Annotated in this window: 53 protein-coding genes (2 of these 53 cut by a window edge); 33 read left to right on the top strand and 20 right to left on the bottom strand. The window is 64.3% G+C overall.

Annotated elements, in window-relative coordinates; all coding sequences use genetic code 11:
• Positions 1-650 carry the final stretch of an MATE family efflux transporter gene (locus J3454_RS10835; protein WP_349513766.1) on the top strand. 787 nt of this gene lie to the left of the window's left edge, so the window shows 650 of its 1,437 coding nt (coding positions 788-1,437); its start codon lies beyond the left edge, outside the window; its stop codon occupies positions 648-650.
• On the opposite strand, the gene J3454_RS10830 is transcribed toward J3454_RS10835, so the two are convergent.
• Positions 613-1,485 (bottom strand): mechanosensitive ion channel family protein, encoded by an 873-nt coding sequence (locus tag J3454_RS10830; RefSeq protein ID WP_349513765.1) that lies wholly within the window; start codon positions 1,483-1,485, stop codon positions 613-615. The genes J3454_RS10835 and J3454_RS10830 overlap by 38 nt on opposite strands.
• A gap of 254 nt (positions 1,486-1,739) precedes the next feature.
• Here J3454_RS10830 and groES point away from each other — a divergent pair, with 254 nt between their 5' ends.
• The 14 genes from groES (at position 1,740) to J3454_RS10760 (ending at position 15,774) form a co-directional block, all read left to right on the top strand.
• Positions 1,740-2,027: a co-chaperone GroES gene (gene groES / locus J3454_RS10825; RefSeq protein ID WP_067402560.1), complete on the top strand. Its 288-nt coding sequence runs from the start codon at positions 1,740-1,742 to the stop codon at positions 2,025-2,027.
• Positions 2,028-2,083: 56 nt separating this feature from the next.
• On the top strand, positions 2,084-3,733 hold the full coding sequence (gene groL, locus J3454_RS10820; protein ID WP_349513764.1) for a chaperonin GroEL: 1,650 nt from the start codon (positions 2,084-2,086) through the stop codon (positions 3,731-3,733).
• A gap of 119 nt (positions 3,734-3,852) precedes the next feature.
• The gene (locus J3454_RS10815) at positions 3,853-4,260 is read left to right on the top strand and encodes a baeRF12 domain-containing protein (protein ID WP_349513763.1); all 408 of its coding nucleotides are present in this window, start codon (positions 3,853-3,855) and stop codon (positions 4,258-4,260) included.
• Positions 4,261-4,465: 205 nt separating this feature from the next.
• Positions 4,466-6,457 (top strand): hypothetical protein, encoded by a 1,992-nt coding sequence (locus J3454_RS10810; protein WP_349513762.1) that lies wholly within the window; start codon positions 4,466-4,468, stop codon positions 6,455-6,457.
• Positions 6,458-6,840: 383 nt separating this feature from the next.
• Positions 6,841-7,422, top strand: coding sequence for a VOC family protein (locus tag J3454_RS10805; protein ID WP_349513761.1), 582 nt, complete (start codon positions 6,841-6,843; stop codon positions 7,420-7,422).
• Positions 7,419-8,195 (top strand): hypothetical protein, encoded by a 777-nt coding sequence (locus tag J3454_RS10800; RefSeq protein WP_349513760.1) that lies wholly within the window; start codon positions 7,419-7,421, stop codon positions 8,193-8,195. Before J3454_RS10805 ends, J3454_RS10800 begins: the two co-directional genes overlap by 4 nt.
• Positions 8,192-8,974, top strand: coding sequence for an SDR family NAD(P)-dependent oxidoreductase (locus J3454_RS10795; protein WP_349513759.1), 783 nt, complete (start codon positions 8,192-8,194; stop codon positions 8,972-8,974). Before J3454_RS10800 ends, J3454_RS10795 begins: the two co-directional genes overlap by 4 nt.
• 16 nt (positions 8,975-8,990) lie before the next feature.
• Entirely contained in the window at positions 8,991-10,514 is a 1,524-nt protein-coding gene (locus J3454_RS10790; protein WP_349513758.1) for an SMP-30/gluconolactonase/LRE family protein, read from the top strand.
• Positions 10,508-11,482 (top strand): sulfotransferase domain-containing protein, encoded by a 975-nt coding sequence (locus tag J3454_RS10785; protein WP_349513757.1) that lies wholly within the window; start codon positions 10,508-10,510, stop codon positions 11,480-11,482. The genes J3454_RS10790 and J3454_RS10785 overlap by 7 nt, the downstream gene beginning before the upstream one ends.
• Positions 11,479-11,892: a GFA family protein gene (locus J3454_RS10780; RefSeq protein ID WP_349513756.1), complete on the top strand. Its 414-nt coding sequence runs from the start codon at positions 11,479-11,481 to the stop codon at positions 11,890-11,892. Before J3454_RS10785 ends, J3454_RS10780 begins: the two co-directional genes overlap by 4 nt.
• Positions 11,889-12,671, top strand: a complete 783-nt coding sequence (locus tag J3454_RS10775; protein WP_349513755.1) for an SDR family NAD(P)-dependent oxidoreductase — start codon at positions 11,889-11,891, stop codon at positions 12,669-12,671. Before J3454_RS10780 ends, J3454_RS10775 begins: the two co-directional genes overlap by 4 nt.
• A 15-nt stretch (positions 12,672-12,686) precedes the next feature.
• Complete coding sequence (locus J3454_RS10770; RefSeq protein ID WP_349513754.1) at positions 12,687-13,091, top strand: nuclear transport factor 2 family protein; 405 nt, start codon at positions 12,687-12,689, stop codon at positions 13,089-13,091.
• Positions 13,088-14,413, top strand: a complete 1,326-nt coding sequence (locus J3454_RS10765) for an MFS transporter (protein WP_349513753.1) — start codon at positions 13,088-13,090, stop codon at positions 14,411-14,413. Before J3454_RS10770 ends, J3454_RS10765 begins: the two co-directional genes overlap by 4 nt.
• Entirely contained in the window at positions 14,410-15,774 is a 1,365-nt protein-coding gene (locus tag J3454_RS10760; RefSeq protein WP_349513752.1) for an APC family permease, read from the top strand. Before J3454_RS10765 ends, J3454_RS10760 begins: the two co-directional genes overlap by 4 nt.
• A 50-nt stretch (positions 15,775-15,824) precedes the next feature.
• Here J3454_RS10760 and J3454_RS10755 read toward each other — a convergent pair whose 3' ends face one another.
• Positions 15,825-18,128, bottom strand: coding sequence for a DUF305 domain-containing protein (locus J3454_RS10755; protein ID WP_349513751.1), 2,304 nt, complete (start codon positions 18,126-18,128; stop codon positions 15,825-15,827).
• Between the two features lie 261 nt (positions 18,129-18,389).
• On the opposite strand from J3454_RS10755, the gene J3454_RS10750 reads away from it, so the two are divergent.
• Complete coding sequence (locus J3454_RS10750) at positions 18,390-19,424, top strand: serine hydrolase (RefSeq protein WP_349513750.1); 1,035 nt, start codon at positions 18,390-18,392, stop codon at positions 19,422-19,424.
• Positions 19,425-19,527: 103 nt separating this feature from the next.
• Here J3454_RS10750 and J3454_RS10745 read toward each other — a convergent pair whose 3' ends face one another.
• The gene (locus J3454_RS10745; protein ID WP_349513749.1) at positions 19,528-19,788 is read right to left on the bottom strand and encodes a hypothetical protein; all 261 of its coding nucleotides are present in this window, start codon (positions 19,786-19,788) and stop codon (positions 19,528-19,530) included.
• A 255-nt stretch (positions 19,789-20,043) separates the two neighbouring features.
• Here J3454_RS10745 and polA point away from each other — a divergent pair, with 255 nt between their 5' ends.
• On the top strand, positions 20,044-22,932 hold the full coding sequence (gene polA, locus J3454_RS10740; RefSeq protein ID WP_349513748.1) for a DNA polymerase I: 2,889 nt from the start codon (positions 20,044-20,046) through the stop codon (positions 22,930-22,932).
• Between the two features lie 67 nt (positions 22,933-22,999).
• On the opposite strand, the gene J3454_RS10735 is transcribed toward polA, so the two are convergent.
• On the bottom strand, positions 23,000-25,306 hold the full coding sequence (locus J3454_RS10735; protein WP_349513747.1) for a CDC48 family AAA ATPase: 2,307 nt from the start codon (positions 25,304-25,306) through the stop codon (positions 23,000-23,002).
• Between the two features lie 624 nt (positions 25,307-25,930).
• On the opposite strand from J3454_RS10735, the gene J3454_RS10730 reads away from it, so the two are divergent.
• From J3454_RS10730 to J3454_RS10710, 5 genes are read left to right on the top strand one after another with little or no spacing between them, the layout of a single operon-like run.
• Positions 25,931-26,653 carry a CoA transferase subunit A gene (locus J3454_RS10730; RefSeq protein ID WP_349513746.1) on the top strand — a complete coding sequence of 241 codons (723 nt, stop codon included), beginning with the start codon at positions 25,931-25,933 and terminating at the stop codon, positions 26,651-26,653.
• A complete protein-coding gene (locus J3454_RS10725) occupies positions 26,653-27,642 on the top strand; it encodes an HAD family hydrolase (protein WP_349513745.1) in 990 nt (329 codons plus the stop codon). The genes J3454_RS10730 and J3454_RS10725 overlap by 1 nt, the downstream gene beginning before the upstream one ends.
• 14 nt (positions 27,643-27,656) lie before the next feature.
• Positions 27,657-28,307, top strand: a complete 651-nt coding sequence (locus J3454_RS10720; RefSeq protein WP_349513744.1) for a 3-oxoacid CoA-transferase subunit B — start codon at positions 27,657-27,659, stop codon at positions 28,305-28,307.
• Positions 28,307-29,194: an alpha/beta hydrolase gene (locus J3454_RS10715; RefSeq protein WP_349513743.1), complete on the top strand. Its 888-nt coding sequence runs from the start codon at positions 28,307-28,309 to the stop codon at positions 29,192-29,194. The genes J3454_RS10720 and J3454_RS10715 overlap by 1 nt, the downstream gene beginning before the upstream one ends.
• A 2-nt stretch (positions 29,195-29,196) precedes the next feature.
• The gene (locus J3454_RS10710; protein WP_349513742.1) at positions 29,197-30,360 is read left to right on the top strand and encodes a CaiB/BaiF CoA transferase family protein; all 1,164 of its coding nucleotides are present in this window, start codon (positions 29,197-29,199) and stop codon (positions 30,358-30,360) included.
• On the opposite strand, the gene J3454_RS10705 is transcribed toward J3454_RS10710, so the two are convergent.
• From J3454_RS10705 to hisS, 7 genes are all read right to left on the bottom strand, one after another.
• Positions 30,357-31,568 (bottom strand): DUF418 domain-containing protein, encoded by a 1,212-nt coding sequence (locus J3454_RS10705; protein WP_349513741.1) that lies wholly within the window; start codon positions 31,566-31,568, stop codon positions 30,357-30,359. The two genes, J3454_RS10710 and J3454_RS10705, sit on opposite strands and share 4 nt — an antisense overlap.
• A 22-nt stretch (positions 31,569-31,590) precedes the next feature.
• Positions 31,591-32,832, bottom strand: coding sequence for a methionine adenosyltransferase (gene metK / locus J3454_RS10700; protein ID WP_349513740.1), 1,242 nt, complete (start codon positions 32,830-32,832; stop codon positions 31,591-31,593).
• Between the two features lie 97 nt (positions 32,833-32,929).
• Positions 32,930-34,504 (bottom strand): apolipoprotein N-acyltransferase, encoded by a 1,575-nt coding sequence (gene lnt / locus J3454_RS10695; RefSeq protein ID WP_502878590.1) that lies wholly within the window; start codon positions 34,502-34,504, stop codon positions 32,930-32,932.
• 76 nt (positions 34,505-34,580) lie between these two features.
• On the bottom strand, positions 34,581-35,390 hold the full coding sequence (locus tag J3454_RS10690; protein WP_349513738.1) for a DUF4167 domain-containing protein: 810 nt from the start codon (positions 35,388-35,390) through the stop codon (positions 34,581-34,583).
• 277 nt (positions 35,391-35,667) lie between these two features.
• The gene (prmC, locus tag J3454_RS10685) at positions 35,668-36,507 is read right to left on the bottom strand and encodes a peptide chain release factor N(5)-glutamine methyltransferase (RefSeq protein ID WP_349513737.1); all 840 of its coding nucleotides are present in this window, start codon (positions 36,505-36,507) and stop codon (positions 35,668-35,670) included.
• Positions 36,508-36,515: 8 nt separating this feature from the next.
• A complete protein-coding gene (gene prfA, locus J3454_RS10680) occupies positions 36,516-37,583 on the bottom strand; it encodes a peptide chain release factor 1 (protein ID WP_349513736.1) in 1,068 nt (355 codons plus the stop codon).
• Positions 37,584-37,707: 124 nt separating this feature from the next.
• Positions 37,708-38,979 (bottom strand): histidine--tRNA ligase, encoded by a 1,272-nt coding sequence (gene hisS / locus J3454_RS10675; protein ID WP_349513942.1) that lies wholly within the window; start codon positions 38,977-38,979, stop codon positions 37,708-37,710.
• A 118-nt stretch (positions 38,980-39,097) separates the two neighbouring features.
• Here hisS and ppa point away from each other — a divergent pair, with 118 nt between their 5' ends.
• Positions 39,098-39,631 carry an inorganic diphosphatase gene (ppa, locus tag J3454_RS10670; RefSeq protein ID WP_349513735.1) on the top strand — a complete coding sequence of 178 codons (534 nt, stop codon included), beginning with the start codon at positions 39,098-39,100 and terminating at the stop codon, positions 39,629-39,631.
• A gap of 266 nt (positions 39,632-39,897) precedes the next feature.
• Here the strand turns inward: ppa and J3454_RS10665 are convergent, their stop codons facing one another.
• Entirely contained in the window at positions 39,898-40,275 is a 378-nt protein-coding gene (locus tag J3454_RS10665) for a hypothetical protein (RefSeq protein ID WP_349513734.1), read from the bottom strand.
• A gap of 66 nt (positions 40,276-40,341) precedes the next feature.
• Here J3454_RS10665 and J3454_RS10660 point away from each other — a divergent pair, with 66 nt between their 5' ends.
• From J3454_RS10660 to ctrA, 4 genes are all read left to right on the top strand, one after another.
• The gene (locus J3454_RS10660; protein ID WP_349513733.1) at positions 40,342-40,497 is read left to right on the top strand and encodes a hypothetical protein; all 156 of its coding nucleotides are present in this window, start codon (positions 40,342-40,344) and stop codon (positions 40,495-40,497) included.
• Positions 40,498-40,526: 29 nt separating this feature from the next.
• Complete coding sequence (gene lptB, locus J3454_RS10655; RefSeq protein WP_349513732.1) at positions 40,527-41,309, top strand: LPS export ABC transporter ATP-binding protein; 783 nt, start codon at positions 40,527-40,529, stop codon at positions 41,307-41,309.
• Between the two features lie 12 nt (positions 41,310-41,321).
• Positions 41,322-42,830, top strand: coding sequence for an RNA polymerase factor sigma-54 (gene rpoN / locus J3454_RS10650; protein ID WP_349513731.1), 1,509 nt, complete (start codon positions 41,322-41,324; stop codon positions 42,828-42,830).
• 158 nt (positions 42,831-42,988) lie between these two features.
• The gene (ctrA, locus tag J3454_RS10645) at positions 42,989-43,684 is read left to right on the top strand and encodes a response regulator transcription factor CtrA (protein ID WP_068865824.1); all 696 of its coding nucleotides are present in this window, start codon (positions 42,989-42,991) and stop codon (positions 43,682-43,684) included.
• A 66-nt stretch (positions 43,685-43,750) separates the two neighbouring features.
• Here ctrA and J3454_RS10640 read toward each other — a convergent pair whose 3' ends face one another.
• Complete coding sequence (locus J3454_RS10640; RefSeq protein WP_349513730.1) at positions 43,751-44,968, bottom strand: mechanosensitive ion channel family protein; 1,218 nt, start codon at positions 44,966-44,968, stop codon at positions 43,751-43,753.
• Between the two features lie 108 nt (positions 44,969-45,076).
• Between J3454_RS10640 and trmB the strand changes: the two genes are divergently transcribed.
• Both trmB and J3454_RS10630 read left to right on the top strand, forming a co-directional pair.
• Positions 45,077-45,781 carry a tRNA (guanine(46)-N(7))-methyltransferase TrmB gene (gene trmB, locus J3454_RS10635; protein WP_349513729.1) on the top strand — a complete coding sequence of 235 codons (705 nt, stop codon included), beginning with the start codon at positions 45,077-45,079 and terminating at the stop codon, positions 45,779-45,781.
• The gene (locus J3454_RS10630; protein WP_349513728.1) at positions 45,751-46,242 is read left to right on the top strand and encodes a DUF3592 domain-containing protein; all 492 of its coding nucleotides are present in this window, start codon (positions 45,751-45,753) and stop codon (positions 46,240-46,242) included. Before trmB ends, J3454_RS10630 begins: the two co-directional genes overlap by 31 nt.
• A gap of 1 nt (position 46,243) precedes the next feature.
• On the opposite strand, the gene J3454_RS10625 is transcribed toward J3454_RS10630, so the two are convergent.
• The gene (locus tag J3454_RS10625) at positions 46,244-46,633 is read right to left on the bottom strand and encodes a hypothetical protein (protein WP_349513727.1); all 390 of its coding nucleotides are present in this window, start codon (positions 46,631-46,633) and stop codon (positions 46,244-46,246) included.
• A 408-nt stretch (positions 46,634-47,041) separates the two neighbouring features.
• Between J3454_RS10625 and J3454_RS10620 the strand changes: the two genes are divergently transcribed.
• On the top strand, positions 47,042-47,542 hold the full coding sequence (locus J3454_RS10620; RefSeq protein WP_349513726.1) for a YciE/YciF ferroxidase family protein: 501 nt from the start codon (positions 47,042-47,044) through the stop codon (positions 47,540-47,542).
• A gap of 45 nt (positions 47,543-47,587) precedes the next feature.
• Here J3454_RS10620 and J3454_RS10615 read toward each other — a convergent pair whose 3' ends face one another.
• Positions 47,588-49,849, bottom strand: a complete 2,262-nt coding sequence (locus J3454_RS10615; protein WP_349513725.1) for an NADP-dependent malic enzyme — start codon at positions 49,847-49,849, stop codon at positions 47,588-47,590.
• Between the two features lie 150 nt (positions 49,850-49,999).
• Here J3454_RS10615 and mutS point away from each other — a divergent pair, with 150 nt between their 5' ends.
• Complete coding sequence (mutS, locus tag J3454_RS10610; RefSeq protein WP_502878582.1) at positions 50,000-52,711, top strand: DNA mismatch repair protein MutS; 2,712 nt, start codon at positions 50,000-50,002, stop codon at positions 52,709-52,711.
• A gap of 12 nt (positions 52,712-52,723) precedes the next feature.
• Here mutS and J3454_RS10605 read toward each other — a convergent pair whose 3' ends face one another.
• Complete coding sequence (locus J3454_RS10605) at positions 52,724-53,110, bottom strand: hypothetical protein (protein WP_349513724.1); 387 nt, start codon at positions 53,108-53,110, stop codon at positions 52,724-52,726.
• A 130-nt stretch (positions 53,111-53,240) separates the two neighbouring features.
• Between J3454_RS10605 and J3454_RS10600 the strand changes: the two genes are divergently transcribed.
• Entirely contained in the window at positions 53,241-53,636 is a 396-nt protein-coding gene (locus J3454_RS10600; protein ID WP_349513723.1) for a hypothetical protein, read from the top strand.
• A 23-nt stretch (positions 53,637-53,659) separates the two neighbouring features.
• Here the strand turns inward: J3454_RS10600 and J3454_RS10595 are convergent, their stop codons facing one another.
• The 4 genes from J3454_RS10595 to gluQRS are packed head-to-tail and all read right to left on the bottom strand — an operon-like array spanning position 53,660 to position 56,268.
• Entirely contained in the window at positions 53,660-54,529 is an 870-nt protein-coding gene (locus tag J3454_RS10595; protein WP_349513722.1) for a 3-hydroxyacyl-CoA dehydrogenase NAD-binding domain-containing protein, read from the bottom strand.
• A gap of 59 nt (positions 54,530-54,588) precedes the next feature.
• Positions 54,589-55,164, bottom strand: coding sequence for a cob(I)yrinic acid a,c-diamide adenosyltransferase (locus J3454_RS10590; protein WP_349513721.1), 576 nt, complete (start codon positions 55,162-55,164; stop codon positions 54,589-54,591).
• Between the two features lie 18 nt (positions 55,165-55,182).
• Positions 55,183-55,413 carry a hypothetical protein gene (locus J3454_RS10585; protein WP_349513720.1) on the bottom strand — a complete coding sequence of 77 codons (231 nt, stop codon included), beginning with the start codon at positions 55,411-55,413 and terminating at the stop codon, positions 55,183-55,185.
• A 24-nt stretch (positions 55,414-55,437) separates the two neighbouring features.
• Positions 55,438-56,268, bottom strand: a complete 831-nt coding sequence (gluQRS, locus tag J3454_RS10580; protein WP_349513719.1) for a tRNA glutamyl-Q(34) synthetase GluQRS — start codon at positions 56,266-56,268, stop codon at positions 55,438-55,440.
• Positions 56,269-56,446: 178 nt separating this feature from the next.
• Here gluQRS and J3454_RS10575 point away from each other — a divergent pair, with 178 nt between their 5' ends.
• Positions 56,447-56,497 carry the beginning of an HNH endonuclease gene (locus J3454_RS10575; protein ID WP_502878581.1) on the top strand. It continues 558 nt past the right edge of the window, so 51 of the gene's 609 nt are visible here — the first part of the coding sequence; the start codon lies at positions 56,447-56,449; the stop codon falls past the right edge of the window.

Below are 56,497 nucleotides of genomic sequence, written 5' to 3'. Positions count from 1 at the left end.
GCATCTTCGGCGCTGCCGCCTTCCTGATGGGCCGCTTCGGCGCGGCGGAGCTGGCGGGGCACACCGTCGCGCTGCAACTTGCCGCGCTGGCGTTTCAGGTGCCGTTCGGTGTGGGGCAGGCGGCGGCGATCCGGGTTGGCTATTTCTACGGCGCGCGCGATCCCGTTGGCGTGAAGCGCGCCGGGTGGGTGGCGATCGCGATCGGCACAGGCTTCATGTCGCTGACTGCGCTGGCCATGGTGCTGGTGCCCGAATTGCTGCTGACGATCTATGTCGATCCGTCCGATCCCGCCAACGCCGCGCTGGTGGTGTTCGCGCTGCAATATCTGGTGCTGGCAGCGATTTTCCAGCTGGCCGACGGCGTGCAGGCGGTGGCTGCGGGCGCGCTCAGGGGCTTGCAGGACACCCGCGTGCCGATGTGGATCGCGATCTTCAGCTATTGGGTGCCGGGGATCGGCACGGCGATCGGGCTCGGCTTTTTCACCCCGCTCGAAGGGACGGGAGTGTGGATCGGGCTGGCCACCGGGCTGTTCTTCGCCGCGCTGCTGCTGATCGTCCGCTGGCTCCGCCGGGAAAGGCTGGGCCTGACCATGCGCGGGGGCGACGTTACCGTTACGCCGCCGCCTCGGCCGGAGCCACTATTGTCCTGACGTCGCGCTGCGGGAACGGTATTGTTAGTCCGACTGCGTCGAACCGCACCTTGGCCGCTTCGGTCAGGTCGCGTGACAGCACCAGATAATCGCTGCTTGCGGACCAGACTCGCATGCCCATCGTAACTGAGCTGTCGGCCAGTGCCGACACGAACACCTCCGGTGCAGGCTCGGTCAGAACGCGCGCATCGCCCTGCGCAAGCGCCAGCAGTTCCTCGCGCGCCTGCTGAATACTGTCGGAATAGGAGATGCCGATAAGCAGCTCGAACCGGCGGGTCGGCATGCGGCTGAAATTGACGATCGGCTTGTTCCACAGCTCGTTGTTGGGGACCATGACGTAAAGCCCGTCGGGCTGCACCATCTCGGTGGTGAACAGGCCGATGGCGGTGGCGGTGCCCAGTACCGGCCCGGCACTGATCGTCTCGCCAACCCGGAACGGACGCTGGATCAGGATCATCACGCCCGCAGCGACATTGCTGAGCGTGCCTTGCAGCGCAAGCCCCACCGCCAGCGCCAGACCGCCCAGCGCGGCGATAATGGTGGTGGTCTGAACCCCGAACTGCGTCAGCACGGTCACTGCGACCACGGCCCACAGCGCATATTTGATTATGTTGCCGAGGAACTTCGCGACCGTCGGCTCGATCCGGCCAGACCGCGACAGCGCCCGGTCAGCCGCGCCCGACAGCAGCCGCGCCAGAATGACCCCGATGACCAGCACCGCCAAGGCCCCGGCCATATGCACCAGATTTTCGCGCAGCCATCCGACGACAGCTCCTACGATATCCAGTTCGTTGGTGACTTTGGCCGGCAGGCTGGCAAGTTCTTGCGGGGTCATGGACGGGGGATTGCTCCGTTATTGTCGGCGCGCACTGGCTGAAGCCCTTTGAAAGTGCGCGATTCCGGGTTCGGCCACGCGGGATAGATCAGCCGGGCCGCTGTGGCCACCCCGCCGCAAAAATCGCACCGCGATGCAAAAATTTTTGCATTAGCCTCCTTGATTCATGCGGCCGATAGGACCAAATGCGGCGCGTTGGCACTCTCGAGAGGAGAGTGCCAAGCAATCCACCCATTCAAGGAAAGGTCATCATCATGGCATTTCGTCCGCTGCACGACCGCGTTGTGGTCCGTCGCATCGAAGCCGACCAGAAGACCGCTGGCGGCATCATTATTCCCGATAGCGCCCAGGAAAAGCCCAGCGAAGGCGAAATCGTCGCCGTTGGCGAAGGCGCGCGTGACGACGATGGCGATCGCATCGCGCTCGACGTCAAGGTCGGCGACCGGGTATTGTTCGGCAAGTGGTCGGGCACCGAAGTCAAGATCAACGGCGAAGACCTGCTGATCATGAAGGAAAGCGACATCATGGGGATCATGGGCTGATCGCCTGATCCCTTTCGCTACCTTCAATCCATAAACGAATCTTAGGAGAAACAATCATGGCTGCCAAGGACGTAAAGTTCGGCCGCGATGCCCGCGAAGGCATTCTGCGCGGCGTCGATATCCTCGCCAACGCCGTCAAGGTCACGTTGGGCCCCAAGGGCCGCAATGTCGTGATCGACAAGAGCTTCGGTGCCCCGCGCATCACCAAGGACGGCGTTACCGTCGCCAAGGAAATCGAGCTCAAGGACAAGTACGAGAACATGGGCGCGCAGATGCTGCGCGAAGTCGCCAGCAAGGCGAATGACAGCGCGGGCGATGGCACCACCACCGCCACCGTGCTGGCTCAGGCGATCGTCACCGAAGGCATGAAGTCGGTCGCTGCCGGCATGAACCCGATGGATCTCAAGCGCGGGATCGATCAGGCCGTGCACGCCGTGGTCGCCGATCTCAAAAGCCGTTCGAAGGACGTTTCGGACAGCTCGGAAATCGCGCAGGTCGGGATCATCTCGGCCAATGGCGACCGTGAAGTCGGCGAAAAGATCGCCGAAGCCATGGACAAGGTCGGCAAGGAAGGCGTGATCACCGTCGAGGAAGCCAAGGGACTCGAGTTCGAACTCGATGTCGTCGAAGGCATGCAGTTCGACCGCGGTTACCTGTCACCCTACTTCATCACCAACCCCGACAAAATGACCGTGGAGCTGGAAAATCCCTATATCCTGATCCACGAAAAGAAGCTGTCGAACCTGCAGGCGATGCTGCCGATCCTCGAAGCGGTGGTGCAGTCGGGTCGTCCGCTGCTGATCATCGCCGAAGACATCGAAGGCGAAGCGCTGGCGACCCTCGTGGTCAACAAGCTGCGCGGCGGCCTCAAGGTTGCTGCGGTCAAGGCCCCCGGCTTTGGCGATCGTCGCAAGGCGATGCTGCAGGACATCGCGATCCTGACCAAGGGCGAGATGATTTCCGAAGACCTCGGCATCAAGCTCGAAAACGTCACCGTCGGCATGCTCGGCGAAGCCAAGAAGGTCTCGATCGACAAGGACAACACCACCATCGTCGATGGCGCCGGTTCGGCTGACGACATCAAGGCGCGCGTTTCCGAAATCCGCACGCAGATCGACAACACCTCGAGCGATTACGACCGTGAAAAGCTGCAGGAACGTCTGGCCAAGCTGGCTGGCGGTGTTGCCGTGATCAAGGTCGGCGGTGCTTCCGAAGTCGAAGTGAAGGAACGCAAGGACCGCGTCGACGACGCCCTCCACGCGACCCGCGCCGCGGTGGAAGAAGGCATCGTTCCGGGCGGCGGCACTGCGCTGCTCTATGCCACCAAGGCTCTCGAAGGGCTGAAGGGCGCGAACGAAGACCAAACCCGCGGCATCGACATCATCCGCAAGGCGATCACCGCCCCGATCAAGCAGATCGCCCAGAACGCCGGCCATGATGGCGCCGTCGTTGCAGGCAACCTGCTGCGCGAGAACGACGAAACGCAGGGCTTCAACGCTGCGACCGACACCTACGAAAACCTGGTGAAGGCCGGCGTGATCGATCCGACCAAGGTGGTTCGCGTGGCACTGCAGGATGCGGCCTCGGTCGCCGGCCTGCTGATCACCACCGAAGCGGCGATCGTGGAGCGTCCGGAAGACAAGTCCCCCTCCCCGGGCATGCCCGACATGGGCGGCATGGGCGGTATGGGCGGCATGGGCTTCTAAGCCCGCCGGTTGCTCACATCGGACTACAGGAAGCCCCGGAAGGTCGCACCTTCCGGGGCTTTTCTGTTATGCATGGCCGCAAGCAGGGGAACCGAAATCCGAACACAAGGACGACCATCATGAAACTCCCGCACAAGGCCCACGTCGCGCTGATCGATGGAGAAAGCTTCACGCTGTTCCGCAATGACGGGCAGATCTTCGAGCCCCGGCTGGTCGAAGTCGACAAGCCCGATCTGGACGTGACCAATTTCAGCGCAGGGGTGCGCCACCAGGATTCGGGACGTAAGCCCGACAGCACCGATCTTGACGAACTTGCCCATGGTGCGGCCGCCGCCGAATGGCTCAACGCCAAGGCGATCGCCGGGGGCATCGAGGCGCTGCTCATCATTGCCGACCCCAAGACGCTGGGCGAAATGCGCCAGCACTATCACGTCGAACTCAATCAGCGGCTCGTCGGCGAGATCGACAAGACCCTGACCGGACAGTCAACCGATCGGATCGCAGCGGCAATCGTCGCGGCGGAGTAAATGGATGTGCGTTGTCGCCCTTGCCACCGGCTCAATTCAGACTCAGCGGGTAAAACTGATTGCAAAATACCATGCACTGACTAGGCCTTCTTAGCGGGGGACTTGAATGCGGCAGGATCGATCAAAATGCGTTCCGCCGACGACTGAAGCTTTTGTCCGGATATTCGGCGAATTCCGGTTGGAGACTGCGGACGGAACGCCTTTATTGCTGAGCAATCGTCGGGGCATGTTGCTGGTGGCGTTGCTGTGCCTTCAGCCGGATAACAGCCTTGACCGCGATACGCTGTGCCGGCTGCTCTGGCCCGACCGGTTCCCCGCACAGGCCAAGGCGAGCCTCAGGCAATGCCTCCTCGATCTGCGCCACCAATTCGAGAGTGAAGGCTGCGGCCAGGTGCTGATCGTCACCCGCGCGGCCGTGGCGCTTGATCGGAGGTCTCTGCAATCCGACTTGCGCGCACTGGACGCTGCACTGGAACACAGCGACGGGTCGGCCGCGGCGGCCATTCTTGAACGCATCGGCAGCCTGCCGCTGCTCCAGGCCGTATCGTTCAATCCCACCTTCGACCGCTGGATCGCGCAAAAGCGGCAGCAGGTGGATATGCGGTTGGGTCAGGCGGCCATGCAACTGGTCGCCGACCTGCGCGCCGCCGGGGACTCCGAAGCCAGTGCAAGGCTGAGCGCCGCAGCTCAGGCGCGCTATCCCGCCGCCCGTGGCCTCACGGACATCGCGCTCGCCGTCCTGCCATTCCCGCAGATCGATCTGGTCGGCGGAAACTTCTTTCTGGCCGAAGGCGTGACTGATGAACTGGTTTCGCGGTTGGGCAAGGTCGAAGGCATTGCGCTCGCCGGTCGCACCTCGGTTCTCGCGGTCGCACCGCGCAGGCAAACGCTGACGGAAATGGCGGCAAGTCTCAGGGTGACGCATTTGATCGAAGGGGAGGTCAGGCGCACCCCCGATCTGATCACGGTCAGGATCGCGCTGATCGAAGGCGCCACCGGCACCGAGATCTGGGCCGACCGGATCGAAGGCTCGATCGACGAATTCTTCGAATCCCGCAAAGTTATCGGCAACAACATAATCGCGGCGATCTGCAGGGTGCTGGGGCTCGCGCTCTCGCCCGCGCCGATGCGGCGAATGACCGCGAACCGCGCAGCCTATTCGCTCTATCTGCAAGGCCGCTCGCTGGTACGGCGCTCGATCACCGACGGGGCAGCGGCGAAATCGATCGAGCTGCTGGAAGAGTCGCTGGCGCTCGATCCCGACTTCGCCGAATGCTGGACCGCGCTTGCCGACGCCCATATCCATAATGCGGTCTATACGCCGTGCCTCGACCGGGTCGAACGGTCGCGCAAGGCGGCGGAATGCGCCCAGCGGGCGGTCGCGCTCGATCCGGGCCAGGGCCACGCGCTGGCGATTCAGGGGATCCACGAATGGACGCGGCTGAACCCGGCGGGCGCGCTCGACCTTGCGTTTGAAGCCTATGCCCGCGAGCCGCGCAATGCCGATGTCGCGCTGCGGCTCGGATCGTTTTTGCTGTATATCGGCCGAACGCGCGCGGCCCTGCCATTCATCGAGGCCGGGATCGAGCAGGACCCGGCTTACGGTCGGAATTATGGTATGCTTTCGACCGCGCATTTCAACCTTGGCGAAATGGCTCCGGCGCTGGCGGCAGGGCAGCGGATGATCGACCTCGGGATGCCCGGCATGTGGCTTGCCGTCATCAATGCGGCGAACGGCGAACGTCAGCAAGCCGCCGAGACCTATTACGCACAGCGGATGCTGATGAACACGGTGATCCTGCCGCCCGCCGGGACCGAGCCGATGAGCGACGCGGTGCGCGATGCCTACTGGGGGATCGCGGCGAAGGGGATTTGCAGCGGAGATGCGGACGCGCGGACGGCCTATTGCGCCATGCTCGACGGGCTGCACCAGACGATGCCGGACCCCTGTGATCCATCGATCGCGTTTCCGGCGATCTGGATGGGGCATGCCGAATTGGTCATGAAGATTTACCGCCAATGCATTCATCCGGCCAATATGTTCGGCCTGATGAGCCTGTGGGCCGATGTCGAACCGATCCGCCGGGTCCGCCTGCATCCGGACTTCATGAACTTCGCCGAAGACCTCGGCATGGTCGAGGCGTGGAACCGTCACGGCTGGCCCGACCTAATGCCGAAAGGCCGACCCGGCGCTTGAACCTGCACGAATTGACGCTTTTTTGACGGTCACCCCGGTTGACCGCACCCGCTTCTGACGGGCACTTTGCCCGCACCGGAACTACGGAAATTGAACCAATTCAAACAGCGCACGGATCGGGGGATCGGTGCGCGCGGGGGAGTTTTATCGGTGCAATTCGGGGTGAGACAAGCGGCATCGAAGGTGAACTGTTCAACAGCGGCGAGAACGGAAGGAAACGATCCGGTTCGCTCTGGCCCCCTGCGGCCGGCTTGATGCTGCAGCAGAATTATAAGCCGCGCTGACCCGGGGGGGTATGCGCGGCCAGAGCTCCGGCGGGCGGTGATGCGACCCGATCGCCCGCCGGAGTTCGTCCCCCAGTTCAAGCAGGAGTGAGGCCCGACATGGCGATACCAAAACCCAAACTTGCGCATGTCGTCTATCGCACACGTCAGCTCGAACCGATGCTGAAATGGTATGCGAACGTGTTCGGCGCGCGGATCGTCTATCGCAATCCGGCGCTGGCGTTCCTGACCTTCGACGATGAACACCACCGGCTCGCCTTTGCCGATCTTTCAGTGATCGCGCCCGATGGCGAGGATACCGCACAGGCGCCGGTCGGTGTGGATCATGTCGCCTATGAAGTCCCCTCGCTCGCCGCGCTGCTGGAAACGTGGGAAGACCTGAAGGCAAAGGGGATCGAACCCTACTGGTGCGTCAATCACGGCATGAGCGCCTCGCTCTACTATGCCGATCCCGATGGCAACCAGATGGAATTCAGTGTCGATTGCTTTGCCAGCAAGGGCGAATGCCGTGACTATTTCGCGGGCGACAAGATCGGCCAGAACCCGGTCGGGACCGAATATGATCCGGCCGAATGGCTCGCCCGGTTGCGCGGCGGGGAAAGCGCGGCAGATCTGCTAGCGATCGATCTGGCCGCGCCGGTCTCGCCCATTCGCGGGCGGCTGGAAGTGTTGGTTGGATGACCAGCAACGCTGACACGGCAAGCCTTGAGCAGAGCCCGCGACCTGCCAGCATTACGCGTCCGCGTTTCTGGCTGGTGGCTGCATCGCTGATGCTCGCCCTGACAATCATCGGCTTTGCCCCGTTTTACCTGCGCGGCAACGGCTTCGGGGAGCGTAGTATAACGCCATGGCTGGTGCCGCTGGTGGTTGTTCATGGTGTGGCGATGACGGGCTGGATAGTCTTGCTGGTGGTCCAGACCGGCCTCGTCACCCTGCGTTCGGTACGCACGCACATGTTGGTCGGGGCATGGTCGATGGCCATAGCCGCCCTGAGTGCGACAAGTGGGATCATCCTTGCCTATGCCTCGATCCTCGACGCGCCCGGATTTCCGTTCTGGGGACGGCCTTATTGGCAGTTCGGCCCGTCCATGTTCACGGAAATGCTGGTCTTCAGCGGGTTTGTGGCTGCTGGGTACTTCAATCGCAAAATACTAGACCGCCACCGCGCGCTGATGTTGCTGGCCGGGATTGCGGTCCTGTCTGGCGCGACAGTTCGCATCCCGGCGACGATACCCCTGTTTGGCGACAGCGGATGGCTGGGCGTGTTCGGGCCTGCTGCCCTGTTCGGCTTTGTGCTGGCCGCGATCCGGTTCGGGCAGGAGCGCCGGATCGACCGGTGGTTCACCGGAGGATTTGGGCTGATTTTGGTTGCCTACACCTTTGCCTGGTGGGCCGGAGGTACATCGTGGTGGGCCGCGATTGTTGCGCACGGCCTTGGGATTGCCATCGCATGACCCAGCCTCGGCCCACTTTCGATCTTTCCGGCAGGGTTGCGGTCGTCACCGGCGGCAATCGCGGGATCGGACGGGCGATTGCAATCGGTTTGGCGCAGGCGGGCGCTGCGGTAGCGATTCTGGCACGCGATGCCACCCGAAATGCCGAAGTCGAGGCTGAACTCGAACGGATCGGTCGGCGCACGCATGCCGATATCCTCGACGTGACCGATCGCGCCGCGCTCGCTCCGGCGATTGCCGGCGTGGAGCGCGCGCTCGGCCCGATCGACATTCTCGTCAATAATGCCGGCAATGCCGATGTCAGCGGCGGGGTGCTGCACCAGTCGGAGGAAGGCTGGGACAATGCGCTTGCGACCCATCTGACCGCGACCTTCCTGCTGTCCAAGGCTGCGGCGGTATCGATGCAGCAACGCGGGCGCGGCAAGATCATCAACCTTGCCAGCATGTATGCGATCTTCGGCGCGGGCAACCTGCCGTCTTATGCCGCTGCAAAAGGCGCGGTCGTCCAGCTGACAAAGTCGATGGCGATCGAACTCGCCCCGCATGGCATTCAGGTCAATGCCATCGCGCCGGGCTGGATCGCAACCGAGATGACCGCTCTTGCGCGGGACGATCCCGATTGGAGCGGTTTCAACACGATGCTGATGGCGCGCACACCGGCAGGCCGCTGGGGCGAGCCGGAGGAATGCGCGGGCGCGGCGGTGTTCCTCGCCAGCGCGGCGGCCGATTTCGTTACCGGGATCACCTTGCCGGTCGACGGCGGATATTCGGTTTTTTGAGGAGATAGGACGGATGATGACAATCCGGATTGCGCTTGGTTTAGCGCTTGTCAGCCTCGTTTGCGCGCCTGCCTCTGCCGACCCGGCACCGCCCGCACCGCAGGTCGCTGAATTTGAGCGGTTCCCGGCAGAGGGCGGGCTAACCCATGCCGAGGATGGCGTGATCCTGCGCGATGGCCGCCTGCTGGTGGGTGACTGGAATCATGGCCTTGTCACCATCTCGCCGGACGGGACGATCAGTCCGTTCGGCGATTTCGCCGCAGCCGGCTTCAGGACAAAACCGGATCCCTTATGGAACAGCCCCAATGGCATCTCATGGGAGCCGGACGAGCGACATGTGCTGGTCGCGGACATCACCGGAGGTCACATCTACCGCGTCGATACCGTGACGCAGCAGGTCGGGCGCATTTACGACCACCCCTTCGGCGTCAACGCAGCCATCCGCGACCCTTCCGGCGCGATCTGGTTTACCCAATCGACCGAGAACGCGCCGGGAGCGGGGTCGGAAGCGCGGATGTTCGCCGCCGCCGACAGACCGATGGGCGACGGGTCGGTCTGGCGGATTGCGCCCACCGAACTGGGCAAGGCAGACCCGCGCGCGGTCAAGCTGGTGGATGGCCTCGATTTCGCCAATGGCATCGTCTTCGATGACTTGCGCGGTCGGCTTTATGTCGCGGAAATCGTCGCCAGTCGCATCCTGAGCTTCGCGGTAGATGCGGTGACCGGCGCGCTCGGCGACAGGCGCGTGCTCGTCCGCGTGACCACACCCGACAATCTCGAACTCGCCGCCGACGGCATGCTGTGGGCGGCGAGCCCGTTCGCCAACGCGCTCTACCGGATTGATCCCGATAGCGGCGCGGTCAGCACGGTGTTCAATCCCGATCCCGCCAAGAGCTCCCGGATGGTGGCCGAGCTCGAACGTCGACAGGCCGCTGGCGAGCCGCTGCTGCCGCTGCTCTCGCCTGACTTGTGGGCGCCGATGCCTGGGCTGGTCACCGGCGTGATCCTGCCAAGCGGTGACGGACCCGCCCATGTCTCCGGACTTGGAGACGCGTTGGTCAGGATCGATGTGTCCGCGCAATCGGCTGGGGCGGGCAGCGCGACTTTTTCTCTCACCGATTTCGCGCGCAATTACGCCGCTGCCTGGTCGAGCCAGAACCCCGAACGTGTCGCTGCCTTCTACAGCGAGGGCGGCCGGCTTGTGGTCAACGGGGGTGAACCGGCGATCGGGCGCGCCGCGATTGCCGATGTCGCGCGCGGCTTCATGGAAGCGTTTCCGGACATGGTGGTCGCGCTCGATTGCATCGGCGCGGATGGCGGCAGACAGGTCTTCCACTGGACGCTGACCGGCACCAACACGGGACCAGGCGGAAGCGGAGCGCGGGTTGCAATCAGCGGAGCCGAGGCCTGGCTGATCGGCCCCGACGGGCTGATCGCGGACTCGGCAGGTGCCTTTGATGCGGCGGATTACGCCCGCCAGCTTGCCGCCACCTTTGCGGCCATCATCCCGCGTAACCGGAGCATCGCGCCATCATGCTGATCCGCCCACCGCACAAGACCATCCGCACCTGGCACACCGACACCAGCATCTGGGATGACTTCGTCTTCCGGGCGGGCGACATCGTGGTCGTCACCCCGCCCAAGACCGGGACCACCTGGACCCAGCGAATCATCGACATGCTGCTCCACCAGTCAGCCGCGCCGCGCCAGATCATGGATGAGGCACCCTGGCTTGATGCGCGCTTTATTCCGCAACAGGAGATCGCCGCAGGGCTGGCGGCGCGGGCCGGTCGGCGCAGCCTCAAGTCGCATTCCCCGCTGACCGCGCTGCCGCTGCATGACGATGTGCTCTACATCAATGTTGCGCGCGATCCGCGCGATGCGGTGATGTCGTTTTTCAACCACTGCACCCACTATTCCGACGAATTGCTCGCCGGACTGGACCAGATCGGGCTGAACGATCCGGCCATCGCCGCGCCGCACCCGCGTGCGCCCGCTGATCCGCGTGCCTTCTTTCGGCGATGGCTGCGCGATCCGCAGCACGCACCATTCGACGATTTCACCATGGCCGAATTCTTCGAAATCGAGCGCAGCTTTTGGGAGGAGCGGGAGCAGCCCAACATCCTGATGGTTCATTACAACGACCTCAAGGCCGACCGCGACGGCGAGATGCGCCGAATGGCGCAATTCTGCGGAATCGCAACGCCTCAGCCGCTGTGGGATGAAATCGTCGCCGCCGCAGGATTCGATGCCATGAAACGCGATGGACCGAACATGCTCGGCATGGCCGAGATGGGGTTCAAGGGCGGGGCAGACACTTTCATGCACAAGGGCACCAATGGCCGCTGGGCCTCGGTTCTGAGCGATGGTGACCTCGGCGATTACGCGGCGGTGCTCCGGTCGGAGGCGCCGAAAGCCTTGGCAGACTGGCTCGAAGCGGGGCGACTTGAAGCGGGCGATCCGACCCCCGGCCGCTGCGCATTTGTCCAATCACGGAGCATGACATGACCGGGGAAACCTCTGGCCGGTGCCATTGCGGGGGCGCGCAGTTCACCTTCGATGCGGCACCCGTTGCGACGTTCTATTGCCACTGCAGCGATTGCCAGCGGACCACCGGCAGTCCGTTTTCGGTCGAGCTGATGATCCCGTCGGACACTTTCGCGGTCATGGGCGAGCTGGCGACCTACACCGTAATCGGGGACAGCGGCGGCGCGGTGCATCGGCGGTCCTGCGGGTCATGCGCATCGGGCCTGTTCCTTGAATGCGATTCCGATCCGGGCTTTGTCTTCGTGAAAGCGGGCGCGCTGGACGATCAAAGCGCGGTTCACCCGGAGATGCACATCTTCGTCTCGGCCAAGCAACCGTGGGTGAAGATTGCCGACGACCTGCCGCAATATGACCGGATGCCGCCGGCATGAGCGCGGAGGTTAACTCCTTCGCGGGGAAGATCGCGCTGGTCACCGGAGCGAGCAGCGGAATCGGTCTTACGACCGCACAGCTGCTTGCCATGCGCGGCGCGAGTGTGGTGCTGGCAGCGCGGCGCGAGGAGGATATCGCCGCCCATGCCGAGGCGATCCGCGCGGCGGGCGGCAAGGCCAGCCATATCCGTACCGATGTGGCCGATGCCGGTGATGTCGAGGCCATGGTTGCAAACACGGTCGAAACGCACGGGCGGCTCGACATTGCGGTCAACAACGCCGGTATCGGCGAGACGGTGGTGCCCATCGTCGATATGGCCGACGCCGATTGGGACGCAGTGATCGACACCAATCTGCGCGGCAATTTCCTGTGCCTGAAGCATCAGGCGCGCGCGATGCTGGCGGCAGGCAATGGCGGGGCCATTGTCAATGTCGGATCGGTCAATTCCTTCCTCGGCTGCGCGGCCTTCGCGCATTACTGCGCTTCGAAAAGCGCGCAGATCGGGCTTACGTCCTCTGCCTCTGCCGAGCTTGCGCCGCAGAGCATCAGGGTCAATCTGGTCTGCCCCGGGATCATTGACACCCCGCTCCATCGGCGCGCGCGAACGAAGTTCGGAGATGCGGCTTATGACGAGCTGATCGAGCACCGGATCCACCTCAAGCGCGCTGGCCAGCCGATCGAAATCGCGCGCGCGATCGCATTTCTAGCCTCGGACGAAGCCAGCTTCATCACCGGCACCACTCTGACCGCCGACGGCGGCTTCCACCTCACACTGTGAAAGGACACAACCGCGATGCCTGACAATCTCGAAGCGATCAAAACGCTCTACGCGGCCTTTGCCTCTGGCGACATGGCGGCGGCGGCCTCGGTGATGGCGCCCGACATGGCGTGGAACGAGGCGGAGAATTACATTCTCGCCGATCGCAATCCCTATGTGGGGGCAGAGGCGGTGTTCGCGGGCGTGTTCGGACGCACGGCAGAACTGTTCGATCACTTCGCGGTCGAGGTCGGAACCTTCGTTTGCCACGGCGATACCGTGGCGATGCAGGGCCGTTATTCGGCCGTGTCGAATGCAACCGGGCAGCGGGTGAACCCGCAGATCGTCCACTGGTGGACGGTGAAGGACGGGCTGATCACCGGCTTTCAGCAGCATGTCGATACGCTAGCCATGGCCCGCGCGTTGGGCGAGGCGGGATGACGAACGCCGCCACCGCCGCTCCGGCATCCGCCGCCCGCCGTCCGCTGCCGGCGCTGTCCGAACACAAGATCGCCCGCTTTGCGGCCATTATCGTGCTGTATTTCCTGCAAGGCGTGCCGCTCGGGCTGGCGCTGGTGGCGTTGCCTGGCTGGCTGGCCGAAAATGGTGCCACGCCGGTGCAGATCGGCGGGTTTGTCGGCATCGCGATGCTGCCATGGTCGACCAAGCTGTTCAACGGTCTTGTCATGGACCGCTTCACCTTCAAGCCGATGGGCCGACGGCGCGGCTGGATCCTGTTGTCGCAGGCCCTCATGGTGGCAGCGCTGCTGGGGATGGCGGTGACCGCGCCCGGCGCCAGTGACATCGCGCTGCTGACGGCCTTCTGCTTCACGCTGAATGTCTGCGTTACCTTTGCCGATGTGGCGGTCGACGGGATGACAGTCGACATCGTGCCCGAGGCCGAGCGCACCGCAATCAACAGCCTGATGTTCGCCAGCCAGAGCTTCGGCGTGGCAGCGTGCAGCTATCTTGCCGGGCAGTTGCTGGCGTCGGGCAGTCTGGCAAGCACCGCTCTGGTGCTGGCGGTGATGGTCGGCTGTGCCTCTGTGTTTGTGGCCCTGTTTCGCGAACGGCCGGGCGAACGGCTGCTGCCGTGGACGCGGGGACAAGCTTCGCGGGAGTGCGAGGAACGCCAGAATTCGGCCTGGTGGCCGATCCTGTCGGGCGTGTTCCGATCTGTCATCGCGCCGCGCACCTTGCTGTTTCTGCTCGGCACCGGCTGCGCCTGCGCGATGCTGGCCTTTATCGATGCGGTCAATCCGACGCTGGCGGTGCAGCACCTGGGCTGGAGCAGCGAACGCTATGCCAGCCTCAGCGCCTTGCTCAATCTTGTCGCTGCGGGGTTTGCGCTGTTCGTGCCGGTCGCACTGGTGCGCTGGTTCGGCCTCAAGCGGGCGATCATCGGGCATTTCGTTGCCATGGCCGCGCTGACAGCGATAGCGGGCGCGACCTTTGCCGGGTGGCAGGACGACATCTTGTTCATGGCTCTGACCTCGGCGCTTTACGTGCTCTCCGTGCTGCTCGTCGTGCTGCATGTCGTCTGGGCGATGCGGATCAGCAATCCCGCCATTGCTGCCAGCCAGTTTGCCCTGTTCATGGCGGTGCCGAACCTTGCGCGCTCGATCATGTCGGGCAATTCTGGCTGGCTGGTCGAAGGCAGCGGCTATGCGGCGACATATTATGCGGCGGCGGGAATCATCCTGCTGGGGCTGGTGTGCTGCCTGCTCGGGCGGGTGGGCAATGACCGGGCTGTGGCCCCATGACCGCCGCTGCGCCGGCGGTGCCATCGACCGTCCTCCAGAAACGCCTCGGCCTGCCCTTCGCGATCGCGATCATGGCCGGATCGGTGATCGGCGCGGGCATCCTGCGGACGCCGGGCGTGGTCGCGAACGAGGTGCCGGTGTTCTGGGCGGCGATGGCCGTCTGGGCGCTCGGCGGGGTTTACGTGCTGCTATCGGTCAATGTCGCGTCCGAACTGACCACTGCCCTGCCGCGAGCCGGCGGAATCTATGTGCCGGTCCGCGAGGCTTTTGGCGATGGCCTCGGGTTGCTGGCGGGGTGGGCCATGTGGGCGGGCGGCGCGGCGGGCATGGCGGCGTTGTCGCTGGCCTTCGCCGAATTCCTTGCCGTCGCCGTCCCCGCAATGTCGCCCTTCACCGCGCCGGTTGCGGTCGCCGCCTTGCTGATGGTGACGGGATTCAACGCGATCGGGGCCGAGGAAGGCCGGATCTCAAACATTGTCGGACTCGCGCTCAAGCTGCTGCTGCTGTCGGGCGTTATCGTCGCCGCATTCACCCTCGAATCTTCCGGTCCATCCAGTGCCGGGAGCGCCGCCTCGTCAGTGTCCCCTGGCGAGGCGGCAATCGGCTGGATTGCCTTCATCACCGCCTTCCAGATCGTGCTCGGCGCCTATGACGGCTGGCAAGCGCCGACCTTTTTTGCCGAGGAGGACAAGGACCCGGCCCGTAACATCCCGCGCGCGTTCTTCGTTTCGGCCGTGATGCTGATTGCGATCTATCTTGCCATCAACCTCAGCGTGTTCACCGTACTCGACGTCGAGACATTGCGCGGGTCGGATTTGCCGGTGGCGCTGCTGATCGAGACGCTGTTGGGACCGGTCGGACTTAAGATAACCGGACTTTCGGCGGCGATCATGGCGCTGCTTACGCTCAATGCAATCATCATGGCCCAGCCGCGCATACTCTACGGCATGGCACGCGACGGACTCTTCCTGCACAGCGCAATGCTGGTCAATCGCGGCGGCACGCCTTGGGTGGCGCTGCTGATCGGGGCGGTGGTGGCGATCCCGATGATCCTGACCGGCGCTTATGTCTTCGTCTTCAAGATCCAGGTTGCAGCCGGACTGCTGGCAGCAGTGCTCTACAACGCGGCCTATTTCGCGCTACGGTTGAAACGGCCGCATATGCCGCGACCGTTCCGTGCCATCGGTCACCCGGTGCTGCCCACACTGATCCTGGCGATCACCATCGCGCTGTTCGCAGCGGTGGTGATCGCCGATCCAGTCTCGGGCCTGTGGGTCGCAGGGCTGATCGGGGTCTGCGTGCCGGTGGGCATTCACCTCGGGCACGAACGCCGAAAAATCGGCACAATCGGCCACATCTGACCGAGTGAGCCGAAGGCGGGGTGCGAGCACCCCGCCCGTCAGCCGCCCCGTTACCCGCCCTTGCGGCTGGCCTCGGCAGCCTCGATCACGCCGTCCTCCCACGTCACTTGCGTCTGGGTCTGCGGGTTGAAGCGGCCATCCGCATATGTCGCCGCCTTGGCCGCAGCGATTTCCGCTTCAGTCAAAGCATCGCTCGGTTCCAGTGCGAAGACATCGATCCCGCGGGTGATCTCGGTGCCGTAAAGGTGGCCGTTGTACCAGTAGACCGACCAGTATCCGCCCAGCACCAGCTGCTCGTCGTTGATCGGGCCGCGATCGAAATAGGCGATTTCCTGCGGATTGGCGCTGTCGGTGAAGTCCATCACCGAAAGCCCGCCCTGATACCACGCCTGCGCGAACAGATCGCGGCCCGGTACCGGGATGATCGAGCCGTTGTGCGCGACGCAGTTCTCCTTGTCGCTCTGCGGAGCAGGCAGCTTGTAATGGGCGCGGAACTCCAGCTGGCCGTCGACGATGTCGTACACCGCATTGGCGCCCCAGGTCTTGGGATCGGAGGCCTTGCAGCGGGGCCGTCCGCCGCCGCCCCATTCGTCGGTGAAGATCACCTTGGTGCCATCATTGTTGAACGTCGCCGAATGCCAATAGGCGAAGGTGGTGTCGGTTACCGCATCGATCCGCTTGGGGTTGAGCGGATCGGAGATGTCGAACAGGATACCGTTGCCCGAACACGCGCCCGCCGCGATGCCCTTGGCCGGGAACACGGTGATGTCGTGGCAGTGATTGGTCTGCGCGGTGCGCTGCGTGCCATCGCCATGGTCCCCGCCGCGCCACAGGCCGGCGATCTCGCCGGTTTCGGTGTCGGCGAAAACGCGCGGGCTGCTCACGATCCGGGCCTTGGAAGGATCCGCCACCGGGATCTCGATCACATCGACCGAGAACAGCGCAGTGCGGCTGTCCCCCGGAATCCCGCCGATGCAGCCGGCCAGTTCCTCTTCCTCGCGGATACCCGCAGTCCCGGAATTGTAGACGACGATACGGGTATCGTCAGCGCTGACGATCGAATGGGTGTGGCTGCCGCGGCAGGTCTGCACCTGTCCGACCTGACGCACGGCGCTGAGATCGGAGATGTCGAAGATGCGCAGGCCGCGGAAGCGTTCCTCGCTGACTTCGCCTTCGACGCCCTGCAGCCCGCAATCCACGCGCCCGCGGTTCTGTTCGACACTCATCACGAGCAGATCGCCCACCACCGAGACATCGCCTTGCCCGCCGGGGCAGACGACCGAACTCATCAGGTTCGGCACGCCGTCGGCGCCCAGCTTGTAGATGTTGAAGCCATGAAAGCTGCCTGCCACCATGATATCGTCGAAGAACGCCATGTCGGTGTTGGCGAAGTCGAGCAGCGGGGAGCGTTCGGCGAACTGGGTAAGGCTTTCCTCCTCGCCGCGTTCGGGAGTCTCCACAGCAGCAACCACGGCAGCTTCGGCATTCGCCTCCGCATCGGCAACCACCGCGTCCGCGGCTTCATCCTCATCCTCGGACTTTTCGGCCTTGTCCTTCTTCGGGGGGACCGGCGGGCGCAGATCGGCCGGGTTTTCGGGATTGAAGAACCCGGCCGGCTTGCGCAGGCTTGCGACCTTGGTCAGGTTCATGATCGCCTCTCCGGCATCGCCGAACCCGGCCGCCAGGCCAGCGCGCGGGTCTTCCGACAGGCCGGCCAGCAACACGTCCATGCGCTCGATCTCGCCGGTCTGTTCGTTCTCGATATCGCCGATGAAGCGATAGAGCACCGGATCGGCGGCGGTTCCGGCCTGGTCGAGCAACTTTTCGACCATCTCCACCGCGCCTTCATGGTGGGCAATCATCAGTTCAAGAAACTGACGGTCGAACTCCACCGCGTCGGCTGCGGCCAGCGCCTTCATCTGATCGGGCGATGCCATGCCGGCCATCATGTGATGCATGTGGTCGCCGTGGCCCCTCATCGCCGGGTCTTCCACCGGCTCGCCCCGCTCGGCCAGCCATTCCTTCATGAAGGCGATCTCGTCCGCCTGGCTCGATTCGATCCGGCCGGCGATGGCTACGATTTCTTCGGTGTTGGTGCGGTCCTTGACCAGCACCGCCATATCCACAGCTTGGCTGTGGTGCACAATCATGTGCTGCATGAAGGCGACATCGGCAGGTGTATAGCTCGCAGCGGCAAGCTTGGTCGCTTCGTCTGCGCTCAGGGTGCGGCTGCTTTGGCCCGGTGCACCGGGCTGAACGATCGGAACGCTTTGGGCCAGGGCAAGGCCCGAAGTGCCGAGCAGCAAAGCGGAAAGAATGGCGCCCGAAGCGCGCAAGGCTGATGCGTTGGTCATGATGTCCCTTCAAACCAGAATGGTTGATCCCCAAACTGCCGCCATCAGCGCGGCAGTCAAGCGGATCAGTGATTCGGCAAGCCCGCTTTCGACAAAAGTACGATTTCGTCCGAGCGGCAGCATGGCCGGCGTCAAGGCAGCCCGGTCGCGCCATGCGCACCTTTCACCGCACGAGCCGAAACGAAGGCTTGCCGCGACGAATCGCGCGTGACTATTATGATCATTAAGTTGCCGGCAACCATGAAGGAGTAACATCAGGCCATGGTACGCACCCGCCTTTCCGCTTTCGTAACCGGCCTTGCCGCAGCCTTCGCGATGCTCGCCGTGCCGGCGCAAGCGGACGCCAACGAACTGCAATCGAGCTTCGATCAGGCTTTCGGCACCGACGCGCGCCAACCGCAGAGCTTCGAGGCGATCTACGCCAACAGCTTCGCGCAGCGGATTGCCGAACTCGCCGATCCCGCGCAGGGTCGCATCGGTGTGGCCGCAGTCGACCTGACCACCGGCGAGGAAATCATGGTGCTGGGCGACCAGATGTTTCCGATGGCCTCCACCAGCAAGATCGCGGTGGCTGCGACTTTTCTCGAAATGGTCGAACAGGGGCGGTATTCGCTGACGTCGGAATTCCCGCTGATGCTGCCAGTGCGCTCGGCGAAGTATTCATCGGCGCGGGCGCCCGTGCGCGAAGGGCAGTACATGCCTGCGATCGACCTGATCGAAATCATGATCACCCGGTCGTCCAACCCCGCGACCGATGCGTTGCTGGCGGCAGTCGGCGGGCCTGCTGCGGTCACGGACTGGGTGCGCCGCAACGGCATCAGCGAATTCAGCATCAACCGCGACATCGCAACGCTGGTGCGCGACGATGGCGAATTCAATCCGGTGAACCATATCGACAAGCGCGATGTCGCGACTCCGCGGGCCATGGCGCAATTGCTGTCCGGGCTTTACCGCGGCGATTTCCTTTCGGACGAGAGCCGGCGCGTCATTCTCGCCGCGATGAGCCGCACGGTCACCGGCAAGCGTCGCATCGTTGCCCACATTCCGGACGACGCGCGGGTGAGCCACAAAACCGGTTCGCTGTACAACACCTCCAGCGATATCGGCCTGATCGAATGCCCCGACGGGCGCACCATTGCGGTGGCGATTTATGTCACCGGTCAGGGCACACGTCTGGCGCGGGAACAGCGGATCGCGGCGATTGCCCGCGCGCTGTATGATGGCTTCACGGTCCGCGCCCAGCAGCAGAACCCGGTGCGCAACTGGACAGCAGCGCCTTACGACACCGGCGGTTGATACCGCTGCGGATGCGGGCCTGAAGGCAAACGAAAAGGGCGGCGCTTTGCGGCACCGCCCTTCTGTTTGACCAGCGCCGCCGAGGCGGCGCGATCAATCCGAATTATTCGGCAGCAGCTTCAGCTTCGGCAGCCACTTCAGCGGCGGCGTCGGCAGCAGCTTCGGCGCCTTCGGCGGTCGCATCAGCAACTTCTTCAGCGGTCGCGTCGACAGCAGCTTCGGCGTCTTCGACGGCGGCGTCGGCGTTGACTTCGGCGTCAGCAACCATTTCTTCGGTGGTGGTTTCTTCGGTGGCGGTTTCACCGCAAGCAGCGAGACCCAGAGCCGAAGTGGCGATGGCGGCGGCGAGAATGATCTTGCGCATAATTCTGAAATCCTTGTTCGATGGATACCCCACGCTCCTACTCGGAGGGTGGCGAAACCAGAGTGTGAACCCCGGTTCGAGGTGTCAAATAATGGCAGGATTGAGGCAATGCAAGGCAAATAAGGCAATCTGCCCAAATTCTGCCATCTTCTCGCCATAATTGGTCAGGCTAAGCGCCTCGCTCAGGACATGGCAGGGAGTATACCGTCCACAAAACCGGCTACCCCGCCTTGCTTGTGGGTGCTAGCAGACCGCATGGCCGAACCCCAAGAATCCACCAAGCAACATCTCTATCTCGTCGATGGATCATCCTACATCTTCCGCGCCTATCACCGGCTGCCCCCGCTAACGGACCCGGAAGGCACACCGGTGGGTGCGGTTTATGGCTACACCACGATGCTGTGGAAGCTTGCCACCGATCTCGACGAAGCCGACGGGCCGACGCACCTTGCCGTGATCCTGGATGCCGGATCGATCAGCTTCCGCAACGAGATATATGATCAATACAAGGCCAACCGGCCCGACCCGCCCGAGGATCTGGTTCCTCAGTTCCCGCTGATTCGCGATGCCACGCGCGCCTTCAGCCTGCCCTGCATCGAGGAAGCGGGGCTGGAGGCCGACGATATCATCGCCTCCTATGCCCGCGAAGCGCAGCGGATGGGGTGGGACGTCACCATCGTCAGTTCCGACAAGGACCTGATGCAGCTGGTGGGCGAGGCCGACAGTCCGCATGGCCCGGCGCGCATCGACATGCTGGACACGATGAAGAACCAGCGCATCTACCTGACTGAGGTCGAGGAGAAATTCGGCGTGCCGCCCGAACTGGTGGGCGATGTTCTGGCGCTGATGGGCGACAGCGTCGACAACGTTCCCGGCATCTTCGGAATCGGCCCGAAGACCGCATCCAAGCTGATCGCCGAACATGGCTCGCTAACCGCCGCGCTCGATGCCGCGCCCGCGATGAAGCCCTCAAAGCTCAAGGATCGCCTGATCGAGAGCCGGGCTGACGCCGAACTCAGCAAGGTGCTGGTGACGCTGAAAGAGGATTGCGCCCTGCCCCAACCCATCGAGGAGATGAAGCTCGGCAAGATTCCGTCAGAACCGCTCGCCGCATTCCTCGGAAAGCATGGCTTTACATCGCTGCTTCGGCGGCTGGAGGGCGGCAATGGCAGCCCGTCGCGCAAGACCGATCTGAACCCGCCCAAACCGACGACCGCTGGCGATGCCGGCAATGGCACCGGAAGTGGCAGGGCCAACCACCAGCCATTGCCTGATATGCCGCCCATCGACCACAGCGCCTATCAGACGGTGCAGACGATGGAGCAGCTAGACCGCTGGATTGCCCGCGCCCGCGCCGCGCGGCTGGTGGCGGTGGATACCGAGACCACATCGCTCGACGCAATGCGCGCCGAGTTGTGCGGCATCAGCCTGGCAATCGGACCGAATGATGCCTGCTACATCCCGCTCGCGCATCATAACATCGAGGGGGGCGGCGACGACATGTTCGCGCAGAAGCCCGAGCAGGTGCCGATGCAGGCCGCGCTCGCCGCGCTCAAGCCGCTGCTGGAGGACGACAGCGTCCTCAAGGTCTTTCAGAACGGCAAGTATGATCTCAACGTGCTCGCCCAGCAGGGGATCAGCGTTTCCCCGATCGAAGATACCATGGTGATCAGCTTCGCGCTGGATGCCGGACGCGGCGAGGAAGGCATCGGGGGGCGCCACGGGATGGACGAACTCAGCCAGCGCCACCTCGGCTACAGCCCGATCCCGTTCAAGGACGTGTGCGGCACCGGCAAGAAGGCGATTTTGTTCAGCGAAGTCGCAATCGACCGTGCGACGCAATACGCCGCCGAAGATGCCGACGTGACCTTGCGGCTCTATCGTCACCTCAAGCCGCGCCTCGCCAGCGAAGGCGGCACGCGGGTCTATGAGCGGGTCGACCGCCCGCTCATCCCGGTGGTGGCGGCGATGGAGCGCGAAGGCATCCGGGTCGACCGTGCGCGCCTCGCCAAGCTGTCGGAGGAATTTGCGGTCGAGATCGGGCGGCTGGAGGGCGAAATCCACGAACTTGCGGGCCAGGAATTCACCGTTGGCAGCCCCAAGCAATTGGGCGACATCCTGTTCGACAAGCTCGGCCACAAGGGCGGCAAGAAGGGCAAGAGCGGGCAGTATTCGACCGATGTCTCGGTGCTGGAAAAGCTTGCCGCAGAGGGCGCGCCGATCGCCCGCAAGGTGCTGGAATGGCGGCAGCTTGCAAAGCTGAAATCCACCTACACCGATGCGTTGCAGGCCGCGATAAACCCCGCGACGGGCCGCGTCCACACCAGCTACAGTCTGGTCGGCGCGCAGACGGGGCGGCTTTCCTCGACCGATCCCAACCTGCAGAATATCCCGGTGCGCACCGCCATCGGACGCCAGATCCGCGAGGCTTTCGTTCCTGAGCCCGGCAATGTCCTGCTGGCGGCGGATTATTCGCAGATCGAATTGCGACTGGCGGCGCACATGGCCGACGTCGACAGCTTGAAGGAAGCCTTCGCGGCCGGCGAGGATATCCACGCCCGCACCGCCCGCGAGATGTTCGGCGAAGTCACCCGCGATACCCGCGCTCGGGCCAAGACGATCAACTTCGCAATTCTTTACGGCATTTCGCGCTGGGGGCTGGCGACCCGGCTCGAAGTCGCGCCGGACGAAGCGCAGGCGATGATCGACACCTATTTCCAGCGCTTCCCCGGCATCCAGCGCTACATCCACGAAACGCTCGAAAGCGTGCGAGCCAAGGGCTATTCCGAAACCCTGTTCGGGCGCAAGACGTGGTTCCCGCGGATCAATTCCAGGAATCAGGCCGAACGGCAGGGCAGCGAACGCGCGGCGATCAACGCGCCGATCCAGGGCACCAGCGCGGACATCATCAAACGCGCGATGGTGCGGATGCTACCCGCGCTGGCGGACGAAGGTCTGCACGATGTGCGGATGCTGCTTCAGGTGCACGATGAACTGGTGTTCGAACTCCCCGAAGCCCGCGTCGAAGCCGCCACGCCGATCATCAGGCGCATCATGGCCGAAGCCGCGCTGCCATCGGTCGACCTCACGGTTCCGCTCGGCATCGATATCGGCACCGGCGCAAGCTGGGACGCGGCGCACTAAGCGTCCACCTAGGCTGGCCGATGTTCCCCCAATGTTTCACGTGAAACATTGGGGGAAGGTCGCCCCCTCAATCGTGCTTCTTCTCCCGCGTCGGGGTCAGCATTTCGGGCGCGATAAAACCGATTGGCTGCACCGCCGCCGCCCGCTTTTTCAGTTCGCCGCGCATCTTCTTGTATTCGGCTTCCATCGCCTCGGTTACGGTGGCACGCGAATCCTTGAGCGCCTCTTCGAAATCCTGCGCGCCAACTTCGCTGACGTCGCCCCCCAGCCGCCGCAGTGCGGACAGGCCGGCGCGGCGCACCACGTCCTCCAGATCGGCCCCGGTAAACCGTTCGGTCTTGCCCGCTAGCGCGCCAAGGTCGACGCCGTCCGCCAACGGCATTTTCGACGTGTGGATGCCGAGAATGTGCTCTCGGCCCTCCTTATCGGGGGTGCCGACATAAACCAGTTCGTCGAACCGGCCGGGGCGCAGCAGTGCCGGATCGACCAGCGCCGGGCGGTTGGTCGCGCCGACCACGATCACCGATTGCAATTCCTCCAGCCCGTCCATTTCGGCAAGGATGGTGTTGACTACACGGCCGGTCACCTGCGGTTCGCCCTGCCCGCTGCCGCGAGCGGGAACGAGGCTGTCGATCTCGTCGATGAACACCACACAAGGCGCCACTGCGCGGGCGCGGGCGAACAGCTTGGCAATCTGCTGTTCGCTTTCGCCGTACCATTTGGACAGCAGGTCGGAGCTTTTCATCGAGATGAAGTTGGCCTCGGCCTCCTTGGCCACGGCCTTCGCCAGCAAGGTCTTGCCTGTGCCGGGCGGGCCGTAGAGCAGGAAGCCTTTCGCGGGCCGGATGCCAAGCCGCCGGAACGCGTCAGGGTTCTTCAGAGGAAGTTCGATCCCCTCCTTCAATTTGTCGATCGCCTCGCCGGCGCCGCCGATATCGCTCCACGCGACATTCGGCACCTGCACCATCACCTCGCGCATGGCCGAAGGTTGCACGCGTTTGAGCGCGCTGAGGAAATCGTCGCGCAACACGCACAGATCCTCCAGCACGTCCTGCGGAATGGTGCGTTCGTCCAGATCGAGTCGGGGCATGATCCGCCGCACCGCCTCGATTGCGGCTTCGCGGGTAAGCGCGGCGATGTCCGCGCCGACAAAGCCATGGGTGACGCGGGCGAGTTCCTTCAGGTCGACCGTCTCCTCCAACGGCATCCCGCGGGTGTGGATCGACAGGATTTCGCGCCGCCCGCGTTCGTCCGGCACGCCGATCACGATCTCGCGGTCGAACCGGCCCGGACGGCGCAGCGCCTCGTCGATGGCATCGGGGCGATTGGTCGCAGCGATGACGACGAGATTGGCGCGCTGTTCCAGCCCGTCCATCAGCGTCAGCAGCTGCGCGACGAGGCGTTTCTCCGCCTCGCCCGGAACCTGCGTGCGTTTGGGCGCAATCGAATCGATCTCGTCGATGAAGATGATCGCGGGCGCGGCGCGGCTGGCTTCCTCGAACACTTCGCGCAGGCGCTTTTCACTCTCGCCGTAACCCGATCCCATGATTTCCGGGCCGTTTATGGTGAAGAACTCCGCGTCACTTTCATTCGCCACCGCCTGCGCCAGCCGGGTCTTGCCGGTTCCCGGCGGGCCGTGGAGCAACACGCCCTTGGGCGGTTCGACACCGAGCCGAATGAACAATTCGGGGTAGCGCAGCGGCAGTTCGACCATTTCGCGCAACTGGCGAATGGTGTCCTCCATCCCCCCGACATCGTCGTAGTTGACGACTGCGCGGCCATCGCGCGGTTCCTCGAACTCGGAGCGCAGTTCGACCTCGGTATTCTCGTCGATATGGACGATGCCCTTGGGACTGGTCGAATGCACGGACAGGCGGATCTGGGTCAGCGCATAGGCGGGTGCGCGCAGCAATTGCCGCACATCCGATGGCATATTCTGCACCGGCTGCTGACCGGTGGTAGCGACCAGATCGCCGGCGAACAGGGGCTTTCCGAAAAAGTTGCGCTTCAGTGCCTGGGTCGGCCCCTGCAGCCGCATTTCGCGCTGTGCCGGAGCGAAAACAACGCGGGTGGCGGGGCGCGATTCGGCGCGGGCGATTTCGACATGCTCGCCCGATCCGGCTTCGGCATTGCCGCGCTGCAAACCGTCCAATCGCACCACGTCGAGCGCATCATCCTCGGGGTAAGCGGCCATGGCGATCGCGGCGGTGGTGCGCTTGCCGACGATTTCGACCACGTCCCCTTCGGTAATGCCGAGCTTCTGGAAAGCGGAGCGCGGCATCCGGGCGATGCCCTGCCCCGATTCCTCCTGCCGCGCAGGCGCGACCTGCAAGCGGGCGGTGCGGGTGGGCGCGGCGGTTTCTGCTTCGGCCATGGGTTTTTCCTGCGCTTGCAAGTGTTCTGGAGACTTGCACAATTAGCTAGGCACGCCCTTGCGCGATTGCAATCGAGCTTGGCCGGGGCGCCGCAGACGGTCGGCGAGCGAAAAGGCCAACGCGCAACACTGCGGATTCGGAGCAAGCAGAAAAGGCGCGGCTGCCTCGGGACCGTGCCGGCCAAAAAGGAGTCCGGCACGCCCCGGATTATTCCCGGGCAAGAAAGCCGGGCGTGGCGCGGATTTGTGCGGGCAAAAAAAAGCCCGGCACTGGGGCCGGGCTGATGAGTTTGGGAGAGGATGCCTAAAAGGCACTTCGCATCTGCAGCAGAATAGGATTTTGTGCAAGTGCGTAAAGTGCGCATAGGATTGCAAAATGCGCAATTAATTGCCGCTGATGACACAATCGGGTGTCAGAAACGCAAATTTTCTGCCTATAAAGAAGGCAGGCGGTCAATTTGTAAGCACATTTCGTCACATTTGGCATCTTGCGCCGCAACATGAACGCAAGTTCAAGTTTCGCTCAGGCACGGTGGTGACAGCGGCGCCTGAAGGCACTAATCACCCTCGGGAAATCCCGCAGGGATTGTCCGTGCTGAATTTACAACAAGTCAGGCAGGCTCGATGACAAAGCTCTATTCCGATGCAGCCAGCGCGCTCGAAGGCGTCCTTGGCAATGATATGCTGATTGCTGCAGGCGGTTTTGGCCTGTGCGGTATACCGGAACGGCTCCTGGACGCGATTCGTGACAGCGGCGTGACCGGCCTCACCTTCGCCAGCAATAATGCCGGAATTGACAATGAGGGCATCGGCAAGCTGCTGCGCACCCGGCAGGTGAAGAAGATGATCAGTTCCTATGTTGGCGAGAACAAGGAGTTCGAGCGGCAGTATCTTTCGGGCGAGCTCGAAGTCGAATTCTGCCCGCAGGGAACGTTAGCGGAACGGATGCGGGCCGGCGGCGCAGGGATTCCCGGCTTCTACACCCGCACCGGGGTCGGCACCGCAGTGGCCGAGGGCAAGGAACACAAGGACTTTCCCGACCGCGACGGGGTGATGCAGACCTATATTCTCGAACGCGGCATCTTTGCCGACCTGTCGATTGTCAAGGCGTGGAAGGCGGACGAAACCGGCAACCTGATCTTCCGCAAGACCGCGCGCAATTTCAACCTGCCCGCCGCGACCTGCGGGAAGATCTGTGTTGCCGAGGTGGAGGAAGTGGTGCCGGCGGGCAGCCTCGATCCCGATCAGATCCATCTCGCAGGCGTGTATGTGAACCGGATCGTGTGCGGCGCACCCTATGACAAGATGATCGAGTTCCGTACGGTTCGGGAGAGGGAGACCGCGTGATGAACCGCAGTATCGTATTGTTGCCCTTGCTGGCTTTGGCAGGTGCATCCCTCTCGGGGTGTATCGCAGTTGCCATTCCCGCTCTGGCTGGAAGTGCGATGGTGGGCAGCCGGCTGGATGGTGAAGGTCCGGAAAGAAACACCCCCAGCGCGCCTGCAACCGCTCCGGCGGCTGTCGCTTCGGCTCCGGCTCCGGTTACGGCGCCGTCGGTCACGGTCGCGCCCGCAGCGCAAGCCGCCGCTCCGGCTGCGGATCTTGCCCCGGCTCCTGTCAGCGTACCTGCGGCTCGGCCGGGAGCAGTGCCCCCGCCGGTCGGATCACCGCCCAGTGCTCCGGCGCCAACTGCGGCTGCGCCAGCCTTAGCGGCCGCCACCGTATTGCCCGGCGTCGCCCCCGCGGCACCGCAAGGCGAGCGGTTCGGCTTTGCCCAGTTCGTGCGTTATGGTCGCGGCGTTGCGGCGGTCAGCGCGCAGGCAAGCGGTCCGCTGTCCGCCATGTTGGCCGATCCGATCGCGCTCGACGGAATGCGCAAACGCTGTGCTGCGGGCGAACAGCCGGTGGCGGTCGTCGATCTCGACCCGCAAGGCGGCGTCTTTGCTCCGCCCGCCGCCGTAGCGAAGAACGACGGTCAGGCGCTCGGGCTTGCGGTCCTGCGCGAGGCCGGGGTGCAGATCGCCTGGGTCTCCGATGTGCCCGTCGGCCAGATCGGTGCAGTTCGCACTGCGCTGGAGCAATCCGGGCTCGATCCGCGCGGCGAGGATATCGTCTCGCTGCGTCGTGACCCCGAAGACCGCAAACAAGCGCGCAAGGAATCGCTCGCCGCGAATTCCTGCATCGTCGCGATTGCCGGCGACGAAAAGTCCGATTTCGATGAGCGATTCGTGTATCTCAAGAACCCCGAGGCGGGCGCCGCGCTCGAAACCGCGATCGGCGATGGGTGGTTCCTGATCGAGCCCCTGTTCCCCGCGGCGCTCCCCGCGGCCAAGTAAGGACACCAGCACCAATGACCACGCTTCCCACCGGCTGGACCCGCGACCAGATGGCGGCCCGCGCCGCGCGCGAGCTCCAGGACGGCTACTACGTAAACCTCGGCATCGGCATCCCGACGCTGGTGGCCAATCACATCCCCGAAGGGATGCTGGTGACGCTGCAGAGCGAAAACGGAATGCTCGGTATTGGGCCGTTCCCCTATGATGACGAGGTCGATGCCGATCTGATCAACGCAGGCAAGCAGACCATCAGCGAACTGCCCCACACTGCCTATTTCGACAGCGCCACCAGTTTCGGGATGATTCGCGGCGGGCATATCGACTTGACCGTGCTGGGCGCGATGGAAGTGGCCGAGAACGGCGACATCGCCAACTGGATGATCCCCGGCAAGATGATCAAGGGGATGGGCGGCGCAATGGACCTGGTCGCAGGCGTGAAGAAGATCATCGTGGTGATGGACCACACCGCCAAGGACGGTAGCCCGAAATTCATTCCCGAATGCACCCTGCCGCTGACGGGCGCAGGCGTGGTCGACATGATCATTACCAACCTCGCCGTGTTCCAGCGGCCCGACCATAGCTCGCCGTTCCGCCTCATAGAGATGGCGCCGGGTGTGACCGAGGCCGATATCGCCGCGACCACCACCGCGCATTACGTAGCCTGATGCGGCGTGCCGTTGCAGCAGCCGCCCTTGCGCTGGTCGTCGTGATCGGCGGCATCCTCGCCTTCACGTCGCCACCGCGGCTGCTTTCGCTCTATGACCGGGCGGCGGGCGGCGGCGCGGGGGCGCGACAGGTGGCCGAGGGCGCGGCGTTTGGCAGCCACGGGCAGAGCCTCGACATCTGGGCACCGCAAGGCGCGGCGAGCGACGCCGATCTGCCGGTCGTGATCTTTTGGTATGGCGGCGGCTGGGCCAAGGGGGACCGCACCGCCTATGCCTTCGCAGGGCGCGCGCTGGCCAATCAGGGCTTTCTCGTGGTGATCCCCGATTACCGCAAGGTGCCGCAAGTGCGCTTTCCCGCCTTCCTCGACGACGGGGCCGAGGCGGTCGCGTGGGTCGAGGACAACATCGCCCAATACGGCGGCGATCCGGCGCGGCTCGCCTTCATGGGCCATTCGGCAGGCGCCTATCAGGCGATCATGCTGGCGCTGGATAGCAAGCGGCTGGTCGCGGCCGGGGCCGATCCGTCCAACGTGCAGGCGGCGGTCGGTCTGTCCGGTCCGTATGATTTCTACCCGTTCGACAGCCCGCGTTCGATCGCGGCGTTCAGCCAATGGCCGCAGCCTGAGGAGACGCAGCCGATCACCTATGCGCGCGCCGACGCGCCGACGCTGCTGCTGGTGACATCGGAGGGTGACGAAACCGTGCGCCCGCGCAACACCAACAACCTTGCCGCAAAGCTGCGCGAGCTTGGCGCGCCGGTGGAAGTCATCAACTACGGCCCGCTCGATCACGAGGAGGTGGTGATGGCGCTGTCCAAGCCGTTCCGCAGCAAGGGCCCGGTGCTGGCCGACAGCGCCCGGTTCCTGAAGGCGCAGATGGGCGAATAGCCATGTGGTTGACGCAGCCCCGCAATCCCGACGCGCCGCTGGCGGGCCTCAAGGTGGTCGAATTGGCGCGGGTGCTGGCGGGGCCGTTCTGCGGGCAGATCCTCGCCGACCTCGGCGCGGATGTGATCAAGGTCGAAAGCCCTGAAGGCGACGGCACGCGCATGTGGGGGCCGCCGTGGGTCGAACGCACCGATGCCACCGGAAACGTTCACCGCGAAGCCGCCTATTACCACGCCTGCAACCGCGGCAAACGCTCGATTATCGCCGATTTCGGCGCAGCGGAGGATCTGGCGCGGGTCAAGGCGCTGATTGCGGACGCGGATGTGGTGATCGAGAACTTCAAGACTGGCAGCCTCGCCAAATTCGGCCTCGATTACGCCGCCTGCTCCGCTGCCAACGCGGGCCTCGTCTATTGCTCGATCACAGGGTTCGGCCTGACCGGCCCACGCGCGCATGAGGCGGGATACGACTTCGTGGTGCAGGGGATGAGCGGGTTCATGTCGCTGACGGGCGAGCCGGAGGGGCATCCGGTCAAGATGGGCATCTCGATCTCCGACCTTTCCACCGGCGTCTGGGCGGCGAACGGGATTCAGGCCGCATTGCTGATGCGGGCGCGGACCGGGCCAAGGCAAGGACTCGGGCAGCAGGTCGATATCAGCCTGATGGATAGCTCGGTTGCGCTGCTATCCAATCAGGCCACATACTACCTCACCACCGGGCAGAACCCACCGCGCATGGGCAATGCCCATGCGCAGGTCGCGCCTTATGGGGTGTTCGCGGTGAGCGACGGGCACGTGATCCTTGCGCCCGCGAATGACGGGCTGTTCCACAAGCTGATGGCTGTGCTGGGGCTGGACCACCTGTCCACCGACCCGCGCTTTCTCGCCAATGGTGATCGCACCGCCAATGCCAAGGCGCTGGACGCCGAAATCGCGGCGGCGGCGGCAGGGTGGAGCAAGCAGGGCCTGCTCGATGCCTGCCACGCGGCGGGAGTGCCTGCGGGGCCGATCAACCGGCTGGACGAGGTCTTTGCCGACCCCCAGGTGGTGGCACGCGGGCTGAGGGTAGACCTTGGCGGGATGCCGGGGGTGCGCAGCCCCTTCGTGTTCTCCGATGCGGAACTCGCGCTCGACCGGCCCTCGCCGCTGCACGGAGAACACAGCTAGGACAGCACCTTCGCCCCGGCGCGCCACAGCCGCTCGAACGGCCCCTGCCCGGCCCGCGCCACCCACGGCGGCGACCACAGCACCATCGCGGCAATCGGGACCAGTCCGATGCCAAACGCCTGCCAGCGGCTGACTTCGCCGAACAGCTCCAGCCCCCATGAAGCGAATACCGCCGACAGGATCACGCTGGTCATCAGGTAATTGGTCAGCGATAGTCGCCCCACCGCCGCAAGCGTGCGGGTCACGCGGTTCTCCGCACCGAAAAACGCCATCGCCAGCGCGGCATAGGCGACCCCCAGCAGCGTGTCGAACGGCGCGGACAGCACCAGCGCCGCCGCTCCGGCCAAGGCCGCGGGGAAGCCTTGCGTCACCTGCCACGCCGCCAGCGCCAGCAGCCCCGGCAGCGCCGCCAGCGCGCTCAAGGCGGCCAGCCGTTGCAGCCGGAATGTGCGCCATTCGCCCTTCAGCATCCCCGCCTTCCACAGCCCCATGCCGAGCGTGATTGCCGCCAGATTGAGTGGCAACGAAGCGACCAGTGTCGTCAGTTGGGCGGGAATTGCCCCTCCGCGCCGCACGATCCGCTCGGCGAAACCTTCGCGCCCCTGCTCCAGCAGCGCGGCGAGTTGCGCGGGATCGCTGCCGAAATTGCGTTCCGCCCACAACAGCGCGTCACTGCCGGAACGGTTCACATGAAAATCGACCATCGCGCTGCCGAACACCGTCAAGCCGAGGCCGAAATGCACGGTGATCAGCCCGATGGCGACCGCAATAAGCGCCCGCGCCGAAAGCCCGGTCAGCAGCGGCACCGCCAGCCCCGCCAGCGCATAGGCGCGCAGCACATCATTGCTGGCGAGCATCGTGGCGTGGACAAGCCCGATAGCGAACAGCGCCGCCATCCGCGCAAAATGTGCGCGCCACGCCTGCCGCCCTGCGCCTGCGCCGCCCTTCTCCAGCAGGATCAGGCAGCCTGCGCCGAACAGCATCGCGAACAGGGTGCGGAACTTGTCCTCGATGAAGATGAAGCTCGCCAGCCACACCCAGTAATCGCCTGCGCTATCCCCGCCATAGGCGACCGGGTTGTAATAGGCCGGCCCGGGCAGCGCGAAGGCATGCACGTTCAACCCCACGATGCCGATCACCGCGAGGCCCCGCAGTGCATCGAGCGCGAGCATTCGCTGTCCGGACAAGGGGGTGGCGGGCGTCACCATGGCTGACGCCCTAGCCGGGAATTCAGGCCAATGCAGCCTTCAGATCATCGACCAGATCGAGCCGTTCCCACGGAAAGAAATCGCCATCCGGCTTGCGCCCGAAATGGCCGTAGGCAGCGCTCTTCTGGTAGATCGGCTTGTTGAGGCCGAGATGCGTGCGGATGCTGCGCGGGGTCAACCCGCCAAGCTTGGCATTGCCGAGGATGACCGCTTCGATGGCATCGTCGCCGACTGTACCGGTGCCGTGGGTATCGACATAGAGCGAAAGCGGCTGCGATACGCCGATGGCATAGGCGATCTGGATGGTGCAGCGCGTGGCAAGACCGGCGGCGACGACGTTCTTGGCGAGGTAGCGGGTGATGTAGGCGGCCGAACGATCGACCTTGGTCGGGTCCTTGCCGCTGAACGCGCCGCCGCCGTGGGGGCTGGCGCCGCCATAGGTATCGACGATGATCTTGCGCCCCGTCAGGCCTGCGTCGCCATCCGGTCCGCCGATCACGAAGCTGCCCGTCGGGTTGATGTGCCAGGTCGTTTCGTCCGACAGGAACCCGGCCGGCAGGATTTCGCCGACGACTTGCTTCACATAGGCCTTGAGCTCGGCTTCCTTGTCGCCCTCGTCATAGCCTTCGGCGTGTTGGGTGCTGACGACGATGGCGGTGCAGGCAACCGGCTTGCCGTCGCGATAGCGCAACGTGACCTGGCTCTTGGCGTCGGGCTCAAGGAACGGCGCGGCGCCCGAGTGGCGATCTGCGGCAAGCCGTTCGAGGATCTTATGGCTATAATCGAGCGTCGCCGGCATCAGGTCGGGAGTCTCGTCGCAGGCAAAGCCGAACATGATGCCCTGGTCGCCGGCGCCCTCGTCCTTGTTCGATCCTTCGGCCCCCGCGTCAACGCCCTGCGCGATGTGGGCCGACTGGCCATGCAGGTGGTTTTCGAAGGTCAGCGTCTTCCAGTGAAAACCGTCCTGTTCGTAGCCGATGTCCTTGATTGTCCGGCGAACGGCGCTTTCGATCTCGTCGCGCGCGCCCGGCGCCCAGTAGCCGTTGAACTTCCAGTCCTCGTTCTTGTCGTCATACATCGGCCTGCAGCGAATTTCGCCCGACAGCATCACCCGCTGGGTGGTGGTCATGGTTTCGCAGGCGACGCGCGCTTCGGGGTCCTTGGCGAGCATCAGATCGACGATCGCATCGGAAATCTGGTCGGAAACCTTGTCCGGGTGGCCTTCGGAGACGCTTTCGGAGGTGAAGAGATATTCGGTGCGCATGAGTCCCCCAGGGGCTGTGATGATCGGCTTCTCACCGGACGCGCCACCTTATGCAGATATAAGGAAACCTTTATGTCCGGCTTTATTCCGCATCGCCCTAGCCGCGCACGCGGGCCAGCGCAAGCGCTCTTGGCAGGCCCAGCCCCAGCGCGATCAGCAGCGCGGCCCAAGCCAGCGTCAGCCAGTGGCCCGCCTGCGCGAACAGCGTCGGCGGCTTGGCGGAGGGGACAAAGCCTTCGAGCGCGTCGGCCTTGCCCCGTTCGATGCTACTGCGCACGATTCCGTTGGCGTCGATTACCGCGCTGATCCCGGTGGTGGTCGAACGCAGCACCGGCAGGCCTTCCTCGATCGCCCGCATCCGCGCCTGCGCCAGATGCTGCGGCGGCCCCCAGTGCCCGAACCAGCCGTCATTCGAGGGATTGAAGATGTAATCAGGGCGGTTCGCATCATCGACCACTTCGCCAGAGAACACGATTTCATAGCAGATCTGGATGCCCGCCTTGCCGTGTTCACCCAGATCGAGCGTGCCCGGCCCCGGCCCCGGCAGGTAATCGATGCTGCCCGCCACCAGCCGCGAAATGCCGAGCGGTTCGAGCAGCGGGCGCATCGGCAGGTATTCGCCGTAAGGCACCAGATGCGCCTTGGCATATTGCGCCCTGATTGCGCCCGCACCGTTGATCGCCATCACCGAATTGCGTGCGCTGACCGCGCCCAGGGTGCCGTGCGCAAGCGGGGCGATGTCGAGGTTGACCACCCCGGTCAGCAGCGTCGATTGCGGGCCGATCACATTGCCGATGCGCCGCCGGGCAACCACGGGATCGCCCCCGGCGGTCATCTGGAGATAGAAGCGTTCGGGGTAGCCTTCCTCAAGGTAATCGGGCACCGCGCTTTCGGGCCACAGCACAAGACGCGATTGGTCGCGTGCGCCCGCGCTCAGCGCAGTCAGGCGGGCGAACTGCTCGTCGAACTTGGCAGGATCGTTGATCTCGCTCTGCGGAAGATAGGGCTGGACGAGGGTGTAGCGGATGTCGCTGTCGGGTCGCGACGGCAGGACCGGGACGTGCATGACAAAGGCCATGGCTGCGAAAGGCACGATCAGGCCCGCCAAACGATTGCGCGCGGCGTTGGCGGATATTCCTGTCCCCAGCAGAACCGCCAACCCTGACAGAGCATAGGTGCCCATCCAGGGCAGCAACCCTGCGAGCCCCGGCGTGTCCCACCCGCCCAGCAGCATCAGCCCGAGCGGCGGCCATGGATAGCCTGTGAAAAAGGTCCCTCGCGCCCATTCGGTGAGCGTCCACGCGCCCGCCAACACCACCCCGAAGGCCCACAGCGGAGCGCGGCGCGCCACCAGATGCGTCGCCAGCGCGGCAATGGCGGGATACACCGCGAGATAGATGCACAAGAGCGGCACCGCCGCCCAGCCCAGCACCTCGGGCATCTTGGCCTGATGGGTAAAGGCGGTCGCGATCCAGTTGTTGGCGAGCGTCAGATGCGCCCAGCCGAAACACCAGCCGATCCACAATGCGGCGCGTTTGGTGGGTGCCTGATAGAGAACCCAAACGAACCCGGCGAGCGCGGCAAGGCCCAGCGGCCACAGGTGCAGCGGCGGATAGGCACAGGCCGCAATCAGCCCCAGTACAATCGCCGAGAGCGCCGGACGGCGTTGCATCAGCGCCGGGATGGCGCTGGCCCACGCACCCAGCCTTGCGGTTGGTGTCACGGGATCACGCCGTGCCAGCGGTCAATCAGCCGACCGCTTCCAGCGTGCCGTCGCTGTCGCCGGAGCCGCCGGAGCCATTGCCGGCCTTGCCGTCCGAATCCTCGCCGCGAATCGAGGGCGGCAGGATCGAGCTATCGATACCGCCCTGATCATTGGCGCGGCTTTCGTCGGCAGGCTTGCGCGGCTTGCGAGCGCGCGGCGCGGGCTTGGCGTCGGACGTTTCAGCCGCTTTCTCGGCGCGCTTTGGGCTGCGCGGGGCCTCGCTGCGTTCCGCACGTTCTGCACGGGGGGCACGTTCGGTGCGCTCGCCGCGATTGTCCTCACGCGGCTTGCGCGGCTGGCGCCGGGTGTTCTGCTGGCGCGGCTGCCCGCCGCGATCATCGCCCCGATCATTGCCACGATCATCGGACGAAGAGGATTCACCCTCCTGCCCCCGCTCGCCTTCAGCCTGATCACCGCGGGAATCGTTGTCCTGCTGTTCGTAGCGGGTGCGCGACGACTGCTCGCTGCGGCGGCCGCGATCGAAATCGAGATCGTCATCGCCGAAATCTTCGGATTGTTCGCGCTCGTCACTGCGGCGCGAGCCGCGCGTTTCGTCCTGACGCACCTTGTTGTCGGCGATCACACGGAAATAGTGATCGGCGAACTGCAGATACTGTTCCATCTGCACCCGGTCGCCATTGTGATGAGCGTCCTGCGCCAGCTTCTTGTACTTTTCGAGCATCTGTGGCGCATTGCCCCGCGCCCGGCTGTCGATCCGATTAAGCTGGTTGCCATTGCCGCCCTGCGGACGGTTCCCGCGCCCACGGCGACGGTTGTTGCGATTGTTATTCAAGGAAATTGTTCCTTAATCAGCGGCCCGGTGCGAAAAACGAATGCACGCGCGGCCAACAGACCCCTTGTCCTTGCGCCTCACGTTTTGGCATTGCCGATCCGGCCCTGCCAACCTGTGACGCGCGCTCCGTGCTGACATGACCGGGGACGTGCCCAGACGGCCGTTTCAAGCGAGAAGTGGAGCTTGGCTCAGCGATTTGCGCCCTTCGCAATTCGTCTGTCCTGATATCGAAGTAGCGATGGATAAGCGCTTTGCCAAGCCCTACGCGGTTTTTCCTTCAACGAAGTATCAATGCGCGCGGCCGCCGGGCAAGATCATGGCGCAATTCGACCGCGAAACCGGCGGCCTCGGCAATGGCGCTGACCGCCTCGGCCTGACCTGCGCCGATTTCGAACACGGCGACTCCGCCGGGCACAAGCAACTTGCCAAGCTGCGGGATCAGGACGCGGTAGTCGTCAAGCCCCTCCGGCCCGGCGAACAGCGCGCTGGCGGGTTCGTGATCGCGCACTTGGCGGTCGAGCGCCGCGTCCGCCTCGACATAAGGCGGATTGCACAGGACGAGGTCGAAGGTGCCGAGGCGGCGCGTCCAACCGGGTTTCGTCCAGTCTGCCGTCCACAACCTCACCCGGTGATCGAGACCGAGGCCTGACGCATTCTCGTCTGCCACGCCGATCGCAGCGACGGATTTGTCGATACCGACTCCTGTTGCCTGCCAGCGCGCGCCCACGATCTCCGTTTCGGCGAGAAAGGTCAGCAGCAGTGCGCCCGAGCCGGTTCCAAGGTCGAGCACACGCTCGGCATGGGGTTTGACCTCGAGAGCAGCCTGAATGATCGTCTCGCTGTCAGCCCGGGGAATCAGCGTATCGGCAGTCACGCGAAAGTCGCGTCCATAGAACTCCTGCGTCCCGATGATATAGGCCACGGGCTCATGCGCTACGCGCCGTTCGATGCTTTCGAAGAAGCGCTTCGGCGCGGTGTGGCCCATGTAGCGGAGCAACAGGTCTGACCGGCTGACCTCGAAAGCATGCGCCATCAGCAATTCTGCATCGAGCCGCGCGGTATCGCTCGCGGGCGCGAGGCGCGTCGCAGCGGCACGGATCGCTTCACCGACGGTCATGCCGCCCATCACTCGCTCAGCGCCGCCAGCCGCTTGCCTTCGTCCTCGGATATCAGCGCATCGACCAATTCGGCGAGCCCCGGTCCGGCGAGCACTTCCTCAAGCTTGTGCAGGGTCAGCCCGATGCGGTGATCGGTGACGCGGCCTTGGGGGAAATTGTAGGTGCGGATGCGTTCGGAACGATCTCCGCTGCCGACCATCGCCTTGCGCGCCTCGGCCTCGGCGCCCTGCGTGGCCTCGCGCTGGGCGTCATACAGCCGCGTGCGCAGCACCTGCATCGCCTTTTCCTTGTTCTTGTGCTGGCTGCGGCCGTCCTGGCAGGTGACCACGGTGTTGGTCGGCAGGTGGGTGATCCGCACCGCCGAATCGGTCGTATTGACGTGCTGCCCGCCGGCGCCGCTTGCCCGATAGACGTCGATCTTGAGGTCTTTTTCCTCGACCGACACATCCACGTCGTCCGGCTCCGGCAGCACCGCCACGGTCGCCGCCGAGGTGTGGATGCGCCCGCCGCTTTCGGTGACAGGCACGCGCTGGACGCGGTGGACGCCGCTTTCGAACTTGAGTTTCGCGAACACCCCGGTGCCGGTGACATTGGCGATCACTTCCTTGAACCCGCCGATGTCGGAGGCATTGATGCTGACCGCTTCGACCTTCCAGCCCTGTTCGGCGGCGTAGCGTTCGTACATGCGGTAAAGGTCGGCGGCGAACAGCGCGGCCTCGTCGCCCCCCGTCCCGGCGCGGATTTCGAGCATCGCTGGCTTGGCATCGGCGCTGTCACGCGGCAGCAGCGCGATGGCGAGGCGGCGTTCGAGATCGGGGAGCGTGGCCTTGATTTCGCTGAGTTCCTCCTCCGCCATCGCCTTCATTTCGGGGTCGGCGAGCATCTCGGACAGCCCCGCCATTTCCTCGCGCGCGGCTTTCACTTCGGCGGCGATTTTCGCCACCGGTTCGAGTTCGGCATAGTCGCGGGAGGCGCGGACAAAGGCCTCACCCTCCAGCGTGCCGGACGCCATGCGCGCTTCCAGCTCTGCAAAGCGGTGCGCGATCTGGTCAAGGCGTTCGGGAGGGATTTGCATAAGCTTGCTGATACTCGTCTTCCCGGACTTGATCCGGGATCCCGCTACTTAATGACCCGCCGCGAGAAGAAAAGCGGGGCCCCGGGTCAAGCCCGGGGAGGCGATGTTTAGAACCCTATTTGACCTAAAATTCGGAGGCTTCCTGATACTCTTGCAGGAACGATCTTGCTTCCTCGACCCGGCCAATGCCAGCATCGAAATGAGCAAACTTTGTGGTGTGCGCACCGTCGCGAACGTCAAATGAGACCAGCACCGCAGGTTCTGCTTTACGTGCTTTGTCAAAACGCTTTCTTGGGCTCCCGGATGCAAAGAGTTCCGTCCTAAACCCAGCGTTTCGGCAACGAGCCACTAATTGCGCAGCCTCAAGTTCTCGGGTTGAGTTCTCGGCAACGATCGCGATTTCCAGAGTGTCAGCCTCCCGCGCCCCGACCAGCATAGCCAGCCGCTCAATCCCCGCAGCCCAGCCCACCGCCGGGGTCGGCGCGCCGCCGAGCGATTCCATCAGCCCGTCATAACGCCCGCCGCCCAGCACCGTGCTCTGAGCACCCAACGCAGCCGCCGAGGCGCTGCCTTCGTCGGGGATGAATTCGAATGCCGTGTGGCGATAGTAATCGAGGCCCCGGACAAGGCTTTCCGCCCGCACCCACTTCACCCCCGCCGCATCCAGCCCGCTGGTGACAGCGGCGAAGAACGCCGAAGCCTCCTCCGACAGGAAGGCGTCGATCTTCGGCGCATCGGCTAGGAACGGCTTGTCTCGTGGGTCTTTGCTGTCGAGAATTCGGAGCGGGTTCTTCTCCAGCCGCTCCTGCGATTCCTCGGACAGTTGACCCTTCACACCGAGGAAATACGCCACCAAAGCCGCCCGCCACGCCTCCCGGCTCGCACCATCGCCAAGCGTGTTGAGGTGCAGCGTCACATCGTGAATCCCCAGCTCCTTCAACAACTGATCCGCCATCGCCAGCAATTCCACGTCCGCCTGCGGCTCGCCCGCGCCGATCACTTCGGCGTCGATCTGGTGGAACTGGCGGTAGCGGCCCTTTTGCGGGCGTTCATACCGGAACAGCGGGCCGTGGGTCGCCACCTTCAGCGGCGCATATTGCTGCCAGCCGTTCGTCAGATAAGCGCGGGCAATCCCGGCAGTGAATTCAGGGCGCAGGGTCAGGCTCTCCCCGCCGCGATCGTCGAAGGAATACATCTCCTTCGACACCACATCGGTGGTCTCGCCCAAGGACCGCGCAAACACCTGGGTCTTTTCGAACACCGGCATTTCCAACCGGCGGAAGCGGTACAGGCCGCGGACACGCTCGAAAGTCTCGACCACGAAGGCGAAGGCCTCGGCATCGGCGCCGAAGATGTCCTGGGTGCCTCTGATGGCCTGCGGTGTCTTTTTGCTCATGGCTGTCCCTAACTTAAGTGGCGCGATTAGGGCCACGCAGGGTCTTTCGCAATCCTGCGACACGCATTAAGGGCCGCGACACAGTTATTCAGCCGCATCCACCTGAAAAGAGACCATCATGCGCATCGACAAGATCCCCACTGGCGTGAACCCGCCCGAAGATCTCAACGTCATCATCGAAGTGCCGACCGGCGGCGAGCCGGTGAAGTACGAATTCGACAAGGAATCAGGCGCGCTGTTCGTCGACCGCATCCTGCACACGCCGATGCGCTATCCGGCCAATTACGGCTTCGTGCCGCATACGCTCAGCCCCGATGGCGACCCGCTCGATGCGCTGGTGATCGCGCGCTCGCCCTTCATCCCCGGCTGCGTGGTGCGCGCCCGTCCGATCGGCGTGCTCAACCTCGAAGACGAGCAGGGCGGCGATGAAAAGCTGATCTGCGTGCCGGTGAAAGAGACCTTCCCCTACTATGCCGACGTGGTCGAGACGAGCGATCTGCCCTCGATCATCTTCCAGCAGATCGAGCACTTCTTCACCCACTACAAGGATCTGGAAACCGAAAAGTGGGTGCGCGTGGGCAAGTGGGGCGATGCTGCCGAAGCGCGCAAGGTCACGATCGAAGCGATCGAGCGTTACGCTTCTGGTAAGTAGCACGCCCAAGGCGTGCTTCCTCGGTGCTATTCCCGTTGCTGCGCAACGGGGCACCTGCGGCTCGAGCGCGTGCCCTCGAGGTCGCTGGCGCGACCGGCTTTCTCCGATGGACTGAAGCATAATGATGATCGGTTGCGCAGCAACCGCAAGGCCGGAGTCGAAGCCGAAGGCGCAGACGTGCGAAGCACACCTGCATGGCCGCCCGCAGCGACGCGGCCATTGGGCCGCATGAGCGAGGATTTCGCAGCCCGGATGGGCTGCGGACATCAAAAAATACTCAGCAATCCCTTGAACAGCAGCGCCAGCGCGAAGGGCAGACCAATCGCCAGCGTCCAAAGCCCCGCCACATCGCGGCGGAAAGCGGCGGCATAGGCCTCGTCCGCGGCCTCATCGTCGTTCAGCCCGATCCAGCGACTCTCGAACCAGCGCAAGGCCGGGATGATGCCTGCCACCAGAACGATCAGCGCAAGGTAGGGCAACAGACTGGAGGTGCCCTCGCTCAACGCCTTGACCGTCACGAAAATCTGCAGGCCGGTATAGACCAGCAGGCCGTAAGCGACATGATCGCTCATCGCCCTGCGCCAGTCGCGCGTGCGCGGTTTGACGTAGGTTGCGCCGTGCCGATGTTCGGTTGCTTTGCCCATCTTCTGCCGATCCCCAACGGTGTGACGTGTCGGGCGAGTATCGCAAACCGCGCCAAAGGTTGCAATATGGCGAAAAAATTCGTCACTTTGTTGCGTCATGCGCAATGGCAGCGCGCCAAGCATCGGAATTCGCCCGTAGTTTGTCATTCCGCCGCCGCCAGATACCTGTCGGCACCACCATTAAGCAAAAATCCTGCCAAACGCCCTGCGGGTCTTTTCTGAACTTTCAGGGCTGCTAAAGACCCCATGACATGGCCGACTCCCTTTCTTCCGATGCGGTGGCCGAAACCGCCCCTGATAGCCACCCGCTGGGCAGCGGGCTGGAGGTGATCTCGATCGCCAAAAGCTATGACAAGCGCGCTGTGCTGACCGATATCTCGCTGCACGTGGCGAAGGGTGAGGTCCTCGGTCTGCTCGGCCCTAACGGCGCAGGCAAGACCACCTGTTTCTATTCCATCATGGGTCTGGTGAAGCCGGATTCGGGCCGTATCCTGATGGACGGCGAGGATGTGACCAAGCTGCCGATGTATCGTCGCGCCATTCTCGGCCTTGGCTATCTGCCGCAGGAAACCAGCATCTTTCGCGGGATGACGGTGGAGCAGAACATCAACAGCGTGCTCGAACTGGTCGAGCCGGATCGCACCACCCGCGCCGCCGAACTGGAACGGCTGCTCGATGAATTCGGCCTTGCCCGTCTGCGCGAATCGCCCGCGATGGCGCTGTCGGGCGGCGAGCGGCGGCGCTGCGAGATTGCCCGCGCGCTGGCGGCCAAGCCCTCGATCATGCTGCTGGACGAACCCTTTGCGGGGATCGACCCGCTGTCGATCAGCGACATCCGCGAGCTTGTGCGCGACCTGAAGGCGCGCGGCATCGGCGTGCTGATCACCGATCACAACGTGCGCGAAACGCTCGACATCGTCGACCGCGCCTGCATCATCTATGGCGGTCAGGTGCTGTTCGCCGGTTCGCCGCAGGAACTGGTGGCGGACGAAAACGTGCGGCGGCTGTATCTCGGCGAGAGCTTCACGCTCTAGCGCGGCACAGGCATGGCATTAGGCCCCCGCCTCGATTTACGGCAATCGCAATCGCTGGTGATGACGCCGCAATTGCAGCAGGCGATCAAGCTGCTGGCGGCCTCCAACCTCGAAATCGAAAGCTTCATCGCCGAAGCGCTCGAGGCCAACCCGCTCCTCGACACCGGCGGGCCTGCCGACGGCGCCGAGCCGGAGCGCGGCGAAGAAAGCGTCGTCCTGCCCGAAGATGCGCCGGCGGATCAATTGATGGCGCTGGGCGGCGGGGAAGGCGATGCGCCGCTCGATCTCGCATCGGTCGACCGTGACTGGGACACCGGCGACGGCGCGGGCAGCAACAGCCGCGATGCCGAATGGGGCGCGGCCGCGTCAAACGGCACCGATTTCAGCGATATGCCCGACTGGGAGCAGCTGCGCGCCGCCGAAGTGACGCTGGCCGAGCATCTCGAATCCCAGATCGGCGCTGCCGCAAACGATTCGCGCAGCGCCTTCATCGCACGCCACATCATCGGCCTGCTCGACGATGCGGGCTATCTGGCCACGCCGATTGAAGACGTTGCCGGCGATCTGGGTGTCGATCTGTTCGAGGCCGAAGCCGCGCTGGCGCTGGTCCAGTCGCTCGATCCCAGCGGCGTGGGCGCGCGCAATCTGGCCGAATGCATCGCCATCCAGGCGCGCGAGGCAGATCGTTACGATCCGTGCATGGCAGCGCTGATCGCCAATCTCGAACTGGTCGCGCGCGGCGAGGTGGAGCGGTTGAAGCGCCTGTGCCGGGTCGACGACGAGGATTTCGCGGACATGCTGCGCGAACTGCGCAGTTACGATCCCAAGCCCGGCCTCGCCTTCGCGCCGTCGGCCACCAGCACCGTGGTGCCCGACATCCTTATCACCGCCAACACAGCGGGCGGATGGGACATAGCACTGAACGAGGAGACCCTGCCCAAGTTGATCGTCAATCGCGGCTATTTCCTCGAACTCACCGGCGGCGCGGCGGACAAGTCCTCGCAAGGGTGGCTGAAGGAAAAGCTGGCCGATGCACACTGGCTTATCCGTGCGCTGGACCAACGGCAGAAGACCATTCTCAAGACCGCCGCCGAGATCGTGAAGCAGCAGGACGGGTTCTTTCGGCGCGGCGTGGCCGAACTGCGCCCGCTGACCTTGCGCGAAGTGGCTGAGCAGATCGAGATGCACGAAAGCACCGTCAGCCGGGTGACCAGCAACAAATATCTGGCCTGCGCACGCGGGACGTTCGAACTGAAATACTTCTTCACCAGCGGAGTCGCGCGGTTTGGGGAGGGCGCCAACGGCGAAGGCGCTTCGAGCGCCACGATCAAGGCGCGGATCAAGGCGCTGATCGATGCCGAAACCGTGAAGAACATCCTGTCCGACCAGCAGCTCGCCGAAATGCTGCAGAAGGAAGGCTTCGACCTAGCCCGGCGTACTGTGGCAAAATATCGCGAGGCGATCGGGCTGGGATCGAGCGCCGAGCGGCGCAGGGCGAAGAAGCTGGCGGGGCTGCGTTAGGAGTTTGGCCGGTCGCTGCCGGGTGTGACTCGAAAGACTCACCTCGAAATCTTAACGCCCTAAACTTCTTATTAACCTTTTTTGGTGAGAAGTGGCGTGGTTAACAAACGGCAACCTCTCCTAAGCAGGGGTTACCAAGGGCAAGATAGGGGCCAGCAATGCGTGTTCTGCTGATCGAAGACGAACCGACCACCGCCAAGGCAATCGAGCTGATGCTCACCACCGAAGGCTTCAATGTCTATTCGACCGACCTCGGCGAGGAAGGCTTGGATCTGGGCAAGCTGTATGATTACGACATCATCCTGCTGGACCTGAACCTGCCCGACATGCACGGCTATGACGTGCTGAAGAAGCTGCGCGTCGCCAAGGTGCAGACCCCGGTGCTGATCCTTTCGGGCATCGCCGAAATGGATTCCAAGGTCCGCAGCTTCGGCTTCGGTGCCGATGATTACGTGACCAAGCCGTTCCACCGCGAAGAACTGGTTGCCCGCATCCACGCTGTGGTGCGCCGTTCGAAGGGCCACAGCCAGTCGGTCATCCGCACCGGCAAGCTGGCGGTGAACCTCGATGCCAAAACGGTCGAAGTCGATGGCGCCCGCGTGCACCTGACCGGCAAGGAATATGCGATGCTGGAGCTGCTCTCGCTTCGCAAGGGCACCACGCTGACCAAGGAAATGTTCCTCAACCACCTCTATGGCGGGATGGACGAGCCCGAACTCAAGATCATCGACGTGTTCATCTGCAAGCTGCGCAAGAAGCTTTCGCTGGCATGCGGCGGTGAAAACTACATCGAGACCGTATGGGGCCGCGGCTATGTGCTGCGCGACCCGAACGAAGAGGCGGAGGCTGCCTGAACGCCGCTCTCGGAATGAAACAGGCAAAGGCCCGGAGCAGCGTGCTTCCGGGCCTTTTGCTTTGCACTAAATCCGATCGCCCGTCGTCAGGCTTCCGAAATCCACGCCCGATGGCTCCTGGAACAGGCGCAGGTGGAATTCGGGCAGGATCGACAGGATGTGGTCGAAAATGTCCGACTGGACTCCCTCGTATTCGGCCCAGACGGTGGTATCGGCAAAGCAATAGAGTTCCATCGGGAGGCCCTGCGCGCCCGGTTCAAGCTGGCGCACCATCACCGTGAACCCGCCGCTCACCCGTGGATGGTGGCTCAGATAGGCCAGCGCATAGGCGCGGAACGTGCCGAGATTGGTCAGCCGCCGGCGGTTGATCGGATTCTCCTCGCCGAGGATCTCGCGCGTGTTCCACTCGGCGATCTCGGCCTGCTTTTCCGCCAGATAGGGCCGCAGCAGCCGAAACCGGTGCAGTTCGGTCACCTCCTCGTCGGTCAGGAACCGGATGGTGCTCTGATCGATCGGCAGCGCCCGCTTGATGCGCCGCGCGCCCGCGTCCTTCATCCCGCGCCAGTTGCGATAGGAATCCGACACCAGCAGGTGCGTCGGGATGGTGGTGATCGTCTTGTCGAAGTTCTGCACCTTGACCGTGTGCAGCGAGATGTCGATCACATCGCCATCGGCATCCATGCTCGGCATATCGATCCAGTCGCCCACCCGCAGCATATCATTGGTGGACAATTGCACGCTGGCAACAAGGCTCAGGATCGTGTCCTTGAACACCAGCAGCAGCACCGCGGTGATCGCGCCCAGCCCCGACAATAGCAGCAGCGGCGACTGGTCGATCAGGATCGAGATCACGATCAGCGCCGCGCCGCACAGCACGATGATCTTCACCACCTGCAGATAGCCCTTGATCGGGCGATTGCGCGACTGCGGCAGTCGTTCGTATAATTCGTTGAGGTAAGTCAGTGCCTTGACGATCGCCAGCGCAATCGACAGCACGATCAGCGTCTGCGCGAAATTCGCCGTCACCTCGCGCACGCGTTCGGGAAGGTATGGCACTAGATAGATGCCATTGGCGACGATCAGCAGCGGGATCACGGTGACCAGCCAGCCGACCGCCTTGTCGATCGTCTTGCTCTTGCGGTCGAGCCACGGAGCCGCCGCGCGCAGGATCACATGCTTGAGCAGATAGTTCGCCGCCAGCGCGGCAAGCGCCAGCAGCGTTACGCCGATCAGCGATTGCAGCCACGGTTGCTGGCCTGCCAGAAATTGCGTGAACTCATCCATGGCGTGGGCCGATAGCGGCATTCACCCGGCGACTGCAAGGCAAGCGGCCCCAAGCGAAGCACACCAGGGCTGGACAAGCAGGCGGTGGCGCGCCTAGCGGCTGCGGCCATGACGGCATTCAAGGAAGGCGATCCGACCACCATCGCACGGCTTTACGGGCGCAGCGTCGGCAAGAAACTGCGCGCAAGGCAGCAGGGGCTGGTCGATGACTTGCTGCCGCAGATCGCCGTGCCCGCTGAAGGCCCGGTCACGTCCGAAGTGCTGTTCGGCGATGCGCGCCCTTTGCACTTCGAGATCGGCTTCGGCGGGGGCGAGCATCTGGCCTACCGCGCCGATCTGTTACCCGATCACGGCTTCATCGGGGCAGAACCTTTCCTCAACGGCGTGGCGCAGGCGCTGACCCATGTTGCGGACCAACGGCTCGCCAATATCCGCCTGCATCACGGCGATGCGCTGGACGTACTGGCCCGCATTCCGGATGGTTCGCTGACGATGGTGTACCTGCTCCACCCCGATCCCTGGCCCAAGGCCCGCCATGCCAAGCGGCGGATGGTGAATGACGGTCCGATGAAGCTCATCGCGAGCAAGCTGAAGCCCGGCGGCGAATTCCGCTTCGGCACCGATCACGACGTCTATCTGCGTCACGCGCTGATGGTGATGCAGCGCCATACCGATCTGTTCGAATGGGTGGTGGACAAGCCCGCAGACTGGCAGATGCGCCCGTCCGGCTGGCCCGAGACGCGCTATGAACACAAGGCGCGCACGGTTTACGGGCACGAGGTGTGGTACTTCCGATACCGGCGGCGCGGCTGATGGGGCCGAAGGGAGTGATCGGCGCGGCATTCCTGATCGTCGGGAGCGTGTTCTTTCTCTTGGCCGGCAAATCACTGGTCGAGGCCAACGCGGGCGCGTGGAACGGGGTGGAGACCACCGGAACGATCCTCGGTCACGCGCCGAGCGGCCGCAGGGGAGGCCGGATCGTGGTTTATGGCTTCGAGGACGAGCAAGGCCGCCGCTTCGAGGGCCGCACGAAGGTTCCCACGGGCCGCGGGCGCCGCGCCCGCCAGAGGCGTGCGGAAGACGTGGGCCGGGCCGTGCCGGTCTTCTACGACCCTGCCGATCCGTCACGCTCGACGCTGGATACCTTCTTGGGCAGATGGGTCTATCTGCTCATCATGCTGTTCGTGCTGCCGCACATGGCCATCGGCGCCTATCTCATCCGGCGCGACCGCAGGGAGGCGCACGAAGACGGCTGGGCACGTCGGCGGCTCTGATCTAGGCCCTCCCCGCCCGCCACCACGGGATCAGCGCGAACACCACCTGTCCCGCCAGCCCCAGCAGCGCATGCGGCTCGCCGAAGCCTGCGAGCCATTGCGCCGGTGACTGCCCAGCCAGAACCACCGCTAGCGCGCATTCGGCCAGCATCAGCAGCGCGAAGGCGAGTGCGCCCATCGCCAGCGCCTCTCCGCCGGTGCCGATACCGAACCGCCGTATCAGCCACCCCGCTGCGATCCAGCTAGCCGCCAGCATCAGCGGCAATTCGAGCGCGGTCGCGGGCAGCAGGCCGATCATCGGTGCCAGCCACAGCGTCCGGATGGTGCCGAGCACGAAGCCCAGCGCGAAGATGATGCCCCAATAGGCAAGGCCCGCTTTCGCCCGGTTCATTCCCGCCGCCTTTCCGTTCCGCTTTCCTACAGCCGTCCAGCCGGGCTAGCCAATTATCATGTCGCATCGCCAATCCGTCCCGCCGCTCGATCTGCACGGATTGCGACACGCAGCCTTCAAACAGATTACGGTCCCGAAGGGCCGCAAGACCAACCGGCCGCCCGCAGGCGCTCGATCCCGCAGGGATCGAAACGCGCCGAGGATAAGCGCCCGGAGGTGCGCTCGAAAAGGCCTCCGTTTTCCTGTTCTGGACAGTGTCTCATGTGTCTCCAACAGCGTCCCGCCGCAGCTTGATCGCGCCTCGTCCGATCCCCTTGCTTGCGTGACCCGGGGGCCGGAACATTTGCCTGTCTGAGCCACTGATGGGGCATGGGGGCGACAACCGGACAACCAAGGGAGACGACCGACATGACCATCAACACTCTGAAAGACCTCTACATCGATCAGCTGCAGGACATCTACAGCGCCAACCGCCAATCCGCCAAGGTCACGCAGGAACTGCACAAGGCCGCGCATTCCGAAGACCTGAAAAGCGCACTCAAAGCGGGCGTCGACGGGATCGAGGAAGGGATGGATCAGATCAAGCGTCTGATCCAGAACCATGATGCCGACCCGCGCGGCGAACATTGCAAGGGCATGGAAGGCCTTGTCGCCGAAGCGCGCGCCCACGGGATCGAAGCCGATATTGCAGACGAGGACGTGCGCGATGCCTCGATCATCGCGCAGTATCAGCGGATGACCCACTACGGCATCTCGGGTTACGGCACCGCCTGCGCCTTTGCCAAACGGCTCGGGCTGAAGGACGATGCCAAGGTGCTCGACACCTGTCTCGACAACACGCGGGACGGCGACAAGCACATGACCTCGATCGCCTCGGGCGAGGTCAACCGGGCCGCCGCGCAGGCCTGATGCTTCGGGAAGGGCTCGGCCGGGTTGGCCGGGCCCTTCGCTTTCTCAGCCCACCACGCCTGCGCCCGCCAGCACGGCGAGCGTCAGCACATCGGGCACCGACGCCGTCATCGGCACGATCTGCACCGGCTTCTCCATGCCGATCAGCATCGGGCCGATGGTGGCGTTGCTGCCCAATTCGCGCAGCAGCTTGGCCGACAGGTTGGCAGATTGCAGGCCGGGCATGACCAGCACGTTGGCAGGGCCGGACAGGCGGCTGAACGGATAGAGCGCCATGACCTTGGGGTTGAGCGCGGCATCGGGGGCCATCTCGCCTTCGTATTCGAAGCCCGGATCCTCACGGTCGAGGATCGCCACTGCCTCGCGGATGCTGGTGAGCCACTGGCCGGAGGGGTTGCCGAAGGTCGAATAGCTGAGGAACGCGACCCGCGGTTCATGCCCCATGCGGCGCGCGACCGCAGCAGTCTCCTTGGCGATGTGGGCCAGTTCCAATGCGTTGGGACGTTCGTTGATGGTGGTGTCGGCCAGAAAGGTGGTGTGGTTCTTGCCGATCATCATGTGGATGCCGAACGGCAGTGCGCCTTGCTTGTGCTCCAGCACCAGGTTCACTTCGCGAACGGTCTGGGCGAAGGTGCGGGTCATGCCGGTGATGATCCCGTCGCCATGCCCCAGCGCAACCAGCAGCGCAGCGAACACGTTGCGCTCCTGATTGACCATGCGGCGCACGTCACGCTCGGTAAAACCGCGCCGTTGCAACCGCTTGTAGAGGAAATCGACCATCGCGGGCACGTGCTCGCTATCGGCGGAGTTCTGGATCTCGAAGCTGGACGGATCGGCCACCGAAAGCTGGTGCAGCTTGTCGAGCACCGCCTTGGTGCGGCCGACGAGGATCGGGACACCGTAGCCGAAATCGCGGAACTGGATCGCGGCGCGCAGGACCACTTCCTCTTCCGCTTCGGCGAACACCATGCGCTTGGGATTGGCCTTGGCAACTTCGTAGACGCCCGACAGCACCGAAGTGGTGGGGTTGAGGCGCGAGCGCAACTGGATGCGGTAAGCCTCGAAATCCTCAATCCGCGCGCGCGCCACGCCCGAATCCATCGCCGCCTTGGCGACGGCGGAAGACACGACCTCGATCAGGCGCGGATCGAACGGGGCGGGGATGATGTAATCGGTGCCGAACTTGTGGTTCTTGCCATAGGCGCTCGCCACTTCCTCGGGCACCTGCTGGCGCGCGAGTTCGGCGATGGCCTGTGCGGCGGCGACCTTCATTTCCTCGTTGATGGTGGTTGCCTGCACATCCAGCGCCCCGCGGAAAATGAAGGGGAAGCCCAGCACGTTGTTGACCTGATTGGGAAAATCGCTGCGGCCTGTGGCGATGATCGCATCGGGGCGCACTTCCTTGGCTTCGTCGGGCATGATTTCGGGCACTGGATTGGCCATCGCAAAGATGATCGGCTTGTCCGCCATCTTGCGCACCCATTCGGGCTTTAGAGCGCCGGCTGCCGACAGGCCGAGGAAGATGTCAGCGCCCGCCAGCGCCTCTTCGAGGCTGGCGGCGGTCGTGGCGACAGCGTGGGCACTTTTCCACTGGTCGACGCCTTCGCGACCCGGCGTGATCGGGCCGGAGCGGTCGCACATGATGACGTTTTCATGGGGCACGCCCATCGCCTTGATCAGCGCAGTGCAGGCAATCGCCGCCGCGCCCGCGCCGTTGACCACCACCTTCACGTCGCGAAAATCGCGCCCGGTGATGTGGCAGGCGTTGAGCAGGCCGGCGGCGGTGATGATCGCAGTGCCGTGTTGGTCGTCATGCATCACCGGGATTTTCATTCGCTCGCGCAGCGCGGCTTCGATGATGAAGCATTCGGGCGCCTTGATATCCTCAAGGTTGATGCCGCCGAAGGTCGGCTCCATCAGCGCGACCGCGTTGATGAAGGCTTCGGGGTCTTCGGTGTCGAGTTCGATGTCGATCGAATCCACATCGGCGAAGCGTTTGAACAGCACTGCCTTGCCTTCCATCACCGGCTTGGAGGCAAGCGCGCCGAGATTGCCTAGGCCGAGGATCGCGGTGCCGTTGGAAATCACCGCCACCAGATTGGCCTTGGCGGTGTAGCGCGCGGCGAGTGCGGGATCGGCGGCGATGGCTTCCACCGGTGCGGCCACGCCGGGCGAATAGGCAAGGCTCAGGTCGCGCTGCGAGGTCATCGGCTTGGTGGCGACGATCTCGAGCTTACCGGGACGGATCGTCTCGTGATAGAACAGCGCCTCGCGGGTGGTGAACCCGCCCTTGTTCTCTTCGGCCATGTTGCCTGGTCCCTCTTGCCTTGATCCGGTCGTGAGCGGCTGGTCTTAGCCGCGTGGATGGCCCAGCGATAGGCCACAAATGGCCTGCATCGGGGGAAAGCCGTAAGGGCAGTCATTCCGAATCGCTGCTGGTGGGGCTAGGCCTTCGCAATGGCCGCCCTCCACGATCCCCCAGCCTCATCGAAGCCCACCCCGATGATGGCGCAATATCTCGCATTGCGGGAAGAGGCGGGCGATGCGCTATTGTTCTACCGGATGGGCGATTTCTTCGAATTGTTCTTCGACGATGCGCGCGCCGCAGCCCAGATTCTCGACATCGCACTGACCACGCGGGGTGAGCATAATGGCCAGCCGATCCCGATGTGCGGGGTGCCGGTGCATTCGGCGGAAGGCTACCTTGCGCGGCTGATCAAGGCGGGCTGCCGGGTGGCGATTGCCGAGCAGGTGGAAACGCCCGACGAAGCCAAGGCGCGGGCCAAGCGCGAGGGCACGCCGTCGTCAAAGGCGCTGGTGGGCCGCGCGATCGTGCGGCTGGTGACGGCGGGCACTCTGACAGAGGAAGCCCTGCTGAACCCGCGCCGCGCCAATGTACTGGTGGCACTGGCGGAACTGCGCGGCACCATCGGGATCGCCGCCTGCGACGTGTCGACCGGGGCGATGGTGCTGGAGGAATGCGCGCCTGACCAGCTTGGTGCCGTACTGGCGCGGATTGCGCCGACTGAAATTATCGCTCCAGAGGCGAGTCCCCGCGAAGGCGGGGACCTCATGCAATCCGGCACCCAGCCGACCGAGGCTCCCGCCTTCGCGGGAGCGCACATGGAGGCGATCCTGCGTCCGCGCAGCACCTTTGCCAGCGATACCGGGGCGGAGCGGCTGAAGGCGGTTCATGGTGTCGCCACGCTAGATGCCTTCGGGGATTTCACCCGAGCAATGCTCAGCGCGGCGGGAGGCCTGATCGCCTATCTCGACCATGCCGGGCGCGGAAAGCTGCCGCTGCTGCTCCCGCCGGTACTGCGCGCGGGCGCGGCGGGCATGGCAATGGACGAGGCGACGCGGGCGAGCCTCGAAATCCTCGAAAGCACCACCGGCGGGCGCGCGGGCAGCCTGATCGGCGCCGTCGATCGCTGCATCACCGGGGCGGGGTCGCGGCTGCTGGCAGACGACCTGTCGGCGCCCTTGCTTGACCGCGCGGCAATCGAGGCGCGGCTGGCACTGGTGCAGTTCTGGCGCGACCGCCCGATCGAGCGCGCGCAATTGCGCGATTCCTTGCGCTCCATCCCCGATCTGGGCCGCGCGCTCGGGCGGGTGGTGGCGGGACGAGGCTCCCCGCGCGATCTTGGCCAACTGCGCGACGGCCTGACTGAAGCGATGCGGCTGCATCACTGGCTGAGCGGCGCGCCCGACAAGCCTGCGCTGCTGGAAGATGTGCTGACCCGCCTCACCGGCCACGGCGCACTGACCGATCTGTTCTCCCGCGCGCTTGTGCCCTCGCCCCCGACCGAGCGCGGCAATGGCGGCTATATCGCCGATGGCTACGACGCCGCGCTCGACGAATTGCGTGCCACGTCGGGCGATGCCCGCCGCGCGATTGCGGCGATGGAAGCGCGGTATCGCGACGAGACCGGGATCGCGACTCTGAAAATCCGCCATAACAGCGTGCTCGGCTATTTCATTGAGGTCGCCGCGCGTCATGCCGACCGGCTGATGGCGCCCGACAGCAGCTTTACCCACCGCCAGACGATGAAGGATGCGGTGCGGTTCAATTCCTTGAAACTGCACGAGGAAGCGGCGCGGATCGCGGAAGCGGGCGGCCATGCGCTGGCAGCGGAAGACGCGCATTTCGAGGAGCTGGTGGGCGAAATCATCGCAGCGCGGGAAGCTATTGCAGCGACCGCCGCCGCACTCGCCCGGATCGATGTCGCCGCCGCCAATGCCGAACGCGCCGCAGAAAGCGACTGGTATTGCCCGGAAATCGCGGAAGACACCGGCCTCGCCATTACCGGCGGGCGGCATCCGGTGGTCGAAGCGGCACTCGCCAAGTCGGGCGAGCGGTTCGTGGCAAATGATTGCACGCTCGGCAGCGACAACCGGTTGTGGCTCATCGGCGGGCCAAACATGGGCGGCAAATCGACCTTCCTGCGCCAGAATGCCCTGATCGTGCTGCTGGCGCAGGCCGGGTGTTTTGTCCCGGCGGCAGCGGCCTGTATCGGGCTGGTCGATCGCCTGTTCAGCCGGGTCGGTGCGGCGGATAATCTGGCGCGCGGGCGTTCGACCTTCATGGTCGAAATGGTCGAGACCGCCGCCATCCTCGCGCAGGCCACCCAGCGCAGCTTCGTGATTCTCGACGAGGTTGGGCGCGGCACATCGACCTATGATGGGCTCGCGCTCGCCTGGGCGGTGGCGGAAGCCGTGCATTCACGCATCGCGTGTCGCTGCCTGTTCGCAACGCACTATCACGAACTCGCACGGCTGGCCGAAACCTGCGAGGCGCTGTCGCTGCATCACGTCCGTGCGCGTGAATGGCAGGGCGATCTTGTGCTGCTGCACGAACTGGCCGAAGGACCAGCGGATCGGTCCTACGGTCTGGCGGTCGCGCGGCTCGCGGGGGTGCCCGCAACCGTGGTCGACCGGGCCAAGGCGGTGCTCGAAAAGCTGGAGGAGACCCGCGAGGCCACCGGCGGGATAGCCGCTGGTCTAGGCGATCTGCCGCTATTCGCCGCGATCCGCCCCGAACCTGCGCCAGCTTCGGCAGAACAGCAGCTGGCCGAAGCCCTGCGCGCTGCCGATCTTGATGCGCTGACCCCGCGCGAGGCGCTGGATCTGCTGTATGAATGGAAGCGCGAGCTACCCGCCGCGCGTTAGGGCGTGTTCGCGCTATCGTCGGGGCCGTCCGCTCTGGCGTGTGCCATCCTTTCCGCCAACAACAACGTCATCGTCGCCGTCATTGCCCGGATCATACTTGCCCGGAGTGTCGTCGTGATTGGGCTCGCCAACAAAGGCCGAGTTGTCGATCCGGCCGGTGTCTTCCATCTGCTGCATTTCCTCGACAAGATCGGTTTCGCTGCCCGCGACGTTGTCCACGCCGGGTGAAGGACGCTTGCGGCTTTCGGTCCCTCCCGGCTGTTCGTGGCCGGCATCCTGCGCGTCGGCGGCGATATCCTGCGCCTGCTGGCCGCGCTGGTCCTGTTCCGAATTGTGGTTTTCCGGCGCGAGACCCTTAGGCCGACCAGCAGCGGAGGAGGGTGGGTTATGTTGAGACATGAATGATCTCCTTTCGCTCTTGCAACGCGCGCTGCGCAGGTGAGGTTGCACGCCGAGCGGCGGCGCGGGCGCCTGACGCGCCGAACTGCGTGCACCGAACCTTAACCCTGTCCGGACTAGCCTGCCGTTCATGTCGAAGAGTCCCCTCGCCAACAGCAAGACTGCGCTCGTATTCGCCGCGATGACGATCATCAGTACCCTGATGGTGGTCGGCTCACTCGACAGCGCGGGTATAATGGACGTCACGGCCGGTCGTCTGGCCGAGAAGACCGAAAGCGTAGCCGAAGAGGTGTTGCCCGAGCCAGAGACGCCCGCTGACGCAATCGACGAGATCGAACCGCTGGACCCCGCAAGCGGCTGGGGCGGCACCGGAGAGGCACAATTCGGCGATTATGTTGCCGAAGACGCTCTGGCCCCCGCCACAGACGCCGGGGCCGACCCGGCGTTAACCGGACAGCCGACTGACGACGGCTTCGAAGGGCAGGAGCCGTTCAGCGACGATGGTTTTGCCTCTGTGGCGGGCTAATCGCCTGGGGCAGCCATGCCGCTTCAGCGCGTGGGAACCGGCGCCTCGCCCGTGTAATCGTAGAAGCCGCGCCCGGCCTTGCGCCCCAGCCACCCGGCCTCGACATATTTCACCAGCAGCGGTGCAGGGCGATATTTGCTGTCGCGGGTCGTCCGGTACAGCACTGTAATGATGTCGAGGCAGGTGTCGAGCCCGACGAAATCCGCCAGTTGCAGCGGCCCCATCGGGTGATTGAGGCCCAATCGGCAACCCTTGTCGATATCCTCGATCCCCGCTGTCGACTGGCCCAGCACGAACACCGCTTCGTTGATCATCGGTAGCAGGATGCGGTTGACCACGAAGCCGGGTTCGTCCTGACTCAGCACCACTTCCTTGCCCAAGCCGCGCGCGAACGCGGTGATGCGGTCGGTCGTGTCCTCCGCCGTAGCAAGGCCGGGAATGACCTCGATCAGCCCCATAACCGGAACCGGATTGAAAAAATGCAGGCCGATGAAACGCGCGGGATCGGGCGAGTGGTTGGCCATGCGGGTGATCGGGATCGACGAGGTGTTCGACGCCATGATCGCGTCTGCGTTCAGCACCTTTCCGGCCGCTTCGAAGATCGCGTTCTTGATTTCCTCGCGCTCGGTCGCGGCTTCGACGATCAGGTCGGCCTGCGCAAATGGCGCGTAATCGGCGACGGGGGTGATACGGGCGAGCAGCGCCTCGGCCTCTGCGGCCTCGATCTTGCCGCGGCCCATCAGCTTTACCAGCGCCTTCTCGATGGCGGCCTTGCCCGCTTCGGCACGGGCCAGGTCGACGTCCGACAGCATCACGGCCACGCCATGAGCGGCCACGGTCTGAGCAATGCCGGTACCCATCTGACCGGCGCCGATGACGGCGATGTTGCGCATGGCAATTCCCTTCGCAAGTGCAGCAATGGCGCCGCCCTAGCGAGGATCATCCGCGCTGACTAGCGATTAGCGCCGGGAACCCACTTCACATCCTCGCGCCCGTCGGCATTCGCCACGCGGGCGAGTACGAACAGCAGATCGGACAGTCGGTTGATATAGGCGAGCGCCGCCGGATTGACCGGAACCTCGGCAGCCAGCGTCACCATCGCACGTTCGGCCGATCTGGTCGCTGCGCGGGCGACATGGACACGCGCCGCAGCCTCGCTGCCGCCGGGCAGGACGAAGCTGGTCAGCGGTTCAAGCCGTTCGTTGAGCGCATCGATCTGCGCCTCGATCCATTCGGCTTGCGCAGGCACGATCCGCAGCACCATCGCGGATGGGGAAAAATCGTCATTTTCGGCTGGCGTCGCCAAATCGGCGCCCAGATCGAACATGTCGTTCTGAACCCGGATCAGCAGCGCGCGCTGGGCCTCGTCGGCAAGAGCGCAGATGGCAAGGCCGATAGAACTATTCGCCTCATCCACCAGCCCCATCGCGCTGATACGGGCAGAAAATTTCGGGCAGCGCGAACCATCGACCAGCCCCGTCGTCCCGTCATCACCGGTGCGGGTGTAGATCTTGTTGAGCTTGACCATAGAGGCAGGCGCCTGTCGTCAGCGGGCGACAGCGAGGATGATCGCCACCACCACGATCGCCAGCGCCTGATACTTGATCCGCGCGAACATCGCCTTGTTCTGGGCGAGCTGCATATCGCTCGAGGTTTCACCCTCGCCGCTTTCAAGATCGATTTTGGTCGTCTTGAGAAAGGCCACAATGCCCTTGATCAAGGAGAATGCGACAAGGCCCATCAGGATGAGCAAAACGGCGATGAGAAAATAGTTCATGGGGCCTAAATGGACAGTCCGGCCTCAAGTTCCAAGCCGCAAATGCTGCAACCGTAATTGTTCCGCAAGCATCCGGCCATCCTCGTTCGCCAGCCGCCGCTCGGCGAGTGCAGGCGAACCGCGCCGCTTGGCAAGTTTCTGGCCGGTATCGTCGGTCAGCAGCGCGTGATGATGCCAGCGCGGCACCGGCAGTCCGAGCAACTCCTGCAAGGTGCGGTGGACGTGAGTGGCCGCAAACAGATCGGCCCCGCGCGTCACCAGCGTCACACTATCGGCTGCATCATCGAGCGTGACGGCGAGGTGATAGCTGGCGGGCAGGTCTTTCCTCACCAACACGACATCGCCAAGTTGGGTGAGGTCGATCGGAATGGTTCCTGCCAGGTCATCCTCCCAGTTGATCGCCCCTGTCGCGGCCAGCGCCGCTGCCGCATCGAGCCGCCACGCAGCGCCGCGAGCCGATTCGGGCGGAGTATGCTTGCAGGTACCGGGATAAATCAGCCCATCGGAACCTGCGATTGCGCCCGCCGCCTCGATCTGCTTGCGGGTGCAGATGCAGGGATAAAGCAGCCCGCGCGCCTTCAGCGCCTCTGCTGCCGCCGCATAGCTGCCGAGCCGGGTCGATTGCGCGGGCACTTCGTCCCATTCCAGCCCCAGCCATTCCAGATCGCGGCGGAATTCATCGGCTAGTTCGGGGCGGGATCGCGGCCCGTCAATATCCTCGATTCGCAACAGAAACCGCCCGCCGCCCGCACGCGCCAGATCATACGCAACGATCGCCGAAAGCGCATGGCCGAGGTGCAGCGGCCCGTTGGGGCTTGGCGCAAAACGGGTAACGATAGGGACGGGCTCCGGCATCACCCGAGGCCATGCCACAGCAGCTATCCTCGCGTCATCCACAGACTTGGCCACAGCCTGTCCCCAGTTCCTGCACGGCCTGCCCCTTTGGCCAACATTGTGGATACCGAACCTGTCACGGGTTTGACTCTTTCGCCTGCCACGGCATGTTCAGGTCAATCAGGAAGGGACGCGCGCAGTGTTCAACGCCGAACTGATCGAGAAAGCAGCCCGGTTTCGCGGCGTCGAT

It is taken from the genome of Erythrobacter sp. NFXS35, from assembly GCF_040148725.1.
Classification (GTDB): Bacteria; Pseudomonadota; Alphaproteobacteria; order Sphingomonadales; family Sphingomonadaceae; genus Erythrobacter.
The sequence above is the reverse complement of the archived record's forward strand: the minus strand, read 5'-3'. Positions and strand labels throughout refer to the sequence as shown.

Coding starts and splice junctions, on each gene's coding strand:
- J3454_RS10830 (WP_349513765.1), bottom strand. CDS start 1,485: ATGACCCCGCAAGAACTTGCCAGCCTGCCGGCCAAAGTCACCAACGAA.
- groES (WP_067402560.1), top strand. CDS start 1,740: ATGGCATTTCGTCCGCTGCACGACCGCGTTGTGGTCCGTCGCATCGAA.
- groL (WP_349513764.1), top strand. CDS start 2,084: ATGGCTGCCAAGGACGTAAAGTTCGGCCGCGATGCCCGCGAAGGCATT.
- J3454_RS10815 (WP_349513763.1), top strand. CDS start 3,853: ATGAAACTCCCGCACAAGGCCCACGTCGCGCTGATCGATGGAGAAAGC.
- J3454_RS10805 (WP_349513761.1), top strand. CDS start 6,841: ATGGCGATACCAAAACCCAAACTTGCGCATGTCGTCTATCGCACACGT.
- J3454_RS10800 (WP_349513760.1), top strand. CDS start 7,419: ATGACCAGCAACGCTGACACGGCAAGCCTTGAGCAGAGCCCGCGACCT.
- J3454_RS10795 (WP_349513759.1), top strand. CDS start 8,192: ATGACCCAGCCTCGGCCCACTTTCGATCTTTCCGGCAGGGTTGCGGTC.
- J3454_RS10790 (WP_349513758.1), top strand. CDS start 8,991: ATGACAATCCGGATTGCGCTTGGTTTAGCGCTTGTCAGCCTCGTTTGC.
- J3454_RS10785 (WP_349513757.1), top strand. CDS start 10,508: ATGCTGATCCGCCCACCGCACAAGACCATCCGCACCTGGCACACCGAC.
- J3454_RS10780 (WP_349513756.1), top strand. CDS start 11,479: ATGACCGGGGAAACCTCTGGCCGGTGCCATTGCGGGGGCGCGCAGTTC.
- J3454_RS10775 (WP_349513755.1), top strand. CDS start 11,889: ATGAGCGCGGAGGTTAACTCCTTCGCGGGGAAGATCGCGCTGGTCACC.
- J3454_RS10770 (WP_349513754.1), top strand. CDS start 12,687: ATGCCTGACAATCTCGAAGCGATCAAAACGCTCTACGCGGCCTTTGCC.
- J3454_RS10765 (WP_349513753.1), top strand. CDS start 13,088: ATGACGAACGCCGCCACCGCCGCTCCGGCATCCGCCGCCCGCCGTCCG.
- J3454_RS10760 (WP_349513752.1), top strand. CDS start 14,410: ATGACCGCCGCTGCGCCGGCGGTGCCATCGACCGTCCTCCAGAAACGC.
- J3454_RS10755 (WP_349513751.1), bottom strand. CDS start 18,128: ATGACCAACGCATCAGCCTTGCGCGCTTCGGGCGCCATTCTTTCCGCT.
- J3454_RS10750 (WP_349513750.1), top strand. CDS start 18,390: ATGGTACGCACCCGCCTTTCCGCTTTCGTAACCGGCCTTGCCGCAGCC.
- J3454_RS10745 (WP_349513749.1), bottom strand. CDS start 19,788: ATGCGCAAGATCATTCTCGCCGCCGCCATCGCCACTTCGGCTCTGGGT.
- polA (WP_349513748.1), top strand. CDS start 20,044: ATGGCCGAACCCCAAGAATCCACCAAGCAACATCTCTATCTCGTCGAT.
- J3454_RS10735 (WP_349513747.1), bottom strand. CDS start 25,306: ATGGCCGAAGCAGAAACCGCCGCGCCCACCCGCACCGCCCGCTTGCAG.
- J3454_RS10730 (WP_349513746.1), top strand. CDS start 25,931: ATGACAAAGCTCTATTCCGATGCAGCCAGCGCGCTCGAAGGCGTCCTT.
- J3454_RS10725 (WP_349513745.1), top strand. CDS start 26,653: ATGAACCGCAGTATCGTATTGTTGCCCTTGCTGGCTTTGGCAGGTGCA.
- J3454_RS10720 (WP_349513744.1), top strand. CDS start 27,657: ATGACCACGCTTCCCACCGGCTGGACCCGCGACCAGATGGCGGCCCGC.
- J3454_RS10715 (WP_349513743.1), top strand. CDS start 28,307: ATGCGGCGTGCCGTTGCAGCAGCCGCCCTTGCGCTGGTCGTCGTGATC.
- J3454_RS10710 (WP_349513742.1), top strand. CDS start 29,197: ATGTGGTTGACGCAGCCCCGCAATCCCGACGCGCCGCTGGCGGGCCTC.
- J3454_RS10705 (WP_349513741.1), bottom strand. CDS start 31,568: ATGGTGACGCCCGCCACCCCCTTGTCCGGACAGCGAATGCTCGCGCTC.
- metK (WP_349513740.1), bottom strand. CDS start 32,832: ATGCGCACCGAATATCTCTTCACCTCCGAAAGCGTCTCCGAAGGCCAC.
- lnt (WP_502878590.1), bottom strand. CDS start 34,504: ATGCAACGCCGTCCGGCGCTCTCGGCGATTGTACTGGGGCTGATTGCG.
- prmC (WP_349513737.1), bottom strand. CDS start 36,507: ATGACCGTCGGTGAAGCGATCCGTGCCGCTGCGACGCGCCTCGCGCCC.
- prfA (WP_349513736.1), bottom strand. CDS start 37,583: ATGCAAATCCCTCCCGAACGCCTTGACCAGATCGCGCACCGCTTTGCA.
- hisS (WP_349513942.1), bottom strand. CDS start 38,979: ATGAGCAAAAAGACACCGCAGGCCATCAGAGGCACCCAGGACATCTTC.
- ppa (WP_349513735.1), top strand. CDS start 39,098: ATGCGCATCGACAAGATCCCCACTGGCGTGAACCCGCCCGAAGATCTC.
- J3454_RS10665 (WP_349513734.1), bottom strand. CDS start 40,275: ATGGGCAAAGCAACCGAACATCGGCACGGCGCAACCTACGTCAAACCG.
- J3454_RS10660 (WP_349513733.1), top strand. CDS start 40,342: ATGGCGAAAAAATTCGTCACTTTGTTGCGTCATGCGCAATGGCAGCGC.
- lptB (WP_349513732.1), top strand. CDS start 40,527: ATGGCCGACTCCCTTTCTTCCGATGCGGTGGCCGAAACCGCCCCTGAT.
- rpoN (WP_349513731.1), top strand. CDS start 41,322: ATGGCATTAGGCCCCCGCCTCGATTTACGGCAATCGCAATCGCTGGTG.
- ctrA (WP_068865824.1), top strand. CDS start 42,989: ATGCGTGTTCTGCTGATCGAAGACGAACCGACCACCGCCAAGGCAATC.
- J3454_RS10640 (WP_349513730.1), bottom strand. CDS start 44,968: ATGGATGAGTTCACGCAATTTCTGGCAGGCCAGCAACCGTGGCTGCAA.
- trmB (WP_349513729.1), top strand. CDS start 45,077: ATGACGGCATTCAAGGAAGGCGATCCGACCACCATCGCACGGCTTTAC.
- J3454_RS10625 (WP_349513727.1), bottom strand. CDS start 46,633: ATGAACCGGGCGAAAGCGGGCCTTGCCTATTGGGGCATCATCTTCGCG.
- J3454_RS10620 (WP_349513726.1), top strand. CDS start 47,042: ATGACCATCAACACTCTGAAAGACCTCTACATCGATCAGCTGCAGGAC.
- J3454_RS10615 (WP_349513725.1), bottom strand. CDS start 49,849: ATGGCCGAAGAGAACAAGGGCGGGTTCACCACCCGCGAGGCGCTGTTC.
- mutS (WP_502878582.1), top strand. CDS start 50,000: ATGGCCGCCCTCCACGATCCCCCAGCCTCATCGAAGCCCACCCCGATG.
- J3454_RS10605 (WP_349513724.1), bottom strand. CDS start 53,110: ATGTCTCAACATAACCCACCCTCCTCCGCTGCTGGTCGGCCTAAGGGT.
- J3454_RS10600 (WP_349513723.1), top strand. CDS start 53,241: ATGTCGAAGAGTCCCCTCGCCAACAGCAAGACTGCGCTCGTATTCGCC.
- J3454_RS10595 (WP_349513722.1), bottom strand. CDS start 54,529: ATGCGCAACATCGCCGTCATCGGCGCCGGTCAGATGGGTACCGGCATT.
- J3454_RS10590 (WP_349513721.1), bottom strand. CDS start 55,164: ATGGTCAAGCTCAACAAGATCTACACCCGCACCGGTGATGACGGGACG.
- J3454_RS10585 (WP_349513720.1), bottom strand. CDS start 55,413: ATGAACTATTTTCTCATCGCCGTTTTGCTCATCCTGATGGGCCTTGTC.
- gluQRS (WP_349513719.1), bottom strand. CDS start 56,268: ATGCCGGAGCCCGTCCCTATCGTTACCCGTTTTGCGCCAAGCCCCAAC.